Below are 55,859 nucleotides of genomic sequence, written 5' to 3' on the forward strand. Positions count from 1 at the left end.
GTGGACCGCTACGACGGGTCCCTCAAGGCCGAGCACGGCACGGGCCGCAACATGGCGCCCTTCGTGGAGATGGAGTGGGGCAAGGATGCCTACCGCCTCATGCAGGACATCAAGCGCATCTTCGACCCCAAGGCGCTTTTGAACCCCGGCGTCATCCTGAACCCCGACCCCAAGGCGCATCTCAAGGATCTGAAACCCCTGCCCGCGGCCCACGAACTGGTGGACAAGTGCATCGAGTGCGGGTTCTGCGAGCCCATCTGCCCGTCCAAACACATCACCCTCACGCCGCGGCAGCGCATCACGAGCTGGCGCGAGATCCAACGACTGCGGAACATTCCCGAAAAAAGCGCGGAGCTCGCCAAGCTGCTCAAGGCCTACGGCTACCAGGGCGACGGCACCTGCGCCACGGACGGACTGTGCGGCACGCGCTGCCCCGTAGGCATCGACACGGGCAAGATGACCAAGGCCCTGCGGGCCGAGCACGCCACGGACGGCCAGAAGAAGGCCGCCGACTGGGTGGGCAGGCACTTCGAGGGCGTGGCCCGGACGGTCTCGGGCGTGCTGAGCACCGTGGACGCCGTCCACGCCGTGGCCGGGACGCGCTTCATGGACGCCTCGTCCGAGGCCCTGCACCGCGCCTCGCTGAGGCGAATCCCGCGCTGGAACGAGCAGATGCCCAAAGGCCTGGGACGGATCAAGGCCCAGCCCATCGACGAGGCCAACCCCTTGAAGGTGGTCTACTTCCCGAGCTGCATCGCCCGCAACATGGGACCGGCACGGGGCGAGAAGATCGCGTCCCTGCCCGAGGTCACGGTGCGGCTGCTGCGCAAGGCCGGGTACGAGGTCGTCTTCCCCAAGGGCATGGGCGGGCTGTGTTGCGGTCAGGCCTTCGAGAGCAAGGGTTTCGTGGCCCAGGCTGACGCCAAGAGCGCCCAGTTGGAGGAAGCCCTGCTGGAGGCCACCCGCGGCGGCGAGCTGCCGGTGCTGTGCGACACGAGCCCGTGCCTGAAGCGCATGCAGGACGTCCTGGACCCGCGCCTCAAGCTCTACGACCCGGCCGTGTTCGTGCTCGAATTCCTGCAGGACAAGCTCTCCTTCGTGCGCAAGGACAAGCGCGTGGCCCTGCACGTGACCTGCACGTCCCGCAAGATGGGACTCGAAGGGAAGCTCCTGGAGCTGGCCGGTAAATGCGCCGCCAAGGTGGTCGTGCCCGAGGACGTGTTCTGCTGCGGCTTCGCAGGGGACAAGGGCTTTTCCGTGCCGGAACTCAACGCCTCGGCCCTGAAGACCCTGGCCGACAAGGTCCAGGACTGCACCGAGGGCTACTCCACCAGCCGGACCTGCGAGGTCGGCCTGGCCCTGCACGGCAAAATCCCGTACCGCTCCATCCTCTATCTCGTGGACGAGTGCACCGCATAACCGAAAACACCCCGCAGGTTCCTGCCTGCGGGGTGTTGTGCGCTTCTTTTCCTGTGTCAGAACGTGAGTATTAGGACGCCGGTTGCGGGCCGTATGCCGGCCTGTTACATAGAGGCGTCCCATTCTCTGCGTACGTGCCGCAGCGGCACGCGCACAACCTCTGCGTGCGGCCCTCCCCGGGTCCGTACCCTTCACGGAGTCCACCATGCGCCTCGTCATCATCCTGCTCGGCCTGCTCCTGTCCCTCCAGGCGGGAAGCGCGCTGGCCATGGAAGCGTCGGAAAGCCCCGCTTCACACCCCCTGCCTGCAGGCAGCGCCATGCCCGACCTGCAACTGCGGGGCGAGCTGGCCTCCGAACACCTCAAGCACCTGGGATTGAACGGCGCGGAGCCTCACAGCCTCTCCGGCATCCAGGCCAAGACCGTCATTCTCGTGGCTTTCAGCATGTACTGCCCCCACTGCCAGCGCGAGGCGCCGGTCCTCAACGAGCTGAACGCCCTGATCGAAAGCCGCGGCCTCTCCGCAGACGTGAAGCTCATCGGCGTGGGCATCGGCAATTCGGATTTCGAGGTGAAGGTTTTCAGGGACAAGTACGCCGTGACCTTCCCCCTGTTCTCGGACCCCGATTTCAAGGTCAACAAGGAAATAGGCGAAGTCGGCACCCCCTTCTTCTATGTCCTCGACCTCGATGCGCAAAAAAAGAAGATCATCGTTGCCGACACGCAGCTCGGCCGATTGGAATCCGCAGCCGCGTTTCTGGACGATGCCCTGAAAGCAAGCAAAGCCGTGAGGTAGTCACATGTCACGACATCTGATCCCCTTCGTCCTGGCCGCGGCTCTCGTGTGCATCGTGCCGCTGTGCGCCATGGCCCAGAACTCGGGCATCCCACAGAACCACCTCTTCCAGGTGGGTGAACTCAAGCCCGTGGACAGCACCCTGAAAGTCAAGATCGGGGATCCGGCCCCGGACTTCAGCCTGCCGACCATCGACGGGGGCACGGTCAGCCTTGCCCAGTTCCGCGGCACGAAAAACGTGGTCCTGTCCTTCGTGCCTGCGGCCTGGACCCCGGTCTGCTCGGGGCAGTGGCCCGGCTACAACATCGTGCAGGACATGTTCGAGCAGACGGACACGCAGCTCATCGGCGTGAGCGTCGACAACGTGCCCACGCTGCACGCCTGGGTGCAGGAAATGGGCGGCGTGTGGTTCCCGGTGGCCTCGGACTTCTTCCCCCACGGCAGACTGGCCGACGCCCTGGGCATCCTGCGCTCGACGGGCGAGGCCGAACGGTCGTTGTTTCTGATCGATAAAGAGGGCGTTATCCGCTACATTGACGTGCACGACATCAACTCCAGACCCGACCTGGGGCCGCTGGTCAAGGCCATGCAGGAGCTCAAAAAAACGCAAGACTGACGGCGCACAGCGTACCCGGCAACGGTTGCGACATGCGTCATCACTCGGTTCCTGCTCAAAAAAGGCGGCCAGGCCACGCAACCTGCAGCACGGAGAAAAATCATGGAACTTCTCGACGCCATCCATACACGGCGCAGCATCCGCAAATACACCGACTCACCCGTGGACGAGGCGATGGTCGAAACCATCCTGCGGGCCGGAATGGCCGCGCCCTCGGCCGGCAACCAGCAGCCCTGGCACTTCGTCGTCGTCACGGACAAGGCCCGGCTCGAAGCGATTCCCGCTTTCCACCCCTACGCCAAGATGGTCGCCCAGGCGCCGCTGGCCGTCCTCGTCTGCGGCGACCCCGACGGCAAAAAATGGCCGACCTTCTGGGTCCAGGACCTGAGCGCCGCCACCCAGAACATGCTCCTGGCTGCCCGCGGCCTGGGGCTTGGAAGCGTATGGGTCGGCATCTACCCGGAACAGGACCGCATGGACGGCTTCCGCAGGCTCTTCGGCCTCCCCGACCACATCCTCCCCTTCTCCCTCGTCCCCATAGGCTGGCCCGCCACGCCCTTCGAAGCCCTGGACCGCTTCCGGCCGGAACTCGTACACCGGGAGACCTGGAACGGCTGACAAGACAGGGCCCCGCGATCCCTTGCGGAAAAGCGGGGCCCGGATGGCTGTCGTCCTCCCGGCCTCAGAACTCGACCCCCACGCTGAAGACGGCCGTGAAGGGCGCCCCGACATAGTAGCCAGCCCCGCCTTCCCTGGTGTCGTCGGAGGCGTTGATCATGGACACGTACTGCGTATTGAAGAGGTTGTAGAGATCGAGGGCAAAGCGGATGCCGTCGGCGAAATCCAGGTCCCTGTAAGTGTACTTCACGCCCAGGTCCGCGACCGCATAGTCGTCGACCCGCTCCTCGTGTTCGACGTCCCCGTAACGCTCGCCCATGTAACGCACGCTCGGGACGACCTCGAAGCCCATGCATTTCCAGACCAGGCCGGCCTTGACCATCCACTGCGGGGTGTCCACCACCTGCTCGCCCTCGGCTTCGAGGGTGCTGCCCTGGTAGGTCAGGTCATCGTCGTAGGTCAGCCGCGTGTATGAGGGGTTGACGAAGACCGTCAGGTCCCTGGTCGCATAGAAATTGGCCTCCACTTCGATCCCGTACCCAGTGGCCTCGCCGACGTTCTGGGCATAGCTTTCGCCGACGCGCGGGTCGTAGACTGTGGTCAGCAGGTTGTCGTGCAGGGAGTAGAACACGGCCGGGGTGATGTCGAAACGTTCGCCCGTGATACGCAGGCCCAGTTCGAAATTGTCCGAGGTCTCCATGTCGTAGCCTTGGAACATGTCCTCCAGGGTCACGCCCGCGGCCTGGAACTTGGCCCGCTTGGAATTGTACAGGTTGATGAGCGGCACGTACGAGTACGGCCGGATATGGCTGCGGCCGTAGCTGGCGTAGGGCTGGAAGGTCTCGTTCAGGGTCAGGCTCACGCCGGCGCTGGGCAGCCAGACGTCGTACACGCGCGCGTCGCGGGCCAGGTCCGGCGATTCCGTCAGGACGCCGCCCTCGGAGGTGTAGCCCGCGCTGGCGGGCTCGTCGTAGCGGAAGTACTTGAGCCCGACCTGCCAGTCCAGGCTGCCGGCGGTTCCGGCCAGGGTGGCGAAGGGGCTGTTGACGTAGCCGTTGCCGTCATTTTCGGTACGGATGCTGTGGTTGACGAATTTCCCGGTGGTCGGACTGTAGATGTCCGTATTGATCTGCATGTCCACGGACTCGAAGAGGTGCCCCACGGAAAGGCGGGCCATCTCCGTATCCACGTCCAACTGTGACAGCAGCCCGATATGGTCGATGTCGCGCATGCGTTTCTGCACGACGCCTCCCTGGGACTCCACTCCCTGGTAGATATCGGCGTCCTCGCGGGAGTAGTAGGGTTTGAAGGTCGCCTTGAACGTGTCGTTGAAAGTGAAGGGGACCACCGCCAGGATGTCCGTGTTCTCATGCTCGGCCCTGTTGTTCCCGTAGTAGAAGATGTCCTGCCCCTTCACGCCGGTCAGGGATTCATTGAAATCCTTCGTGTAGTTCTCGTGCAGATCCCGGATGTCGCCATAGCCGAGGGAACGGTAGAGATCCTGCTCCACATGGTTGTGGTTGACCCAGAGCCGGATGGCATCCTCTCCGTGCCATGGCTGGTCGATCATGAAATTGGCGTTGACGCGCGGCCCCAGGTCCCCCGGCCCCTTCCACTTTTCGGCGTCGGTCCAGGAAGCCGAGGCGCTGAAGGCCGTGTCCGAGGCCCAGAGCCGCCCGCTGTCCACCCGCGAAAAGGCCCGGCTGTAAGCGTTTCCGCCCACGGAGAGAGTCAGGTCCAGGCCCGGATCCTCCTCGGGCCAGCGCGGCCGCAGTTCCACGGCGCCACCGCGTGCGCCCACGCCCGTGCCCAGTCCGGCCGGGATGGCGCCCTTGTAGATGGCGAGGCTTTCGAAATTCTCCATGTCGTAGATGTACTCGCGCGGACCCATGGGGTTGCCGCCCCAGTTCGGCACGCCCTCCACCGTCATGGACCCCAGGAACCCGCGTACGCCGCGCACGCGCGTGTTCTTCTGCTCGGCCGCCAGGCCGTAGGGGTCGACGCTTTCCACCTGCACGCCCGGCAGGGAGCCCATGGCCTCGTACACGCTGGTCTCGGCCCTGGTCCCGGACAACTCCAGGCCGCTGCGGGTGATCTCCGTGCCCGTGTAGACCTGCTCGTTGGCCTGACGCGTCGGCGTGACCAGCCTCTCCTCCACCACCTTCATTTCTTCCAAGACGACGTCCCCTTCCCCGGCCCAGGCGGCGCCTGCCAGCGCCGCCACGACACACAGCGCCGCCGCGAATCCCCGTACACCCATGACACCCTCCGCAGAACATTTATTTATAATATTTATTATTTAAGAAATACTTTTTTAATATTCGTAACACTATTGGGCGCACCGGCCCACGCGTCGCCCGAACGGCGCGCCGTATGGCGCGCCGCGGTGCAGGGACACAAATCGACGGGTGGGCGGCGGTGCCGCGGATCAGATCTTCTGCTCGACCATCCGGAAGCACGGGATGCACAGCGTGGCCCCGGCGAAGCGCCGCGTGCGCGACTCCATGGTCTTCTCGCCGCAGTGGTCGCAGACCAGGCTCTGCAGGATCTTCGGTGGACGGGGGGCGCCCTTTTCCATGGGCGTTATGAGGAACATCTCGTCCAAGGGCAGTTCCATGAACCGCCGCTGCAGGCCGGAACGCAGGTCGGCCATGCGCCGGCGGTCCTCCTCCGTGGCCGAGCCGTCGCCGCTCTTGCGCATCAGTTCGGCCATTTCGTCGTCCATGCCGCTGCGGGCCGCCGGGTTGAGCAGCGCCCGGAAGCCCTGACCGCTCTCGCGTCGGAAGAAGGAGAAAGCCATCTTGCCGTGGTCGCGGTGGATGAGGTTGCCCTTGCCCATGGTCGCTCCCGTCAGGAACTGGATGGCGTCCACGCCGCACATGTCGGTCTCGACCACGGCCACGATCTCGGAATCCCTGGGGTTGTCCAATTCGCGCAGGGCCAGCTCGGCGGCGCGGATGCCGATGGCCAGACCGGGGCAGCTGTGCCCGTGAAAGGCGATGGTTGCGTCGATGCGTTCCTGGGGAAACTGACAGGACATGACTTCTCTCCTTAGGTTGTTGGAATGATGACGGGTTGGCCGTCGAGATGGTGGATGGCGACCGGCAGCCCATAGACGTCGCTGATGATGTCGGCGGTCACGCCGGCGACATGGGTCATGGCGTGGATGGTTCCGCCTTTCAGAAAAATGGCCTTGTCGGCATGGCGCAGGGCCATGTTCAGGTCGTGCATGCTCATGACCGCGGCGATGCGGTGCTCGTCCACAACGCGGCGCACGAGGGACATAATCTCGACCTGGTTCTTGAGGTCCAGGGCGCTGGTCGGCTCGTCCAGGAGCAGAAGGGACGGCTCCTGAACCAGGGCCCGGGCGATGCAGACCTTCTGCAGCTCGCCGCCGCTCAGGGTGTCGATGTGCCGCATGGTCATGGACGACAGACCCAGGGTATGGATGACGGCCTCGGCCCTGCGCAGGTCGTCGGGGCCGGTGCGCCAGCGGATATGCGGGGCGCGGCCCATGAGCACGGCATCGAAGACCGTCAGGCGCGAAGTCTCGCTCTTCTGGGAGACGTAGGCCACGTCCCGGGCGATCTCGGACGGGGACATGGTCAGGACGTCCCGGTCCTCCACGAGCACGGCGCCGCCCTTGGGTCGCAGGATGGCGTTCATGCACTTGAGCAGCGTGGTCTTGCCCACCCCGTTGGGTCCGAGGATGGCCAGCAGTTCGCCCCGTTCCAGCCGGAAGTCGATGTCGCCCAGCACGGATCGGCCGTTGTAGGAGAAATGGAGGTCGCAGACCGAGAGCATCATGACCTGCCTCCTCGGATGATGAGCCAGAGGAAGGTCGGCGCCCCGAGAAAGGCCGTCAGCACGGACACGGGCAGGAGATGCGGAGCCAGGACCAGCCGGGCCGCGGTGTCCGAGGCCAGCAGAAGCAGGGCACCGCCGACCAGGGAGGCGGGCAGGAGAAAGCGGTGGTCCGCGCCGATGAGCCGACGGAACATGTGCGGCACCACCAGACCGACAAAGCCGATGATGCCCAAAAAGGCGATGAGCACGGCCGTGACCAGGCTGGACAGGAACATGCCGGCCATGCGCACCCGCTCCACGCGCACGCCCAGCCCCCTGGCCGTCTCGTCCCCGGCGTCCATGGCGTTGTAGCTCCAGCTTCCCGCCCAGAAATAGAGGAAGCACGGGGCCACGACCGCGGCCATGAGCCCCAGTTCCCCCCAGGTGGCCCGGGACGTGTCCCCGAAGGTCCAGAAGACCATGGCCGCCAGCTGCACGTCCGTGGCGAAGTACTGCAGGAACATGGTCGCGGCCGTGAACAGGGCGCCCAGGGCCACGCCCGTCAGGACCATGGTCTCGGGACGCGCCCCGCGCAGCCGCGAGATGGCCACGATGATCCCCGATGCGGCAAGGCTGGCGACGAAGGCGGCAATCGTCGTCAGATACGGGTCGGTGATGGTCGCGGCGACTCGCCCCGAGGTCGTCAGGCCCGAATCCAGAACCATGACGGCGAACGCCGCGCCGAAAGCGGCGGCGTGGGAGATGCCCAGGGTGAAAGGCGAGCCCAGGGGGTTGCGCAGGATGGCCTGCATGACCGCCCCGGCCACGGCCAGGCCGCCACCGGCGACCATGGCCGCCAGGGCCTGGGGCAGGCGGATGCCGCGCACGATGGCGTCAACCCGCGGGTTGTCCGAGACCCCGGCCAGGCTCGACAGGACGTCGCCCACGGACAGCCCGGCCGGCCCGACGCCCAGGGACAGAACCAGGCACCCGGCCAGGGCCAGGGCGGACAGGAGCACCACCCCCGCCTTCCAGGCCAGGTAGCGCCGGTACTCCTCGGGAACGCGGCCGTGATCGGCGTGCATCAGCGCACCGGAATCCGCGTGTAGGCCATGTTCCCGAAGGCCTCGTTCATGGCCCCGAACACGGGCCTGCCGACGATGAAGGCGTAGATCTCGTCGGCCTTGGCCGCAGGGTCGATGTCCACGAAGCGGTCGGGGTACAGGGTCTTGCCGACGAAATAGGCGTTGGCCAGGATGGACTCGTAGTTCTGGGCGTACCAGTTGTACGGCAGCACGCCGAAGACCCGCCTCTCGCGCACGGCCGTCAGGGTCGCATAGGCCGGGTCGGTGCGCAGTTCGTGCAGGCCGCCCGCCTCCTTGCCCATCTGCAGGGTCGAAAGATCCAGGAAGAGGTAGTCCGGGTCCCAGACCACGATCTGCTCCTTGGCCACGCTCGTGGTGCTGACGTCCCGGGCCGCTCCGCCCTGCTCGTGGGCCAGATTGCGGGCACCGACAAAGGCGAAGGGCGGGTAGCCCGGCTCCGTGGACTGGAAGCCGTGGGGGCCCTTGTAAGCCACCCCGCCCAGGTAGGCCGAGGGCCTGTCCTGGATGCCGGCGGTGCGGGCCGCCAGGTCGGCGATGAGCGCGTCGAAATAGGCGATGAGCTGTTCCGCCCGTTCGTGTCTCCCGACAACCACGCCCATGAGGCGCAGGGAGGCGTAGAAGCTTTCCCGCGCGGCGCCGAGGTCGCCGGCGTCGAGGACGATTACGGGCAGTCCGGTCTTGGCCTGCAACTCCACCGGGTCGTGGCCCATGGTGGCAAAGGTCTTGAAGATGACCTGCGGCTGCGGCTCCAGGGTAAGGATGAGCTCGGGGTTGTCCTGGCCGCGGAACTGTCCGAAAATGGGCATGGCCTTGAACTGCGGGTTGGCCAAGGCGTAGGGCCTTGCGTCGAAGCGGTTGGCCTTGGCCTCGATGTCGTCCACGGCCACGGCCAGCCCCTGGGCTTGAAGATAGGTCAGCAGGCGCAGACAGCCCGAACCCGAGCAGATCACGCGCTCGACGCTGTCGGGGATGGTCTGGACGCGCCCCGTGGCGTCGGTCACGGTCCGGGCCCCGGCCGGTCCGGCGATCAGGAGGAAAAGAGCAAGGAAGAACGCGATTCTCGGCATGGTCCGCTCGCAAAGGTTGAGATGTAAATCCGGACCGCCCGCCGGGGCGGCATGAGCATGAGACTGATGCGCGCACATCAGCCCCCCTTGAGGGAGAAGCGGATGGGCAGCATGGCCGCGCACTCCACGGCTCGTCCGCCGCGCACGGCCGGGGCGTACACGGAAGCCCTGGCCGCCTCCAGGGCCGCCTCCTCGAAGCCATGCTCACCGCCCTCGACCACCGCCGCGTCCTTGAGCTCCCCGCAGGCGCCGATGACCAGGCGCAGAACGACCCGCCCTTCCCGCCCCTTACGTCTGGCGGCCTCGGGGTACCGCGGCAGGACCCGACGCACGAAGCGGGGACCGTCGGAGTCGCCGAAGGCGGCATTGACCGGGGCTGTGCCGATCCCCCCGCCGGTCGGGGAATGGCCCGGCCCTGATGCGCCCCCGCCGAAATCCTGTCCCAGTCCGCCCGCGGTCGCCAGGGCCGTGGAATTCAGGGCAGCTCCCTGGTGGGGGGCCGGTTCGGCCGCACTCAGCGAAGGCTGCGCCGTCTCGACGGCCTGCGCGTGGGAAGAGGCGGAAGCGCCATCGGCCTCGACCCGGGGCCCCGGAGGAGCCGCGAGCCTGTCGGAAGGCATCGGGCGACTCCGCGTGACGGCAGCCGTCGGCCTTTTCCTGGGAGGAACCGTCACGTCGCTGCCGACCCGACATGGTGCCGGAGCCACGGGTCCGGCCAGGGACGCCTGCGGCACAACCGGGCCTGCGACCGCCCCGCCAGCTGATCTCCCTGCGTCATGGCCGGACGCAGGGCCCGACAGTACGCCGACCGGAAACAACGACACGCTGATGACACCGCGCGGCACGCCCTGCCCCATGGCCAGGACCGCCAACAGGGCGAAGATGCAGCCATGCAGGGACGAGGCGAGGGTCACGGACAGCACGGACCCCAACCTCGCCGACGCCCGGACTGCCTCCTCGACCCGGATAGGGCCGGAACCCCGCGTCCCCGTCAGCGGGAGAGACAGGTCGAGACAGCAGGGATCGGTCGTATCGATAATGGTGCTCATGCTCGCGGCTGAAGAAAGTCATGTTTTCTGGCAGGTTCGGAATATCCCAAAGCAATCGTGTGATCAATAGAAAAATCATGCTATTTTTAAGTTACTATTTTGATATTCATATCAATCCAGTCTTCTTTTCGGGAAATAGGATGGGGCTGCGGCAGGAACCGCAAAACGAGGTGCGGCAAAAAATTGCCGCACCTCGTTTTGCGGTCACGGGTGCACAGTGATGCCGAATGCGGGGAAGAACGAAAACGCCGCGCCTGTCAGGCCAGCTTCAGTTCGTATTCGGCCAGCTTGTAGCGCAGGGTGCGCGGGCTGACGGCCAGGATTTCGGCCAATCGCGCCTTGCTGCCGCGGGCCTCGGACCAGGCGCGGACGATGGCGGAGACCTCGGCCTGGCGCACGGCCGCCTCCAGGGTCATGACGCCCTGGCCGCACTCGACGGCGGGCAGGCCCGTCGCGATGCGCATCTCCAGAGGCAGGTGGCCCGGCTCGATGACGTTTTCGGCCGTCAGGAGCACCAGGCGCTCCATGAGGTTCCTGAGCTCGCGGACGTTGCCGGGCCAGGAATACTTGCACAGGGTCGCCTGGGTGGCGGGGGCGAGGCGGACGTCGGGCTTGTGATAGCGGTGGCGGTACATGGCCAGGAAGTACTCGGCCAGGGGCGGGATGTCGTCGGCCCGTTCGCGCAGGGGAGGCAGGGTCACGGGGATGACGTTCAGGCGGTAGTAAAGGTCGGCCCGGAACTCGCCGACAGCGACCATCTTGTGCAGCAGGCGGTTGGTGGCGGCCACGATGCGCGCGTCGAAAGGCAGCGTCCTCTCTCCGCCCAGGCGGCGGAAGGTCTTCTCTTCCAGCACGCGCAGGAAGTCGACCTGGTTGGTGGGAGGAATCTCGCCCACCTCGTCCAGGAACAGCGTCCCGTCGGCGGCCATCTCGAAGCTGCCCTTGCGCTGCCGCTGGGCTCCGGTGAAGGCCCCGGCCTCGTGGCCGAAGAACTTGTCGGCGAACAGCTCCCCCTTGAGCACGCCGCAGTTGACGGGAATGAACGGCTTGGCCCGGCGCCCCGAGAGCTGATGCACGAGGCGGGCGAAAAGTTCCTTGCCCGTGCCGGACTCGCCGTAGACCAGGATGGTGGCGTCGGAACCGGCCACCTGCATGGCCAGGCGATAGAGGTCGCGCATGGCCCGCGACTGGATCACGAACTTGCCAAGCCCCTCCTCGGTCCCCAGTTCGAGGATCTCCGCTTCAAGCTCCCCGGCACCACGCGGCAATTTTCTGCCGGGCGACTCCGATTGCGCACGCAGACCAACTTCAGAACCAACACCTTGATTTTTCGACATCAATACTTCCTTTCTCCATGGCGCTGCGCTTCAGAAAGCGGCCACCGGAAGAGTTCTCTGTCGCACCGCCTTTTTGAGAAAAAAGGCACAAACTTGCCGATCCGGCAATTTCTTGCCGATTACTCCTTGGCCGACACCCCGTCAATGCGCAAATACCGCCAGTTCCCGACTGGCATGTTCCTTGCGAAGACAGCAACCCGAATGCGCTTCGCATCGTGCTATGGCAACAATTCAGGCAAGGAACCGTGTAAACTGGAGAGAGACAGGAATGAAACTGAACAAAACGTGGATGCGAATTCTGGGAGGGGTCGGACTGGCCGCGCTCCTGTTGGCAACTCTGGCCTGGGCCGACAACAACACCGATATCGCCAATGAGGCGGCCAAACAGATGGCCGAAGCGACGGGCGCCCCGTCCTCCATGCCGTGGTGGGCATGGCCGACGATCCTGCTCTTCTTCTGCTTCGTGCTCGGCATCATCGCCGTTCTGGCTGGCGTCGGCGGCGGCGTGCTCTTCGTGCCCCTGGTCAGCGGATTTTTTCCCTTCCACCTCGACTTCGTGCGCGGCGCCGGTCTGCTCGTCGCCCTGGCCGGAGCCCTGGCCGCCGGACCGGGCCTCTTGAAACGCAACCTGGCGAGCCTGCGCCTGGCCCTGCCCGTGGCGCTGATCGCCTCCAGCTGCGCCATCGTCGGCGCCTTCCTGGGCCTGGCCCTGCCGGGCAACGTCGTCCAGATCTGCCTGGGCGGCACCATCATGGGCATCGCCATCCTGCTCCTGGTTTCCAAGAACACGGCCCGCCCCGTGGTCACCAAGCAGGACGCCCTGGGCCTGGCTCTGGGCATCAACGGCGCCTACATGGAAGCCAACGGCGAGATCGTCGAGTGGAAGACCCACCGCACCCTGCCGGGCCTGCTGCTTTTCATCATCATCGGCATCATGGCCGGCATGTTCGGCCTCGGCGCCGGTTGGGCCAACGTCCCGGTCCTGAACCTGCTCATGGGCGCCCCGCTCAAGGTCGCCGTCGGCACCAGCAAGTTCCTGCTATCCATCACCGACACTTCCGCCGCCTGGGTCTACCTGAACCAGGGCTGCGTCATCCCCCTCATGGCCATCCCCTCCATCATCGGCCTGATGATGGGCTCCTTCGTGGGCGTGCGCCTGCTGGCCAAGGCCAAGCCGGCCTTCATCCGCTACATGGTCATCGGCGTCCTGCTCTTCGCGGGCGGCAAGGCACTGGCCAAGGGCCTCGGCTTCTAACTTTCAGATCGCAAGGAGAACAACCATGAACAGACCCGATACCAACGCCCCGGCCGAACAGATCGCCTACGCCAACATCCTCTTCTACGGATGCTGGAGCGGCCTGGCCCTCATGATCGTGACGTACCTCCTGTATGTCACCGGCATCATGGATCCGTACGTCTCCATGGAACTGGTGACCAAGTTCTGGTCCCAGCCCGTGGGCGCATACCTGACCCAGAACAACGTACCCACCGGTTGGGGCTGGGCCACCCTGCTGAACAAGGGCGACTTCCTGAACTTCGTCGGCATCGCGCTCCTGGGCGGCCTGACCATCATCTGCTACATCCCGGTCACCCTGGCCTACTTCAAGAAAAAAGACATGGCCTTCGCCATCATCTCCCTGCTCGAAGTCATCGTGCTCTGCTTTGCCGCATCCGGCATCGTCGGGGGCGGCGCGCACTAGGCGGTGTCTGAAGTGCTGAAACGCATCGAAGATCTGGTCCGCGGCGAGTGTCCGGACCTGCCGTCCCTCCTCGACGGGCTGCCCATGGGCGTGGCTCTGCTGGATGGCGACGGGCGGGTCCTCATGCTCAACAAGGCCCTGGAGGCGCTGACCGGCTACAGCCGGGAGGAAGTGCGCGGCCTGCCGTGCAGGCATGTCCTGCGCAGCCGCGCCTGCATCCAGGGCTGCCCCCACGGGCGTGAGGAAGCTGCGGACAAGGGCATCGAGACGGACTGCATCAACCGGCACCACCGCAAGATCCCCGTGCGCATAACGCCTGTCCGCGTCCGGGACGGCGAGAACAGGCCGGTCTGCATTCTCGACATCGTCGAGGACCTGACCGCCCTGCGCGAAATCGAATCCCGCCTGTCCCAGGCCACGGGTCAAGGCCAGTTCATCGGCCGCAGCCAGGCCATGCAGAAGATCCTGAACCTCGTGCCGGTCATCGCCCAGCATGACTCCCCGGTGCTCATCACCGGGGACACCGGCACGGGCAAGGATCTCCTGGCCGAATCCGTGCACAAGGCCTCGCCCAGATCGCGCGAACCCTTCATCCGCTTCAGCTGCGGCCCGATGCCTTCGGAACTGCTGGACGCCGAACTCTTCGGGCGGATCCAGGCGGACGATGGGGAACTCAGGCCCGGCCGCTTTCAGCAGGCCCACGGCGGCACGCTCTACCTGTCCGAGATCTCGGACCTGCCCCTGCCGCACCAGAGCAGACTGGTGCAGTTCCTGGACGAAGGGACCGTGTTGCCCGTGGGGGCGACCAAACCCATGCGGATCAACGCGCGGCTCATGGTCTCCACGGCGGAATCGCCGGAAAGGCTCGTGCAGGAGGGGCGTTTGCGCGAGGACCTCTTCCACCGCATCTCGACCATCCGCCTGCACCTGCCGCGGCTCAAGGACCGCGGCGAGGACCTGGGCTTCCTGCTGCACCACTTCATGTCGCAGTACGCCGCCCGCTTCAAGAAGCAGATCACCGGCATCAGCCCCCGTGCCCTGCGCATCGTCAGCGAACACGACTTCCCGGGCAACGTCCGCGAACTGAGAAACATCATGGAATTTGCGGCCATGGTCTGCTCGGGCGACACGATCCGCACCGGCCATCTCCCCGGCCATCTGGTGGTGGATTCCGCCGGTGCCGGCCCGGCCTCCCGTCCAGCCGAAAAGGCCCGCAAGGCCCCGCGCAAGGGCGCGGAGGGGAACTAGCCATGGAACGAAGAGCACTCATCGCCATCGCCAGGGACGAAGTCGCCCCGCGCTTTGACCTGACCAAGGAAGCCCTGCTATTGTCCATTTCGGAGAGTGGGGAAATCGTCCAGAGGAAGTCCTTCCTGCTGGCCGACGCCTCCGGGGACGAACTGTGCGACCTGGCCCTGTCCAGGGATGTCGGAACCATCGTCTGCGGAGGGATCGAGGACGAATACTTCCACTATCTGCGCTGGAAACGCATCGAAGTGATCGACTCGGTCATGGGCCCCCTGGAGCGCGTCATCCCACGTCTGGCCGCAGGCGAGCTCAAGGCCGGGGACATCCTTTTCGACCGGGCCGGGGAGTCCGCATGAAGAACATCCTGTCCGCCCCCATCAGCAACATCGAGGCCGACATCGGCACGGAGATCAATTCGCCCAAGCGGTACCATCTCCTGCGGCGCAAGATCGTCTCGCTCATGGCGCTGGTCACCCTCATTCCCCTGCTGTCCCTGGCCGGGCTCAACTACTATGAGCACCAGAACACCATGGCGGCCGAAATCCAGGCTCCCCTGCGGGCCCTGGTGGGCAAGGCCAAGCATTCCTTCGAACTGTTCCTGGCCGAGCGCACCTCGGCCGTGAGCTTCATCGCCTCGGCCTACTCCTTCAACGAACTCTCCGACGACGCCAACCTGCAGCGCATCTTCCAGGTCATGCGCCGGGAGTTCACCGGGTTCGTGGACCTCGGCCTCATCGACGTCGCCGGCAATCAGGTCAGCTACGCCGGCCCGTACGACCTCAAGGGGCGCAACTACACCGAACAGGCCTGGTTCCATCAGGTCCAGTTCAAGGGCACCTACGTCAGCGACGTGTTCCTGGGCTTCCGCAAGTTCCCCCACGTGGTCATCGCCGTGCGGCACACCACGGAGAGCGGCCGGTCCTGGATCCTCCGGGCCACCCTCGACACCATGCACTTCGACCGCATCATCTCGGCCATGGGTCTGGAGCCCGGCAGCGACGCGTTCCTGGTCAACCGAAACGGCATCCTCCAGACGGAATCCCGCCGCTACGGCAAGGTGCTCGACATCCTGCCCTTCGAAATGCCCTCCACCAGCGGCGAATCCAACGTGCAGTCCTTCCGGGACCAGAAGGGGCAGAACAATTTCATCGCCTCGGCCTTCATCGCCAACACGGATTTCGCCCTGGTCGCCGTGAAGCCCAAGCCCACGGCCTTCAGCACATGGTACACGGTGCGCCTGGACCTGCTCTTCATCTTCGTCTCGAGCGTCATCCTCATTTTCCTGGCCGTCTACAGGGTGACGAGCCTGCTGATTTCGCGGCTGCAGGAAAGCGACGAACAGCGCATGGGCGCCATCCACCAGATGGAGCACTCGCAGAAGCTGTCATCCATCGGGCGCCTGGCGGCCGGCGTGGCCCACGAGATCAACAACCCCCTGGCCATCATCAACGAGAAGGCCGGGCTCATGCGCGACATCATGAACCTGCGCCCGGACTTCCCGGACAAGGACAAGTTCGGCCGCCAGATCGAAGCCATCCTGCGTTCCGTGGAGCGCTGCAGGGGCATCACCCACCGCATGCTCAGCTTCGCCAAGCGCATGGACGTCAAGATCGAGGTCCTGGACGTGAACGCGGTCCTGGTGGAGACGCTGGGATTCCTGGAGCGCGAGGCCCAGTACCGCAACGTCGAACTCAGGCGCGAACTGGCCCACAACCTCCCGCAGATCCCTACGGACCACGGCCAGATCCAGCAGGTCTTCCTGAACATCCTGAACAACGCCCTGGCAGCGGTGCCCGACGGAGGGCAGATCGTCGTCAGGTCGTGGGACGAGAGCGAGGGCTTCATCGGGGTTTCGGTCCAGGACAACGGCTGCGGCATGTCCGAAGAGACCGCCAAGAACATGTTCGAACCGTTCTTCACCACCAAGAAGGAAAAAGGCACGGGGCTGGGCATGTCCATCACCTATGGCATCGTCAAGCGCCTGGGCGGCGAGATCCAGGTCAAGACCAAACTGAACGAGGGGACGACCATGACCATCCTGCTGCCCAAACGCTCTGTGGAAGGGTAACGATATGGATATAAACGAATGGAACATCCTGCTGGTCGATGACGAGGTCGAATTCGTCACCACCCTGGCCGAACGGCTCGACCTCCGGGGCATCGCGGCCCGCGTGGCCCACGACGGGGAATCAGCGCTGAAGGCCGTGGCCGACGCCGAGCCCCACGTCATGGTTCTCGACGTCATGATGCCAGGCATGAAGGGCATCGAGGTCCTGCAGCGCGTCAGGGAGCAGCACCCGGCCGTGCAGGTCGTCATGCTGACGGGCCAGGGCAAGACCCGCGACGGCATCGAGGGCATGCGCCACGGCGCCTTCGCCTACCTGACCAAGCCCCTCGACATCGAGGAGCTCATCCGCACCCTCTCGGAAGCGGTCGCCGCCGGCCAAGGAACGCACCATGCCTGAAGCCGCGCGCGAAACACGATTCATGGGGACAGTCACGGCCATGAGCATGCACGAGATGCAGAACATCCTGGCCATCATCCGCGAGTCGGCAGGCCTTCTGGGCGACATCATGAAGGTCAACGCCAGGGTGGACTTCAAGCACAAGCCCACCCTGGAACGGACCCTCGGGCACATCTCGTCCCAGGTCGACCGCGGCAAGGGGCTTCTGGAAGCCACCAGCCGCCTGGCCCACTCCGCCGACGCGGACATGCTCGAAGCCTGCGATCTGGGCGTGCACGCCCGGACCCTGGCCTTGCTCTCCGAGCGCATGGTGCGCCTCAAGGGCGCGTCCGTCGAGTTCACCCCGGCTACCAGGGTCCTGCCCGTGGCCGTCGGCGCCATCTGGGTCCTCATGGCCGGCTTCAGGGCCGTGCAGTGGGCCGTCGGGAACGGCGCCAAGGACTGCGTGATCCGCCTCTGGATTGACGAGGGGCCGAATTTCCACGTGCTGAACGTCGCGCCGCCCAGCGGGACCACCCCTGACCTGTCCGGCCTGAGTGACCTGAACGCGCTGCTCGAACAGGGCCGGATGGAATGGGACGGCGCGCGGCTCAAAATCTTCTTTCCCGTTTCACGTCAGGATTGAACGCCATGGACGCCCTGAACATTCTGCTCATCGACGACGAAGAGGCCTTCGTGACCACGCTCCAGGAACGCCTGGAAATGCGGGGCTTTGCGGCCAGGGTCGCCCTGGACGGCCAGAGCGGTCTGGACCTCATCGCCCAGGATCCACCCGACGTGGTCGTGCTGGACCTGCGCATGCCGGGCATGAGCGGCCTGGAGACCCTGCGGCGCATCCGCGGCACATGGCCGGGGCTGCCCGTGATCATGCTCAGCGGACACGGCTCGGACCAGGATTTCGAGACCTGCCTGAACCTCGGCGCGGCCCGCTATCACAAAAAACCCCTGGACATCGAGGATCTGCTCGAAAGCATCCGCACGGTGACCCAGGGACACGCGCCCGGCAGGTAGGTTCGCATGGTCCATGTACTGGTGGTCGACGACGAACGCGATTTCGCGGATCTGCTGTCCGAAAGGCTGCGTGCCAGGGGCATGGACGTGCATACGGCCTACGGCGGGGAGCAGGCCCTTGAGATGGCGCGCGCGCTGCACCCCGAAGTCGTGGTCCTCGACATCACCATGCCGGGCATGAGCGGCCTGGAGACCCTGGGCGCCCTCAAGGCCGAGAGGCCGGGCCCGGAAGTCATCCTGCTCACGGCCGACTCGACCCTGAACACGGCCGTGGCCGGCATGAAGGGCGGAGCCAGGGACTACCTGACCAAGCCCGCCGACATCGACACGCTGGTCGCGGCCATCGGCGATGCCGAGGGGCGGCACATGGAGGCCCTCTCCAGGCAGCGCATGACCGAAACGGCCAAGCTGGCCGCGATGGGCGAACTGGCCACGGGGGTGGCCCACGAGATCAACAACCCCCTGCAGGTCATGATCACCGAGGCGGGCTGGATCGAGGAGATCCTGCGCGAACCGGACCTGACCGAGGCCAACCGTGCGGACCTCCGGTCATCCCTCGAGCTGATCCGGCACCAGGCCGGGCGCTGCAAGGCCATCACCTCGAAACTGCTGACGCTGCGCTGCGCCCTTGACGCCAAGGGCGCAACCACGAAGCTGCCGCTCCTGGCCCGGAGGCTGCTGGCCGAGCGCCGCAAGCGGATCGAAGCCCTGGGGGTGGAGATCGTCCAGGAATGGACCCCGGCCCTGAGCGCCGTGGACATACCGGAGTCGGAATGGGGCCAGGTCCTGGCCAACGTCATCGACAACGCCCTGGACGCCATGGAGAACACGAACGCCGCGGACGCTGCCGCACCCGTCCTGACCCTGCGGGGCGTTTGCGCCGACGCCCGGATGGAGGTCACGATCCGGGACACGGGCTGCGGCATCGAGGAGCATCTGCTGACGCGAATTTTCGAACCCTTTTTCTCCACCAAGGAGGTGGGCAAGGGAATTGGATTGGGGCTGGCAATCTGCCACGGCATCATCGAGGCCATGGGAGGGGGCATCACCGTGCACAGCTCCCCTGGGCGCGGGTCGACCTTCACCATACGGGTGCCCATGGCCGTGCATGCGCACAACGAAAACAACGGGCCGGAAAGTCCGGCATCTGCCAAGGAGGAGAAAATATGAACAAGATGAAGCTGCTGATCGTGGACGACGAGAAGGATCTGTGCCGGATCCTCGCCGACCGTCTGAATATCCTGTACGGCATTTCCCCGGACGTGGCCCACACCGGCGACGAGGCCCTGGAAATGGTCCGCAAGGGTAATTACGACGTCGTGGTCCTGGACATCGAGATGCCCGGCATCGACGGCATCGAGACCCTGAAGCGCATCAAGGAGATCAACGCCAAGATCCAGGTCGTGCTCTTCACCGGCCACGGCAGCGAGGAGACCCGCCGCATGGGCGAAGTCCTGGGAGCCTTCAGCTACGTCGACAAGATCGACGGTCTGCCCAAGCTGGCCCCCATGATCGAAGGCGCCTTCCGTCTGCGCAAGGTCCTCGAGGACACTTACGCCGACGCGGCCATGAACGAGTACAACTGATCCCGGACAGAGGTCAAAAAACAACCAAGCGCCTGCCGGGACGTTTCCGGGCAGGCGCTTTTTCGTCCCGGCTCCGGGCAGAGCCGTGGAATGCGACTGAAAGCTTTCGCTTGAGGGCTCAGCCCAGGCCGAGAATCCTCTTCAACCTGGCCAGGACCTTCTCGCCGTCCTCGCGCCCCGGCAGGGCCGGCACGGCGTTCAGCACGCCCAGGCCCTCGCTGTCCTCGTGGAAGGTCTCGCCATCCATGTCCGTGACGACCACCGTGTTCAGCATGGCGTTGACGCGCAACAGTTCCGTCAGAAACGCCTTGTAGTCCAAACCCGGCGTCATGGCGTCGGCGACGACGAGTTTCCAGGGGGCCTTGGCTGCCCGGCCCAACACATCGGCCCGGCTCTCGGCCCACTCCACTTCCCCGCCCAGCCCCTGCGCAAAATCACGCAACGCGTCCTTGCGGCCGGTGACAATGACCACCTGCATGTTCCCTCCTGGTGTAGGTACGTGAAAAGGCCGGGCCTCCCCGTGCACGGAGGCGGCCCGGCCAGGGAGGATGACTAGTGCCCGCCGCCGCAGGTGTATTCCTGGGTGAAGCGGACCAAAGCGCCCTTGAGCAGGGCGTCGACGGCCGTGCCGACATTGGGTGCGCCGGCGCCGTAGAAGACGTCGATGCCCACCTGGTTGAAGCCCATGAGCGGGCGCATGCCCATGCCACCGGCGATGAGCAGGTTCACGCCGTTGCTGGCCAGGTGCTGGACCGGAGCCATGCAGCCGCCCTGCTCGTGAGGCACGTTGGGCAGGATGCCGACCTGGGCCACGTTGCCGTTCTCCACATCGACGATGGTGTAGACGTCGCAGTGCCCGAAATGGGCGCCGACTTCCGCTTCAAGCCCGCCGGGCGCTGCCGAGGGGACTGCAATTCTGAACTTTTCCATGATACTTCTTTCTCCTTGTACGAAACGCTTACGAGTGCAAAAGATTCGTGATTTTGAGCCACGCCTCCCGGATGTTCCGGGCGATCTCGCTGTCGGGCCCCTCTGTCACGGCCTGGCGACGCACCATGGCCTCGGTGACAGCCGTGTCGTGGGGCAAACGAGCCAACAGGCTGTATCCCTTTTCCGAGCACAATGCATCAATCCTACCCGCATGCTCGGGATTGAGGTCGTGTTTGTTGATGATGACGGCGACCTTGGTGCGGAAATGGTCGCACAGCCCGGCCACACGCTCCAGGTCGTGCACGCCGGACGGGGTGGGCTCCGTGACCACCACGGCCAGGTCCGTCTGGGACAGGGAGGCGATGACCGGGCAGCCGATGCCCGGAGCGCCGTCGCAGAGGATGAGGTCCAGGCCGCGCTCTTCGGCCAAAACGCGCGCCTCCTTTTTCAGGCGCGAAACCAGAAGGCCGGAGTTTTCCTGTCCGGGAAAGAGCTGGGCGTGGACCATGGGCCCGAAGCGGGTGTCGCTCAGGTAGCGCTGTCCGCAGTGCCTGTCGGGGAAATCGATGGCCTGCTCGGGACAGAAGGCCACGCAGACCTTGCAGCCCTCGCAACGCAGGGGCGCGATGCGGTAGACGTCCCCGTCGGGGTCGATGGCGTCGTACCGGCACATGGAGGCGCACAGGCCGCAGCCCACGCACTTGTCCGGGTCGATGACCGCTTCGTGCCCCGAAATGAAGGCCTCTTCCCGGACCACCGCCGGGTCGAGGAGCAGATGCAGGTCGGGCGCGTCCACATCCAGGTCGCAGATGACCTTGCTTTCGGCCAGGTGGGCGAAGGCCGCGGTGATGGAGGTCTTGCCCGTGCCGCCCTTGCCGCTGATGACGACTATCTCACGCATGATCGGCCTCCTTGCCCATGGCCATCAGTTTCGCGGCCAGACCGGAGAACAGCTGGCCAAGGCCCTGGTCCATCTCGGCCAGCACCAGCCCTTTGGAATAGTGCTCGGCGATGTCGCGGCGATAGGGAATCTCGGCCACGATGGGCAGGTTGCGCGCCGCGCAGAATCCGTAGACGCGGTCGTCGCCCAGCCCGGCGCGGTTGATGACCACGGCCATGGGCTTGCCGTAGGGCGCGAAAGCCTCGCAGGCGAGCTTGAAATCATGGAAGCCGAAGGGCGTGGGCTCGGTCACGAGCACGATGACGTCGCTGTCGGCCACGGCGCTCATGGCCGGGCAGCTCACGCCGGGAGGGGCATCGACGAGCACGTCCAGCCCCTTGGCACGGGCCTCGGCGCGCATGTGCGAGCGCACGACGCGCATGAGTGGCGGGCTCATGGCCTCTCCCACGCGCAGCCGTCCGGTCGTGCAGGGAATCCGCCCACGCGAGACGCCGAACTCCATGACGCCGAGCTCGCGCGTGGCCACGCCGATGGCCCCTTCGGGGCAGATGGCCATGCACCCGCCGCAGCCGTGACACATCTCGGGGAAGGTCATGATGGCCTTGCCCATGACGGCGATGGCCTTGAACTGGCACAGCTCGGCGCACTTGCGGCAGAACGTGCACTTGGACTCGTCCACGTCGGGGACCTCGAGGGTCACGACCTCCGACCCCGTGGCCTCGGGCTTCAGAAACAGGTGCAGGTTGGGCTCTTCCACATCCAGATCCACGGCCATGAGAGGATTGGGCCATGTCACGGCCAACGAGGCCGTGACCGTTGTCTTGCCCGTGCCGCCCTTGCCGCTGGCAACCGATACGATCATGATGTCACCCTATCTGTTTGGGGAATCGGTGTATTCGACCTTGCCCGACTTGAACGCCTCCACGGCCTCGGCCACGGTCATGCCGCCCATGTTGTGCCCGATCTTCACCCCGCCGGCCTTGAGGGCCGAAAAGGCCTTGGGGCCGACGCTGCCCGTCAGCAGCACCGAGGCGCCGGCGTTGATGATGTTCTCGGCGGCCTGGATTCCGGCCCCGTGGGACATGGACTGGGAACTGCCGTTATCGACGTAGGTCGAGGCCATGGTCTCGACGTCCACGACCACGAACCCCCCGGCCCGGCCGAAACGAGGGTCCACGCGGTCCGTCATCTTCGGGCCTTCACTGGTGATGGCGATCTTGGTCATACAAAGCTCCTTGCTGCGGGCCGCAAGACGGTCCGGATACTGGTGCATACACGGCGTCTGGGCATCATGGGCGATGTGCAGAGCCAGTCCGTCCACGAGAGCCCGGGCCACGGCCCGGCGGGCATCGCCCAGAATGCGCCCGAACGTATGCCTGGAGACATGCATCCTGGCGGCGCCCTCCTCCATGGTCAGGCCTTGGTAGTCGGCCAGACGAAGGGCCTCGAAACCGTCCATGGTCATGTAGACCTCGGCCAGTTCCGTCAGGGGAATCCCCTGGGGTTTGAAAAAACACGCTTTGGGGCATCCTTCGATACGGCGACATTTCCTGGGTCGTGGCACGGCTCCTCCATTTTGCTCAAACGAGCGATTATTCCTCCGTTTTGGCCGTGTCAACACCCCCGGCCGAAGAATCCTGGGCAGGGCCGTCGGTCAGGCACGAACCGTCGCGCCGCGCGCGGCCCAGCCCGCCTCCGGCCTGACCGGCCCCTACGCCTCCGGCCCCGGCACCCGGCCGCTGTCCGCGGCAACCGCCGCCCCGTCCTGCGCCGCCCTGTCCTGCGCCGCCCTGACCGCGTCCGCAACCGCCCTGGCCGCGACCTCCACCGCCCTGGCCACGTCCTGCACCACCTTGTCCTCTCTGTCCCGGCATGATCGTCCTCCTTGAGCCCGGCCGCCGCCGCAGACCTGCGACCGCGCGCACTGCGGCTCCGAAATGTCCTGTTCCTTTCCATTGGTCACGGCGTGTTCCACGTCGACCTCGATGCGGATGGCCCAGCCGCGCGACAGCGCCCTGGCCACCTGCCCCCGGGCCTCGCCCAGGATGCGGCACAGCGTGGGACGGGAAACCTGCATGCGGGCGGCCGCCTCCTCCTGGCTCAGGCCTTCCCCGTCCACCAGGCGCAAGGCCTCGAAACCGTCCAGGCCGAGCACCACGCCGTACAGCTGCGACATGGGAATCCCCACGGGCTTGAACACCGTGACTTCGGGCACGTCGGCCACGAACCTGCACTTTCTCCTGCGTCCCACCGGACCTCCTCAATTTGAAATTATGTTCAAAATAATCCTGCCGAACAGACCTGTCAACACCATCGGAAAATTTTGTGTTGCAAGAAAAATTGCTTGGGCAACTTTATTTGCCATGCGCCGCCTCGCCTGCGGCGGCCTGCCGCGCCGGGAGAAGTTTCATCGCTGACAACTTATATTGCATGACACCTGCACAATCCTGCGCATGACGCGGTTGCGTCAATTTCGTCCGGGCGCAGACACGGCGGGACGAAATAAGTAACACATCAAAATACCATATTAATTTGGGGCGTACAAACTTTCATCTCCGTCACCACCATGTCTCGAACCATTCTGGCACGAACCTTTCTAAATGCCGAACGGAACCACCACCCCGAGAAAAAGGAGCGACCATGTTTGTCGGGCTCAAGATGCTCAAGAATTTCATCAGTATGCCTCCCGACGCCCTGGCCGAGGACGCCCAGCGGGTCATGGACGAGCAGCAGCTGTGGATGCTGTTCGTGGTCAGGGACGGCAAGCTCGCCGGGTACGTGCGCCCCGAGGACATCAACGCGGCCATGCCCTCCCTCATGACCGGGCTGGACAAGCACGAGATCAACTACCTGCTGTCCAAGCTGACCGTGGGCCGCATCATGCGCAAGGACATGGTCACCGTCACGCCCGAGACCGAGATCGAGGCCGCGGCCATGCTCATGCACGCCAAGAACCTGGCCGGACTGGCCGTGGTCGACGCCGACGGCGACCTCATCGGCTACATCAACCGCACCATCATGCTGGAGGTACTGGCCGAGGAGATGGGCTACGGCCAGGGCGGCTCGCGCATCGTCTTCGAGGTCGTGGACCGGCCCGGCGTGCTGAAGGAGGTGGCGGGCATCATCGACTCCCTCGGCTACTCCATCATCTCCACCGGCACCTTCACCCACGCCGACCGCCGCATGGTCGTCATCCGCGTGGACACGCCCAACCCCTCGTCCATCGCGGCGGCGCTGCAGAAGACCGGGTACGACGTGGTCGGCCCCGAGGATTTCAAGCATGAATGGCAGTAGCCCCCTGCTCGAGGTGCAGGAGGTCAGCCTGACCTTCAAAAACGTGGCCGCCCTGTCCCGTGTCACCTGCCGCGTGGACAAGGGCAGCATCACCTCCCTCATCGGGCCCAACGGCGCGGGCAAGACGAGCATGCTCAACTGCATCTCGGGCCGCTACACCCCGACCAAGGGCGCCATCAGCATGGACGGCCGAGAGCTGACCGGCGTGCCGGCCCACAAACGCACGGGCTTCGGCCTGGCCCGGACCTTCCAGAACATCGCCCTGTTCCGCGGCCTGTCGGTCCTGGACAACCTCATGGTCGGCCGCCACTCGCGCCTCGGTTACGGCATCCTGGCCTCCATCCTCTACCTGGGCAAGGCCCGCCGCGAGGAGGACCGCCACCGGCAGCGCGTGGAGGAGATCATCGATTTCCTGAACCTCTCCCCCTACCGCCACACCGTCGCCGGGCACCTGCCCTACGGCGTGCAGAAGAAGGTCGAGCTGGGCCGCGCCCTGGCCGCCGAGCCGCAGCTCCTGCTCCTGGACGAGCCCATGGCCGGCATGAACCTGGAGGAGACCGAGGACATGGCCCGCTCCATCCTCGACATCAACGAGGAGTGGGGCGTGACCGTCTTTCTGGTGGAGCACGACATGGGCGTGGTCATGGACATCTCCGACCACGTCATCGTCCTCGACTTCGGCCGGGTCCTGGCCAGCGGCACGCCCCAGGCCGTCCAGACCAACCCCAAGGTCGTCAGCGCCTACCTCGGCGACGAGGACGGCCTCTACAAGGGAAGATAGATGAGCGCGCCGTACGAAACCACCCTCCCCAAGCTCCTCCTGGACAACAGCCGCCGGCGCCCCGGCCGCACGGCCCTGCGCGAGAAGAGCTACGGCATCTGGCAGCCCTTTTCCTACAGGCAGTACCTGGACATCACGGCCGAGTTCGCAGCGGGCCTGAGGGCCCTGGGCCTGGGCCGCGGCGACGTCGTCGTCATCATCGGCGACAACCGCCCCGAATGGCTGTGGGCCCAGCTTGCCATCCAGGGCCTGGGCGGCGTGTCCCTGGGCCTCTACCAGGACTCGCCCGGCGAGGAGATCGGCTACGTCTTCGAGCTGTCGGGCGCGCGCCTGGTCGTGGCCGAGGACCAGGAGCAGGTCGACAAGATCCTGTCCATCCGGGGCGCCCTGCCGCTCCTTGAGCACATCGTCTACCACGACCCTAAGGGCCTCGTGGGCTACGACGCGCCGGGCCTCAAGAGCTTCGGCGACGTGCGCGCCCTGGGCCGCGACCATGCGGCCGAGTTCGAAAGCTGGGTCGAGTCCGTCTCGCCCGACGACACGGCCCTCATCGCCACCACCTCGGGCTCCACGGGCCGGCCCAAGCTGGCCATGCTCTCGCACCGGAACCTCCTGTCCATGGCCTGGAACCTGGGCCTCTCGGACCCCAAGCGCGAGACCGACGAGTTCGTGTCCTTCCTGCCCCTGGCCTGGATGGGCGAGCAGATGATGGCCGTGTCCTCGGCCCTGCTGTTCGGCTTCTGCGTCAACTTCCCCGAGGAGCCCGACACCGTGCAGGAGAACATCCGCGAAATCGGGCCGCACCTCATCTTCTCGCCGCCGCGCGTGTGGGAGAACATGGCCGCCAAGGTGCGGGTACGCATCATGGAGACCACGCGCTTCAAGCGCTTCCTCTTCAACCTGTGCATGCCCGTGGGCATGAGGTACGCCGGGACCGTACTGCGCGGCGAGACGCCGTCCATGGGCCTGCGGCTGGCAAACAGGCTGGCCGACTGGGGCTTGTTTCGCGCCCTGCGCGACCGCCTGGGCTTCACGCGCGTGCGCTCGGCCTCCACGGGCGGCGCGCCGCTGGGGCCCGACACCTTCACCTTCTTCCACGCCCTCGGCGTCAACCTGAAGCAGATCTACGGACAGACCGAGATCGCCGGCATCTCCTGCATCCATCGCGACGGGGCCGTCAGCTTCGACTCCGTGGGCGAGCCCATCGCCGGAACCGAGATCCGCATCTCGGACGAGGGCGAGATCCTGTCCAGAAGCCCCGCCGTATTCCAGGGCTACCTGGGCAACGACGCGGCCACGGCCGAGACGGTCACCGACGGCTGGCTGCATTCGGGAGACGCCGGGTATTTCAAGAACAACGGCCAGCTGGTCATCATCGACCGCCTGTCCGACGTCATGACCACGGCCGCGGGCGTGCGCTTCTCGCCACAGTTCATCGAGAACAAGATCAAGTTCTCGACCTACGTGCAGGAGGCCGTGGTTCTCGGACATGAACGGGACTTCATCGCGGCCATCGTCTGCCTGGACGGCGACATCGCCGGCCGCTGGGCCGAGGCGAAAGGCCTGACCTACACCACCTACCAGGACCTGGCGTCCAGGCCCGAACTCTACGACCTCATCGAAGCCGAAATCCGGGGCATCAACCAGGCCCTGCAGCCCGGCACCGAGGTGCGCCGCTTCGCCCTGCTCTTCAAGGAACTCGACGCCGACGACGGCGAGTTGACCCGCACCCGCAAGATCCGGCGCAAGGTCATCGGCGAGCGCTACGCCGAGCTCATCGCGGCGCTGTACGACGGCACCGGCGCCACGGACCTGTGCATCGCCATCACCTACCAGGACGGCTCCCGCCGCGAGATGACGGGCAGCATCTGTATCAGGGACGTGGCTGCGGTGGGAGGGAAGTGATGACGGCAACGAAGTGCATGGAACGGGAAGGAAGATGGATTCCCGCCTTCGCGGGAATGACGCCCCGATTGGCGCGAGGCCGGCGCTGTTCCGGCCTGGAGTCCGCTTACCCGCCGCCCCCCGATGTCATCCCCGCGAAGGCGGGGATCCATGGCTCCCACGCGAAGAGGAACGCGCAAACTCACCGTAAACACGCGTACATGGGCACCCTTCCCGACCACGCGGGCCGGGGGCTGACGCACCTGTTCCACGTCATCCCCGCGAAGGCGGGGATCCATGCCTTTTCCTCGGCCAGGAAACACCGGGGCGAGGCGTCAATGCGGACCGCATGCCAAAAAAGCACAGCCCCACCGCCCCACCACCGCGTCATCCCCGCGAAGGCGGGGATCCATGCCTTTATCGCGACCATGAAACGCCTTGGCCCGGACACCGGTGTCACAAAACCATAGGGTCATAAAAATGGAATACTATCTCCAACTCATCATCAACGGCCTCGTGGTCGGGTCCATCTACAGCCTGGTGGCCCTGGGATTTGTCATCATCTTCAAGGCCACCAAGGTCGTGAACTTCGCCCAGGGCGAACTGGTCATGGTTGGGGCCTACGTCTGCTTCGCCCTGACGGTGCAGTTCCAGCTGCCCTTCTTCGCCTCATTCCTGCTGACCCTGGTCTTCTCCATCGTCCTGGCCACGGCCGTGGAGCGCCTGATCCTGCGGCCGCTCATCGGCGAGCCCATTATCTCGGTCATCATGGTCACCATCGGCCTGTCGTCCATGCTCAAGTCCTTCGTGCAGATGGTCTGGGGCACGCAGATCCAGGTCTTCCCGGCCATCCTGCCCCAGGAGCCCTACATGCTCCTGGGACTGCCCATCGCGCCGGTCTACGTCGCGGCCTTCGGGCTCTCGGCGCTGCTCTTCGGGGTCTTCAGCCTGTTCTTCAAGTTCTCGTCCCTGGGAATAGCCATGCGCGCCACGGCCTTCGACCAGCAGGCGGCCCAGTCCATGGGCATCGGCATCAAGTCCATCTTCGCCCTGTCCTGGTGCATCGCGGCCGTGGTCTCGAGCATCGGCGGCATCATCCTCGGCAACATCAACGGCATCAACGCCCAGCTCGGGCACCTGGGCCTCAAGGTCTTCCCGGCCGTGATCCTGGGCGGCCTGGACAGCCTGCTCGGCGCGGCCCTGGGGGGGCTGATCATCGGGGTGCTGGAAAACATCTGCGAAGGCGCGGCCAAGGACCTCCTGGGCCTGGGCGGCTTCAAGGAGGTGGCCTCCTTCCTGATCCTGGTCGTCATCCTCATGGTCAAGCCCTACGGACTCTTCGGAACCAAGGAGATCGAACGCGTATGAGCATGCACAAGTGCGGCCTCTTCTACACGACCTACGCCGCCGAGGACGGGCTGTTCCGCTCCCGGTTCCAGAAGCTCTGCCTGGGCATCTTCCTCGCTGTCTTGCTGGCGGTCCCCCAGCTGGTGGACTCCTACGCCGTGTCCATCCTGAACCTCATCCTCATCGCCGTCATCGGCGCCGTGTCCCTGAACCTGCTGACGGGCATGTGCGGCCAGATGTCCCTGGGCCACGGGGCCTTCGTCGGCGTGGGCGCCTACGGCGCGGCCATCCTGTCCAACGCGGGCGCGCCCTTCGTCGCCGCGCTCCTGGGCGGCGGGGCCATATCGGCCATGGTCGGCATGGTCTTCGGCATCCCGTCCCTGCGCCTCAAGGGCATCTACCTGGCCATCTCGACCCTGGCCGCCCAGCTCATCCTCGAATACGTCTTTCTGCACGCGTCCTCCCTGACGGGCGGCGCCAACGGGCTGCCCGTGGACCCGCCGCAGATCCTGGGCTTCGCCTTCGACACCGACGCGCGCATCTTCTACCTCATTCTGACCGTGACGGCCCTGTGCGTCCTGGCCGTGACCAACGTCAGCCGCACCCGCCACGGCCGCGCCTTCGTGGCCATCCGCGACTACCACCAGTCGGCCGAGAACGTCGGCGTGAACCTCTTCGCCTACAAGCTGCAGGCCTTTGGCCTCAGCTCCTTCCTGGCCGGGGTCGCGGGAGGGCTGTGGTCGCACTACACCATGTACATCACGCCCGAGCAGTTCTCCATGGGGCTGTCCATCAGCTACCTGGCCATGATCATCATTGGCGGCATGGGCTCGGTCATCGGCTCCATCTTCGGGGCCGTGTTCATCACCCTGCTGCCGGAAATGCTGAACCTGCTCATCTCGTCCCTGGGGGGCATCGCCCCGGACCTGAGCGCCGTCATCGTGCCCATGAAGGAAGGGGTCTTCGGGCTGATGCTGGTGCTCTTCCTCATCTTCGAACCCGAAGGTCTGGCCCGCAAGTGGCGGCTGACCAAGGCCTACTGGAAGCTGTACCCCTTTGCATACTGACGCGCCGGCGATGAAGAGCCGGGGAAACCTTTTGCCGCATCCGGAGTAACCCATGAAAAAGCTTCTGCTTCTGACCGTCCTGGCCATCATGGCCATCGCCAGCACCGCCTCGGCCGCCTACAAGGTCGGCCTGCTGTCCGACCTGACCGGCGCCACCTCCAGCGTGGGCACGCCCTACGCCGAAGGCATCAAGGCCTACGTGGCCTGGCTGAACGAGAACGGCGGCGTCGGCGGCGAGCCGGTGGAGCTCATCCAGGTCGACTACGCCTACAACGTGCAGCAGGCCCTGGCCGCCTACAAGCGCTTCACCTCCGAGGGCATCGTGGCCATGCAGGGCTGGGGCACGGGCGACACCGAGGCCTTGGTCAAGTTCGTGGCCAAGGACAAGATCCCGGTCTTCTCGGCCTCCTACTCGGCCCACCTCATGGACCCTGCCAAGGCGCCCTACAACTTCACCGCCGCCGCCGACTACTCGACCATGGGCCGCGCGGGCCTGAACTACCTGCGCGAAACCTGGAAGCAGTCCCGCGCGCCGAAGCTGGCCTTCATGTTCCCGGACAACCCCTACGGCAGCGCCCCCATCCCGGCCATGGAGGAATACGCCAAGGAGCTGGGCTTCGAGATTGTCGGCAAGGAGAACGTGGACCTCAAGGCCATCGACGCCACCCCGCAGCTCCTGAGCCTGAAGAAGGCCGAGCCCGACTTCGTCTGGACCGGCGGCACCACTCCGTCCACGGCCGTCATCATGAAGGACGCCCAGAAGCTCGGCATGACCTGCACCTTCTTCAGCAACATCTGGAGCAGCGACGAGAACATCTTCAAGCTGGCCGGCGACGCGGCGAACGGGCACTTCGGCCTGCAGGGCGCGGCCATCTACGGCCAACCCTCGGCCGGCATGGACCTGATCCGCACGATCACCAAGGACCAGCCGCAGATGACCCACTACGTGCGAGGCTTCGTCTCGGCCATGGTCATGTGCGAAGGCATGAAGATGGCCAAGGCCAAAGGGGAGGTCACGGGCGAGAGCATCAAGGCGGCCCTTGAGACCATGCGCGACTTCGACCCCATGGGCCTGGCCCCGGCCGTCAGCTACTTCGCCGACGACCACCGGCCCAACCTGTCCGTCAATATCTGCACCTTCAAGGACGGCAAGCTCGAGTTCGTGCAGACCACGGTCCTCGAACGCAAGAAGGAATGGCTCGGACTCTGATGGAAACCAGGGCGGGGGCGCCCGGCGTCCCCGCCCGTGCGAAACGAATTGTCTAACTCGGAACTGAAGGCATCCATGAACATCCTCCAAGTCATGAACCTGGAAGTGGTCTACAACGACGTGGTCCTGGTCCTTAAGGGTCTGTCCCTGGACGTGGCCGCCGGCAGCATCACCACCCTCCTGGGCGCCAACGGAGCGGGCAAGTCCACGACGCTCAAGGCCGTCTCGGGGTTGCTGGCCGGTGAAAACGGCAAGGTCACGTCCGGGTCCGTCCTCTACGACGGCGTCGACACGGTGCGCCTGAGCCCCGAGAAGCTGGTCCGGGCCGGCGTCTTCCAGGTCATGGAGGGCCGGCGCATCTTCGAGGACCTGACCGTGGAGGAGAACCTGCGCTGCGGAGCCTACACCCAGCCCGCGCGCCTTTTTGCGCACAACGCCGAAAAAGTGTATACGTACTTCCCGAGGCTGCGGGAACGCCGCAACCAGCTGGCCGGCTACATGTCCGGCGGCGAGCAGCAGATGCTGGCCATCGGGCGCGCGGTCATGGCCTGTCCCAAGCTCCTGCTCCTGGACGAGCCGTCCCTGGGCCTGGCGCCCCTGCTGGTGGAGGAGATTTTCGACATCGTGCGCCGGATCAACAAAACCGAGGGCGTGAGCGTCCTCCTGGTCGAGCAGAACGCGCGCATGGCCCTGTCCCTGGCGGACTACGGCTACATCATGGAGAACGGCCGCATCGTCATGGACGGCAAAGGCGAGGACCTACTGCGCAACCCCGATGTACAGGAGTTCTACCTGGGCCTGGGTCACGGCGGCGAGAAGCGCAGCTACCACGACGTCAAGCACTACCGCCGCCGCAAGCGCTGGCTGGGCTGAAATTTTCCGGACCGACGGGCCCCCTCCCTTCCCGCACACCCACTTTTCGGAGCGTCCATGGACAGAACACAGGGCTTCTACCACGAACACGAGACGGAATCGGCGGCCGCCAGGGCCAACCGGCAATGGCAGGCCCTGCAGGCCGTGGTGGCCAGGGCGGCGTCCTTTGACGGCGAGTTCCGCGAACGCCTGGGAGCCGCGAGCATCGTGCCCGACGAGATCCGCTCACTGGAGGACTTCACCTCCATCCCGGTCCTGCGCAAGAAGGACCTCTCCCGCCTTCAGCGCGAGAAGGGCCTGTCCTGGTTCCTGTCCTGCGCGCCCGGCGAGCTGTCGCGCATCTACCAGTCCCCCGGTCCCATCTACGACCCCGAGGGCCGCGCCCCCGACTACTGGGGCTGGGCCCAGGCCTTCTACGCCGCGGGCATCCGCGCCGGGGACCTGGTGCAGATGACCTTCAGCTACCACCTCACGCCCGCCGGCCTCATGCTGGAAGAGCCCCTGCGCGCCCTGGGCTGCGCCGTGATCCCGGCCGGGCCCGGCAACTCGGCCGTGCAGCTCCAGCTCATGGAGGAGCTGCCCGTGACGGGCTTCGTCGGCATGACGAGCTTCCTGAAGACGCTGGGCGAGAAGGCCGCGGAGAAGGGCCTGGACCCGAAGAGGGATTTCCGGCTCCGGGTGGCCATGGTCGCGGCCGAGCGCCTGCCCGAGAGCCTGCGCCGAGAGGTCCAGGACATGTTCGGCATGGTCATCCGCCAGGGCTACGGCACGGCCGACGTGGGCTGCATCGCCTACGAGTGCATGGCCCTGGGCGGCATGCACCTGGCCGAGCGCTGCTTCGTGGAGATCTGCGACCCGGTCACGGGCCTGCCCGTGCCGCCGGGCGAGATGGGCGAAGTCGTGGTCACGCCTTTCACCCTGGACTACCCCCTGGTGCGTCTGGCCACGGGCGACCTGTCGCGCCTGTCCGAGGCCCCCTGCGCCTGCGGCCGCACGGCCCCCAAGCTCATGGGCATCCTCGGCCGCGTCGACGACACGGCCAAGGTGCGCGGACAGTTCATCTACCCGTCCCAGGTGGCGCAGGCCATGCGCGGCTTCCCGCAGATCCTGCGGCATCAGGTCGTGGTCGGCAATGCGGGCGGCAAGGACAGCCTGGTCCTGCGCATCGAGACCAACGGCCCCGTGGATACCGCGGCCGTCGCCGCGGCCTTCCAGGAAACGGCCAAGCTCCGGCCCGCGGTGACGGTCCTGGGCCTGGGCGAAACGATCCCCGAAGGGTCCCCGGCCCTCGTGGACGAACGCACGTACGAGTAGGGCACGCACATGAGCAAATACCCAACCAACCCCGTGCTGCTCGTCGACGACGAGGAGACATGGCTGCGGTCCTTTTCCCTGGCGCTGAAATCCCACGGCATCGACAACATCATCTGCTGCCAGGACAGCTCCGAGGTGCCCTCCATCCTCGCCTCGACCGAAGTGGAGGTCATGGCCGTGGACCTGGCCATGCCCGGCATGTCCGGCGAGGAGCTCATCGTCGAGGTCGGCCGGACCAACCCGGACGTCCCGGTGCTGGTCATCACCGGCATGGGACAGGTGGAGACGGCAGTGCAGTGCATCAAGCGCGGGGCCTTCGACTTCTTCGTCAAGACCAACGACAAGAGCAGCCTCGTCTCGGGCATCCGCCACGCCATCGAGATCCGCGAACTGCGCCGCGAGAACAGCGGCCTGCGCACGCGCTTCCTGCAGGACACCCTGGAGCATCCCGAGGCCTTCGCGCCCATCGTGACCTGCTCCAAGGCCATGCGCTCCATCTTCCAGTACATCGAGGCCATCGCGCGCAGCACCCAGCCCGTGCTCATCACCGGCGAGTCCGGCGTGGGCAAGGAACTGGTGGCCAAGGTCATCCACGACTTGAGCGGACGCCAGGGCGAGTTCGTCCCCGTCAACGTGGCCGGCCTTGACGACAACATCTTCGCCGACACCCTCTTCGGCCACAAGAAGGGCGCCTTCACGGGCGCGGACCGGGCCAGGCCGGGGCTGGTCGAGAACGCCAAGGCCGGCACCCTCTTCCTCGACGAGATCGGCGACCTGCCCCACGCCTCCCAGGTCAAGCTGCTGCGTCTGGTGCAGGAGCGCGAGTACCTGCCCATCGGCTCCGACGTGACGCGCAAGACCGACGCGCGCATCATCGCCGCCACCAACGTGGACCCGGCGGCGCTGGGCGAGTCCGAACGCTTCCGCGCGGATCTCTACTACCGCCTGCGGGCCCACCACGTGCATCTGCCGCCCCTGCGCGAGCGGCGCGAGGACATCCCCCTGCTCGTGGACCACTTCCTGCGCCAGGCCTGCCAGCAGCGCCGCAAGCCCGTTGCCCCGCCCGAGCTCTTCCCTTTGCTCATGGGATACCCCTTTCCAGGCAACGTGCGTGAACTGCAGTTCCTGATCCTCGACGCCGTCAGCTGCACCACGGGCGAGACCCTGGACATCGGACGCATCCGGGAGCACGTGGCCGCGCACCATGCCGACGCGCCCGCGGCCAGATCCGGCGAAGGGGCCGGCGTGCAGTTCGGGCCGGAACTCCCGACCTTGAAGCGCGTCTGCGCGGAACTGGTCATGGAGGCCATGCGCCGCACGGGCGGCAACCAGGCCATGGCCGCGGGGATGCTGGGCGTATCCCGGCAGGCCCTGAACAAACGCCTTAACAAGCTCCTCATGGCCAGCGAGGACGACGAGTGAACGGACGCGAGGACCTCCTGGCCAGGCTGCGCCACCTGGAGCGGGCCAACCGAACCCTGACCCGGGAACTGCACGACCTGCGCGCCCTCATCGACACGCCCCTCAACGTCATGCTCTTTTCCCTGGACCTGAACTACAACTACATCGCCTTCAACCAGGCCCACCGCGAATTCGTCAAACACAACTGGAACCTCGACATCCACCCGGGCATGCACGTCTTCGACATCCTCGACCCCGAGGAGCGCGCCGCATCACGGCGCAACTTCGACCGCGTGCTGAACGGCGAGTCCTACATCCTGCGCCGCAGGTACCGCCGGCCAAAGGGCGAAATCGGCTTCTACCAGAACACCTACGTGCCGCTGGTGCGCGGCGGGGAAATCCTGGGGGCCGTGGTCTTTGCCCACGACATCACGGAATGGAGCGAACGGGAGGAGGAGGGCAGGAAATACCGGGCCATCTTCGAGAAGGCCTTGGAGGGCATCTACCGCTCCACGGCCCAGGGCCGCTTTCTGGAGGCCAACCGCGAGATGGCGCGCATCCTGGGCTACGATTCGCCCGAGGACCTCATGGCCTCGGTCACCAACATCGGAAGCCAGCTCTATTGCGACCCCGACGACCGGGAGCGGGTCTTCTCCGTCATCCGCAGCGACGGTGTGATCAAGGATTTCGAGACGCGCATGCGCCGCAAGGACGGCAGCGAGATATGGGTGGAGTTCAACGCCAGAAGCGAGAAGGACGACCAGGGCCGCACGGCCTTCATCGAGGGCAAGCTCACGGACATCACGGCCAGGAAGGACGCCGAGCGCAAGGCGGAACTGCGGAGCCAGAAGATGATCCAGGCCGACAAGATGGCGTCGCTGGGCGTACTGGTGGCGGGCGTGGCCCACGAGATCAACAACCCCAACAGCTTCCTGACTCTCAATCTGCCGCTCCTGCGCGACGTGTGGGCCGACGCGCTGAACGTCCTGGACGAATACCAGGAGGAGCACGGGGACTTCGTGCTCGGCGGGCTCGAATACTCTGAACTCAGGCAGCAGATGCCGCTGCTGCTGCAGGGCATGGTCGACGGCTCCGAGCGCATCAAGGACATCGTCTCGCGCCTGAAGGACTACTCGCGCCAGCGTCCCGAGGGCGAGCGGGAATCAACGGACCTCAACAACGTGGTGGCCGGGGCCCTGGCCTTCGTGCGCCACAAGCTCAAGAGCGCGGCCCCCGGCTACCTGGTGCGGCTGGCACCGGAACCGGCCATGGTGGAGGCCGACCCCCAGCGCCTGATCCAGGTCCTCATCAACCTCCTGGTCAACGCGTGCGAGGCCGTGCCCGCCGCGGGCGGGGAGATCACGGTGCAGGTTCTGTCGCATGTCGGCGAAAACCGGGCCTGGGCCGGGGTGGAGGTGCGCGACAACGGCTGCGGCATCGACCCTTTGGACCTCAAGTACATCCAGGACCCCTTCTTCACCACCAAGCGCGAACAGGGCGGCACGGGCCTGGGCCTGTCCATCTCCTCGGCCATCATGCACGAGCACGGTGGACGGCTGGAGTTCTCGTCGCAACCCGGCTCAGGCACGGCCGTGCGCATGCTCCTGCCCATGACGCGGTAGGGCTTGAGGAGTCCTCTCCGCTACTCCCCGGAATCAAATCAGGGCGGAAAGACAAAAAAGCCTGGATTCCCGCCTGCGCGGGAATGACGTCGAGGCTACGCCAAGGCCTCCGCTTCAGCCCCGCGAAGTCGCGAATCCAGGGCGCGTGCCAGCGGAAAGCCCGAAACGCAATCCTACTGGCTCTTCTCGATCCCGCTCTCCTTCACCACGGCGCTGTGCATGGTGAAGTCGATGATGCCCGAAACGAGGTAGCCCAAGGCCACGAGGACCAGCAGGGCCAGGGCGAGCTTCATGGTCTGCTTCGGCTGCTTCCAGAGCATGAACGCGACCACGGCGGCGACGCCGAGTCCGGCCAGGGGGTTGGCCGTGAGCCATCCCCAGATGCCCATCAGAAAATCGTGCATAGTGACTCCGCTACTTCTTCATGTTCACGTACTGCAGGGGCAGTTCGAATTTCGCGTCCCTGAGCAGGGCCATGACGGCCTGCAGGTCGTCGATCTGCTTGCCCGTGACCCGCACCTGCTCGTCCTGGATGGCGGCCTGAACCTTGAGCTTGCTGTCCTTAATGAGTTTCACGAGCTTGCGGGCGTTGTCCTTGTCGATGCCGTCGTGCAGCTTGATCTCCTGCTTGAGCTGGCCGCGCGAGGTTTTCTCGGACTCGCCGAACTCCATGGACTTGGGGTCCACCTTGCGCCGCACGAAATGGGAGATGAGCATGTCCCGGATGGCCCGGATCTTCATGTCGTCGCCCGTGACCAGGGAGATGACCTTGGTCTTCCGGTTGAACTCCATTTCCGTGATCACGCCGCGGAAGTCGTACCGGGTTTCCACCTCCTTGCGCACGTTGTTCACCGCATTGTCGACTTCCTGCAGATCGAGTTCGCTTACAATATCAAACGACGGCATTACACCCTCCTTTCGTCAAAATGTTCATTCCTGCGGTTCGCAGCTGAACCAAAAAAAACAGATCCGTCAAGTTCCCCCCAGCCCCTGTATTCACCGGAATGCACATGCAATTTCAGAAAAATCCCTGCCAAGTTTCCGGCCATCCGGGGGTGTTTCCGGGCCGCGGGGAAGACCGCAAAAAGAGACTCAATAGATTACCAAGAAAGCATTTGACTTTCGCAGAATCCCTACTATGTAAGAAGGTACTTTGATCGATTGGCTACATCATCGATACCGACCCTATATACGTATGGAGTAAAAATGGAAGACTATCTCAAGCAGGCAATAGAAATCGTTAAGGCCCAGGCTTCCGTCCGCAACATGAACGAGGACGAAATCACCTCCATGATCCGCTCGCTGGCGCAGAACATACGCGGCGTAGCCGAGGGCGTCGCACCCGTGACCGAAGGCGAACCCGCCGTCGACCCCAAGAACGCCATCCGCGAAAAGAGCGTCATCTGCTGCGAGTGCGGCAAGTCCTTCAAGGTCCTGACCAAGCGTCACCTGGCGACCCACGGCCTGACCCCGGAAGAGTACAGGGAAAAGTACGGCTACAAGAAGGGCACCTCCCTGGTGGCCAAGTCCCTGGCCCGCGACCGCCGCAAGACCATGCAGGGCATGAAGCTCTGGGAAAAGCGCAAGAAGGCGCCCAAGACCCAGGAATAGCCCGGCTTGAAACCCTCTCCCGAGAGGGTTTTTTTTGGCCCATCGCACGTCCGTCCGCCCTTCCCACTGCCATCCCCTCCGGCCCGGCGCAACATCCTTCCAAACACCCATCGGCAGACAAGAAAGCCTCGAAACAGTCCCTCCCCGCTCATGAATATGGGAAATATTCCCAAATTACGTGAAAGATTCCCAGCGCCGACGACCAAACGACCCAAAGAAAAAGGCGCCATTCCTATCGACACGAATCAGCTCCAACCATAGATAATCTATTGAATTTATCCTGACCCTACCACCGCGCGTCCTGCCGGGCGCGCCGCTGCGCAGCGTCACTATGCAGGACCGGACGGTCTTCGTGGTGACGTCCATATTTTTGGGTCGGAGAAACATAATCCACATCTGCACACGGGAGACGAAAAAAATGATCCAATGGCCCAAAAGCAATGACGTTCTCGGCACCACCAACCGCGGCAACCCGGCCGAGTCCGGCCTGTGCACCCTGTGCCGCTCGGACTGCGCCGGAAAGTGCGAAACCTGGATGTCCTGCCTCAAAGGCCGGCACATGCTCTACCCCCGGGATTTCGGTGCCGTGACCGCCGGCAGTTCCAACACCTGCCACGTCGGCGTGAGCTACAATTCCCTGCGCATCCAGGGCTACAGCTATGGCGCCAACGGTGTCGCTCCCGGCCGGACCACCAACCCCGACGACTGCCTCTTCACCAACGTCTCCCTGGAAACCTCCTTCGGCGCCACGGAAAAGACCAAGGTCCGCATGCCGCTGATGACCGGCGCCCTGGGCTCGACCTTCATCGCCGCCAAGTACTGGGACTCCTTCGCCGCGGGCTGCGCCCTGATCGGCATCCCCATCGTCATCGGCGAGAACGTGGTCGGAGTCGACCGCGCCTCCAGCATGGCGAACGGCCGCATCGAAAAGTCCCCCGAACTGGACCGCCGCATCGAGATCTACAACCGCTACTCCGACGGCTACGGCACCATGATCGTGCAGCTGAACGTCGAGGACGCGCGCAACGGCGTGGCCGAGTACGTCATCGGCAAGTACGGCAGCAAGGTCTGCATCGAACTCAAATGGGGCCAGGGCGCCAAGAACATCGGCGGCGAGATCGAGGTCAAGAGCCTGGACTACGCCCTGTTCCTGAAGAAACGCGGCTACCTGGTGGACCCGGACCCGGAACTGCCCGAAGTGCAGGAAGCCTTCAAAGCCGGCGGCATCAAGGGCTTCGCCCGCCACAGCCGACTGGGCTACACCGATCTGCCCTCCGCCGACGCCGTGCACCAGAACTTCATGGAGACCGTGGCCTACCTGCGCAAGATCGGCTTCACCAAGATCTCGCTCAAGACCGGCTCCTACGGCATGGAAGCCCTGGCCATGGCCATCAAATACGCCACCGAGGCCGGCCTCGACCTGCTGACCATCGACGGCTCCGGCGGCGGCACGGGCATGAGCCCCTGGAACATGATGGAGACTTGGGGCGTACCGTCCATCCTGCTGCACTCCAAGGCCGTCGAATACGGCAACATCCTGGCCGCCAAGGGGCAGAAAGTCGTGGACATGTCCTTCGCCGGCGGCCTGGCCCGCGAGGACCAGATCTTCAAGGCCCTGGCCCTGGGCGCGCCCTTCGTCAAACTGATCTGCATGGGCCGCACCCTGATGATCCCCGGCTTCCTGGGCTCCAACATCGAGGGCGCCCTGAACCCCGAGCGCAAGGAAAAGATCTCGGGCAACTGGGACAGCCTGCCCAAGACCGTCAAGGACATCGGCGAAACGCCCGAGCAGATCTTCGCCGGCTACGAGAGCCTCAAGGCCAAGATCGGCGCCGACGAGATGAAGACCGTGCCCTACGGCGCCGTCGCCGCCTGGACCCTGGCCGACAAGCTCGGCGCGGGCCTGCAGCAGCTCCTGGCCGGTGCGCGCAAGTTCTCCGTCACGGAGATCTCCCGAAACGACATCGTCTCCGGCAACCGCGAAACGGCCCAGGAGACGGGCATCCGCTTCATCACCGACGTCCAGGACGAAATCGCCCGCAAGATCCTGTCCTGCTGATGACGACACCCGGGGGCGGACCGGCCGGAGGCCGGCTCCGCCCCTGGCCCACCGCCCTATCCTGTGCTACAGGGCCACACGCGGCCGACGGCCAGGAGTAGCCAAGCATGACCCCCCAGACAGACATCACCGAAGAATTTCCCATCTCCCGCGAATCCTGGCGGGATTTCGTCGCCCAGCGCCACAGGACCGAAAGCGCGTTACTCGAGCGCATCAAGGAGCTGAACTGCCTCTACGGCATCACCCGCATGGCCCAGCGCGCCGACCAGCCCCTGGACGAGCTGCTGACGGGCATCGCCGGCCTCATCCCCGCCTCCTGGCAATACCCCGACATCGCCTGCGCCGCCATCCGCCTGGGCGACGACACCCACCGCTCGGCCAACTACCGTCCCACGTCATGGCGCCAGACAAGCCCCGTCGTCATCGGCGATGAAAACTGCGGCGAGGTTGAGGTCTGCTACCTCGAAGAGCGGCCCCAAAGCGACGAAGGCCCCTTCCTGCGCGAGGAGCGCAACCTCATCGACGCCGTTTCCGACCTGGTCGGGCGCATCGTGGCCCAGCGCCGGGCCGAGGAACGCATGCGCGCCCTGTCCCGGGAGCTCATCATGGCCCAGGAGAACGAGCGCCAGCGCATCGCCCGCGAGCTCCACGACCACCTGGCCCAGGACCTGTCCCTGGCCAAGGCCGACCTGGAGCGCATCCACTGCTCCCTGTCCGCCGACGGCCCGTGCCGGGCGCAGACCGCGGCCATCGCCGAGAGGCTGGCCGCAGCCATTCGCGGCATCCGCGACCTGGCCTACGGCCTGCTGCCGCCGGGCCTGACGGAGCTCGGTCTGGTCGAGACCGTCCTGGCCCACTGCGAGGATTTTTCACTGCGCCACGGCATCGTCGTCGACGTCTTCGCCGACGGCCTGACCGGCGTGGACTTCGATTTCGACACCCAGATCAACATCTACCGCCTCATCCAGGAAGCCCTGAACAACGTGCGCAAGCACGCCAGGGCCAGCCGCGCCGTCATCCGCATGCTGGGCGCCTACCCGAGCCTCATCGTGCGCATCGAGGACGACGGCTGCGGCATGGACCTGGAAAGCTGCCAGGCCCAGGCCGGCCGCAACCGGCGCATGGGGCTGTGGAGCATGCGCGAGCGGGTCAGACACCTGGGCGGGACCATCAGCTTCAAGTCCAAACCCGGCCAGGGTCTGCAGATCCGCATCGAAACCCCGCTGAACCGGAGCACCCGTGAGCACCCTTAAGCGCATCCTCATCGTCGACGACCACCCCCTGTACCGCGACGGCCTGCGGGCCCGCCTCTGCGCCAGGCCCGACTTCAGCGTCGTCGGGGAGGCCGGGACCAGCGCCGAAGGGCTGCGCATGGCCAAGGAGCTCGCCCCGGACCTGGCCGTGGTCGACATCTCCCTGCCCGACGGCAGCGGCATCGAACTGACCCGCGAGATGCGCGCCGTCCGCCCGGACATGCCCGTGCTCATCGTCAGCATGCACGCCAAGCTCGACTTCATCGCCGCTGCCTTCCAGGCCGGGGCCAGCGGCTACATGTCCAAGGAATCCGGCGGCGAAGGCATCCTGCAGGCCATCGACACCGTCCTGGCCGGCGGCCAGTACCTCGACGGTTCCCTCTCGCCCACGGTCCTGCGGCGCCTGAGCGACATCTCGGGCCGCAAGGCCAAGACCGTGGACGCCTCCTACGGCACCCTGTCCCTGCGCGAACAGCAGGTCATGCGCCTGCTGGCCGAAGGGCTAACGCCCGAGGAAATCGCGGCCAAGCTCTTCGTCTCCCGCAAAACCGTCCTCAACCACCGCTATTCCATCATGACCAAGCTCGGCATCAAGAGCCCCATGGCCTTCGTGCGGCACGCCGCGCGCCTGGGCCTCATCGACATCGACGAATAGCACATATTTCGGCGATACGCCCATTTGCTTCTTTACCCTGGCGGCGGACCGTTGTTAGGAATGGATTGTCGCGCACCCGCGCGGCAGACCGCCCGTGTTCATCAAGGATATTTCATGCTCGGCTCTTTGCTTTACCTCGCTCTCGTGTTCGCCCTGGTCCTGGCCAACGGATTCTTCGTGGCCTCAGAGTTCGCCCTGGTGGGCGTGCGGCGCTCCCGCGTCGCCACCCTGGCCGCCGAAGGCAACAAAAAGGCAGTGCGGCTCCTGCGCCTCATCGACCACCTGAACGCCTACATCTCGGCCACGCAGCTCGGCATCACCCTGGCTTCCCTGGGCCTGGGCTGGATCGGCGAACCCGCCGTGGCCGATCTGCTGAACCCGTTGCTCGAAGGTCGGGTCCCACCGGCCGTGCTGCACTCCATCTCCTTCACCGTGGCCTTCAGCCTGATCACCTTCATGCACATCGTCCTGGGCGAACTGGCGCCCAAGACCATCGCCCTGGAAATGGCCGAAAAAACGGCCCTGGCCATCGCCCTGCCCATGGAGATATTCTACCGCACCTTCCACTGGCCCATCCGCCTCCTGGACTGGTCCGGCACCCGCACCGTGCGCATGCTCGGCTTCACGCCCAGCGCCAGCCACGGCTCGGTCTACACCGAAGACGAACTGCGCATGCTCATCGACGCCACCTATGCCCACGGCCAGGTCGAGGAGGAGAAGCGCCGCCTCATCCGCCGCGCCTTCGACTTCAACACCACCGAGGCCTGCGAGGCCATGATCCCGCGCTCGGAGATCGCCGCCCTGCCCGTGGACTCCACCCTGGACGACGTCCTGGCCGCCTTCCGCATCCACGGGTACTCCCGGCTGCCCGTCTACGGCCAGGACCTCGACGACATGGTCGGCGTCCTCTACCGCCAGGACATGGAGCCCTTCATGGCCCGCGAACCCGGCCTGGTCTTCTCCATGACGGCCCTCCTGCACCCGCCGACCTTCGTCCCGTCGGGCAAGCGCCTCGGAAGCCTGCTGCGCCAGATGCAGGCCACGCGCACCCACCTCGTCTTCGTCATGGACGAATACGGCGGGCTCGAGGGCCTCGTCACCCTGGAGGACGTGCTGGAGGAGATCGTCGGCGAGATCAACGACGAATACGACGAGGAAGTCCGCTCCCAGATCGTGCGCGACGGCGCGGCCTTCATCCTCGACGGCATGCTCGCCGTGCGCGACGCCAACCGCAAGCTGAAGCTCCGCCTGCCCGAGGACGAGGCCTACACCACCATGGCCGGCTTCCTCCTGGCCCAGGCCGGACGCGTCCTGGAACCCGGCGACGAAGTGCCCCTCAAGGAAGGCGTATTCAAGGTGGAAAGGGTGGAACGCCGCCGCATCGTGCGCATCCGGTTCACGCCGGCGCCTGGCGGTGAGTGAGAAAGGGAAGATTGGGAATGCCTCCGGCGGGCAGGGGGCTCGCCCCCTGCACCCCGTGCATGTTTACGTTCTATCTATCTTGTCATCCATTCCGACCACTGCGCAATGACTGAACATCTCGTCCGCCCGAAGCGCAAGCCAAAGCGGGCCGGGACGTTTCGGGCCGGGGGCGCCGACTGTCTGACTGATCCAGGCATCGTTTGCTTCCCCGCTGCCCTCGCACTCAAAGCGCAAAACGATGTTCTCCGCTGTCCCGCCGCCCGAAGTGCGAACCAAAGTCTCTGCACGCAGCGGGGAAGCATTACGAGGCCGGAGAAGGAGTTTCGGCGGGCCCGGCCCGAAACGCCCCGACCCGCGGCCGCACGGGGACAGCCTTTGGCACGCTCACGCAATTTTAATGTATTTTCAAGATGTTGAAAGGCATGGATTCCCGCCTTCGCGGGAATGACGATGAGACAGGTCTTCACGCAGCAGCTTTCGCCCGAAACTCAGCCGGAGCGGGCCGGGGCGTTTCGGGCCGGGGTCGCCGACTGTCCGACTGATCCAGGCATCGTTTGCTTCCCCGCTGCCCGCACGCTCAAAGCGCAACACGATGTTCCCCGCTGTCCCGCCGCCCGAAGTGCAGACCGAAGTTCCCGCACGCGGCGGGGAAGCATTACGAGGCCGGAGAAGAAGTTTCGGCGGCCTCGGCCCGAAACGCCCCGGCTCGCGGCCGCCCTGCGCCCAGCCCTCTAGATGTCGATCTTGGTCCCCGAATACGTGAACGCGTTCCTGTTCATCTTGATGAACGTCCCCTTGTCGATGCCCACGGCCTTGCCGCACTCGCACCAGACCTTGCCGTCGCGTTCCTCCAGGAACCAGATTTTCTCGATCCGCTCCCGGTGGCAGCGCAGGACCTCGCCCGGCCCCAGCTTGCGGTAGCGCCACAGCTTCCTGCGGCAGGCGGCGCACTTGATGACGAGCATTATTCGGGCACGGTCTCCATGGAGGCCCATTTGGGCTCGTGCAGCGGCAGGACGTGGTCGACCAGGGTCTTGGCCCGGACCAGGGTTTCGTAGGCCAGGTAGGGGTTCACGTTGGTCCCGGGCGGAATGACCTCCATCTCCATGGCCGTGACGGACTTGGGCGGATAGAGATTTTCGAGGATGGTGCAGAAGCCGCAGATGAGCACGCTCCCCTTGTCCGTATCCACGCGCACGGACATGCCGCCCTCGGTGTGGGCCGGGGTGTGGATCATGGTGATGCCGGGCGCGATCTCCGTGTCGCCCGTCAGGGCCACGATCTGCCCGTTCTCCTCCACCTCCTCAATGTAGTCCTCCAGGTAGCGGAAATCGAGAGGGTGCGGGTCGTGGATGCGCTCCAACTCCTTTTCGTGAACGTAGATCTTGGCGTTGACGCACTTGGCGTCGTTCTCGCAGTGGTCGTTATGCAGATGGGTGTGCAGGATGATGTCGATATCCTCCGGCGCCAAACCGTAACGCGCCAGCCCTTCCTCGAAGCCGTAGATCTTCCCGCCGATGGCCTTCTCCCGCTCCTCGGAGACCACGGGGCGCATCTCGCCCGTGTCCACCAGAATCTTCTTCTCCCCGCCCTCCAGGTACCAGCAGTAGATGGGGATGGTGTAGGGCGTCCCGTAGTCGTGCTGGTAGGTCATCATGCCCTTGTCGAAGACCTTGGTGCCCATGACGATGGGGTGGATGCGGTAGGTCATGCGTTCCTCCTGTGTACGGAGCGGTGCGGCCGCCTTCAGAGGTCGGCCGTGTCCAGACGAAAACCCGAATACCCCGTGTGCACCTCGCAGTCCAGGTGGTCCGCCAGCCAGGCCGCGGCGGCCTCGCCCGTGCAGTGGCAGGGCACGAGGAGCCCCACGCGCATGTCGCGCAGGGCGCGGGCCGTCTTCTCCAAACGCTCCACGGAGGCCGCGCCGAGGTGAAGGCCGCCGATGACGGCCCGGATGCGCTCGTCGCCCGTGACCTCACGCAGGTGCATGAGGGTATTGACCAGCCCCGCGTGGCAGCAGCCCGTACAGATCACGAGGCCCTTGTCCGTGGCGATCCACAGGGACTGGTCGTCGCCTATGGGGTCGGGCCGGTGGCCGAGGGGGTCGAAGAAGAACGGCCCCCCCGTGTCCTCGAAGTCCGTGCGGCGCGGAATGAAGCCGCTGAGCCCCATGCCCTCGCCAAGCGGCACGGATTCGCCGCTCCAGAGCAGACGATCCACGGACAAGGCGTTCAGGGCGCGCATGGACGCCATCGGCATGCGGATGTCCCGGGCCTCACCGTCCCGGATGCTGTAGCGCGGCTCGGTCACACCGGAATGGCAGTACAGCCTGGCCTGCGGCGCGGAGGACAGGACGAGCGGCACCGCGCCGGTGTGGTCATAATGGCCGTGGCTCAGGGCCAGGATGTCCGTACGGCCCAGATCGACGCCCAGAATGCGAGCGTTTTCGGCCAGGGCAGGGCCCTGGCCGGTGTCCAGCAGAATCCGCCTGTCGCCGGCGTCGATCCACAGGGCGTAGCCGTGCTCCGCCACGCAGCCGAAACCGGCCTGGTTGTCGACGAGTACCGTCAATACGGCCCGTGTCATGGCGCCTCCCGCCTCAAGCCTGCGGGGCCGGTGCGGGCAGATCCAGCAGCGGCGCGATCACGGAACGCATGAGCACTGCCGTGGGGCTCGACGCATGATGCAGGACGAAGGCCTGCCCCATGTCCCCGGCCTCGGCCACGGACGGGTCGATGGGGATGGAGCCCAGGAAAGGCACGCCCATGTCGTCGGCCATCCGCTTCCCGCCGCCCGAACGCAGGATGTGCGTGACCTCGCCGCACTTGGGGCAGACGAAGCCGCTCATGTTCTCCACCACTCCCAGGACCTTCATGCCGACCTGGGCGCAGAAGGTAATGGACTTGCGCACGTCCATGGCCGCCACGCGCTGCGGCGTGGTCACGACCACGGCGCCGTCGATGGGGTTGATGAGCTGGCAGACGGACAGGGGCTCGTCGCCGGTGCCGGGAGGCGCGTCGATGATCAGGTAGTCGAGGTCGCCCCAGGCCACGTCCTTCAGGAACTGCTTGATGACCCCGCCCTTGACCGGGCCGCGCCAGATGACGGCGTCGTCGGGGTTGCGCAGCAGGAAGCCCATGGACATGACCTTGAGGTTGCCCAGTTCCACGGGCAGCAGGCCCTCGGGCCCCTGGTCGATGGTCGCGCCCTCCAGGCCGAGCATGGTCGGGACGCTGGGCCCGTGGATGTCCACGTCCAGCAGGCCGACCTTCTTGCCGGCCAGCATGAGGCCCATGGCCAGGTTCACGGCCACGGTGCTCTTGCCCACCCCGCCCTTGCCGGACATGACCATGATCTTGTGGTCGATGCGGCACAGGCGGGCCTGCAGGGCCCTGCGCTCCTGAAAATCCTGATCCGTCTCGTTCAGCTGCCGCTTGGCTGCCGAGCACGAGGAATCCGTGCACGAATCGCACGTCGACGCCTTGGAACGGGCCGCATCGGATGCGGCGCTCTTCTCCGTGTTGTCCATCAAGTATCTCCGAAAAAGCCTGTTGGTGTTCATCCCCATGTCCTCCCGGCCGCGAACTGCGTGCTCCGCGCCAAGAGGCGTCCATTTCGATATCAAAGTCGTCCCATTACCCGTCACGCCCCGGAAACCCGTATCCGCCCGGCCCCCGGCCGCCCCTGCGGGCGCGCCTGCGCTGACCGCCGGGACCGGTGTCGAGACAGTCTTCGGATGCGACGGGCACCGGCGTTTCCGCACGCCGGGGACCGAAGCCGGCCGCCCGCTGCTCCCCAGCCCCCCGGCCACGGCACGCGCCGCGGCATCCGGGCATGGCGAAGGTTTCGTCGAGCCCCCCATGCTCCCACGCGGCCACGACCCGGTCCAGGTCGCCGGCCACGAAGCCCACCACAGTGATGCCCCGAGCCGCCAAGGCCTCGGACATGGACCGGGAGATGGCCCCGCAGATGAGGGTCCCCACGCTCAGCGCGCAGAGCTCCTCGGCCCTGTGCAGCGGCTCGGAACACTGCAGCAGATGCTCCTCGCGCGCCCCGGCGCCGTTGCCGAGGACGAGGATTTCGCCGCCGATGTCGAAGACCGGGGCGATGCGATGCTGCCAATGATGCACTGCGATGCGGGTCATAGGGTCCCTCTCTGCGCCAAGGCAAAGCATGGAGCGTGCCGGAAGAGACCGGACCGCCCGGCGGGGCCGGACCAAGGCGGGGCGGGGATTTCGGGCATCAGGCGCAGGGGCGGGGTTGCGGCGGCGCACCACAAGACGCGCGAGAGTTGCGCGCGGCTACCGTCGGGGGGTGGAGCGGCCGTCGCGGACGGGCAGCTCCATGCCCAGGCGCTTCATGCGCCGAAAGAGCGTGGTCTTGTGGATGCCCAGGTCCCGCGCCGCGGCCAGTCGGTTGAAATCGGCCCTCTCCAGGGCTGCCTGGATGGCCTGCCGGTCCAGAAGATCGTGCACGGACTGGTGCCCGCCGATATGGGGCGCCGTGGCCGTCAGCTCCTCGGGAAGATGGGCGATACCGATGCGTCCGTCGCCGCAGAGCACGAAGGCCCGTTCGATGCAGTTCTCAAGCTCACGGATGTTGCCCGGCCAGTCGTGGGCCATGAGCAGCGACAGGGCCTCGGCGCTGATGCCGGGGACGCTGCGGTTCTGAAGGCGGTTGAAACGGCGAATGAACTGCTCGGTCAGCAGGCCGATGTCGTCCTTGCGCTCGCGCAGGGGAGGCAATTCAAGGCGGATGACGTTGATGCGGTAGTAGAGGTCCTCGCGGAACGTCCCCTCGCGGATGAGGTCCGGCAGGCTGCGGTTGGTGGCCACGATGACGCGGGCGTCGGTGGATTCGGTGCGCGCGGAGCCCAGGGGCTCGAAGGTCCGTTCCTGCAGCACGCGCAGCAGGCGCACCTGCAGGGCCGGGCTGATCTCGCCGATCTCGTCCAGGAAGATGGTCCCGCCGCGGGCCTGGGCGAAGCGGCCGAGACGGTCGCGCACAGCACCGGTATAGGCCCCGGCCTTGGCCCCGAAGAGCTCGGACTCGAGCAGCGCGTCGGGCAGGGCCGCGCAGTTCACGGCCACGAAGGGTCCCTCGCTGTGGGCGCTCAGGGTATGGATGGTGCGGGCGAAAAGTTCCTTGCCCGTGCCCGTCTCGCCGGTGATGAGGACCGTGCTCGGGCTGGCCGCCAGGGCCGGCAGGACCTCGAACACATGGTGCATGCGCGGGCTGCGGCTGAAGAGCTCGCCCACGTGGTATCGCCCTTCGAGTTCGCGCTTCAGGGCGTCGACCTCGGACAGGTCGCGAAAGGTCTCGGCGCCGCCCATGACCCGACCTGACTCGTCGCGGAAGACCGCCGTGGACACGCTGATGGGCACGCGCTCGCCCTGGGCCGTGATGATGTAGCCGCAGGTCCCGATGTGCGGCCGGCCGCTCGCCAGGGTGGCCTGCAGGGGGCACTGTGCGCCGCACAGGCTGGAGCGGAAGACCTCGGAACACAGGCGTCCCAGGGCCTCGGCGCGCGGCACGCCGGTGATCTCCTCGGCGGCGCGGTTGAAGGAGGTGATGCGCCAGTCGAGGTCCACGGTGAAGACGCCGTCGGAGATGCTCTCCAGAATGGCGTCGGTGGGCGTGTCGTGTTTGGGGGTGGCCATGGCCTGTCATGTTCCCGGACACGGCCCTCGGTCAAGTGCCCGGAAAAAAGCGGGACGGGATTTCTCCCGCCCCGCCCTCGTGCGTCCGTCCTAGATCTTGGCGGCCGTCTTCAGGTCGTCGACGGCGTCGGTCACTTCCCAGGGGAAGACGAAGTCCTCGCGGCCGAAGTGGCCGTAGCAGGCGCTCTTCTTGTAGATGGGCTGGATGAGGTTCAGGCGCTTGATGATGAAGTAGGGGCGCAGGTCGAAGACCTCGCGCACGGCCTTGGTCAGCACCTCGTCGGGCACCACGCCCGTGCCGCCCGTGGTGACGAGCACCGAGACCGGCTCGGCCACGCCGATGGCGTAGGCGATCTGCACTTCGCAGGTCCCGGCCAGGCCGGCGGCCACGATGTTCTTGGCCACGTAGCGGGCCATGTAGGCGCCGGAGCGGTCGACCTTGGACGGGTCCTTGCCAGAGAAGGCGCCGCCGCCGTGGTTGCCCATGCCGCCGTAGGTGTCGTTGATGATCTTGCGGCCCGTCAGGCCGCAGTCGGCCAGGGGGCCACCGGCCACGAAGCGGCCCGTGGTGTTGATGTAGATGCGGGTGTTCGCGTCCATCATCTCGGCCGGCATGACCTTGGCGATGACCTCGCGCTTGATGCCTTCGACGATCTCCTCGTAGGTCACCTCGGGGGTGTGCTGGGAGGACACGACCACGTTGTCGATGCGCACGGGCTTGCCCTTGCGGTACTCGACGGAGACCTGGGTCTTGCCGTCGGGGCGCAGGAAATTCAGGATCCCGGCCTTGCGCACCTCGGACAGCCGGCGGCTCAGGCCGTGGGCGTAGTAGATGGGCGCGGGCATGAGGGAGCTCGTTTCCGTGGTGGCGTAGCCGAACATCATGCCCTGGTCGCCGGCGCCCTGGTCCTCGGGCTTGGCGCGGTCAACGCCCATGGCGATGTCCGGGGACTGCTTGTCGATGGACGACAGGACGGCGCAGGTGTTGGCGTCGAAGCCCATGTCGGAGCTGACGTAGCCGATCTCGCGCACCGTGGAGCGCACGATGTCGGGCAGGTCGGCGTAGGCCTCGGTGGTGATCTCGCCGGCGATGACGGCCATGCCGGTGGTCACGAGGGTCTCGCAGGCCACGCGGGAGCGCGGGTCCTGGGCCAGGAGGCAGTCGAGAACGGCGTCGGAGATCTGGTCGGCGATCTTGTCCGGGTGGCCCTCGGTCACGGATTCGGAAGTGAACAGATAGTGGTCGGCGTTGAGAATCATGGGAATCTCCTTGTCATGTGGAGTTGATTAGTAACGGTAGTGGTCGGGCTTGTAGGGGCCGTTCACGGACACGCCTATGTAGTCGGCCTGCTCCCTGGACAGGGTTTCGAGCTCCACGCCCAGGCGGGCGAGGTGCAGGCGCGCCACCTCCTCGTCCAGGACCTTGGGCAGGGTCATGACCTGCGGGGGGTACGTGTTCTTGGCCAGGTCGAGCTGGGCCAGGACCTGGTTGGTGAAGGAGTTGGACATGACGAAGCTCGGGTGGCCCGTGGCGCAGCCGAGGTTCACCAGGCGGCCTTCGGCCAGGACGATGAGGCTCTTGCCCGAGGGCAGAATCCACTTGTCGACCTGGGGCTTGATGGTGATCTTGGTGCAGCCGGGGGTCTTCTCCAGGAAGCCCATGTCGATTTCGTTGTCGAAGTGGCCGATGTTGCAGATGATGGCCTCGTCCTTCATGGCCAGCATGTGCTCGCCGCGGATGACGTGGTAGTTGCCCGTGGCCGTGACGAAAATGTCGGCCTCGGCGCAGCCCTTGACCATGGTCGTGACCTCGTAGCCTTCCATGGCCGCCTGCAGGGCGCAGATGGGGTCGATCTCAGTCACCAGCACGCGCGCGCCGAAGCCGCGCATGGACTGGGCGCAGCCCTTGCCCACGTCGCCGTAGCCGCAGACCAGCACGACCTTGCCCGCAACCATGATGTCCGTGGCGCGCTTGATGCCGTCGGCCAGGGACTCGCGGCAGCCGTAGAGGTTGTCGAACTTGGACTTGGTCACGGAGTCGTTGACGTTGAAGGCCGGGAAAAGCAGTTCGCCGTTCTTGGCCATCTGGTAGAGGCGATGCACGCCGGTGGTCGTCTCCTCGGACACGCCGCGGATGCGGGCGGCGATCTTCGTCCACTTCTGCGGGTCGGTCTTGGCGCTGGCGATGAGGCGGTCGAGGACGCAGCGGAACTCCTTGTTGTCCGTCTCGCGGGACAGCAGGGACGGGTCCTTCTCGGACTTGACGCCCTCATGCACCAGGAGCGTCGCGTCGCCGCCGTCGTCGACGATAAGATCCGGGCCCGAGCCGTCGGGCCAGGTCAGGGCCATCTCCGTGCACCACCAGTAGTCCTCGAGGGTTTCGCCCTTCCAGGCGAAGACCTTGGCCAGGCCCTCGGCCACCACGGCGGCCGCGGCGTGGTCCTGGGTCGAGAAGATGTTGCAGGACGCCCAGCGCACGTCGGCGCCCAGGGCATTGAGAGTCTTGATGAGCATGGCCGTCTGGATGGTCATGTGCAGGCTGCCGGTCACGCGCAGGCCCTTCAGCGGCTTGGCGTCGCCGTACTTGTCGATCAGCGCCATGAGTCCGGGCATCTCGCGCTCGGACAGCTGCATTTCCTTGCTGCCCCACTCGGCCAGGCCCATGTCGGCGACCTTGTAGTCCAGGGTGGGATCGATGGGTAACGTCATGTTGTCTCCTTTCTTTCGTGACAAACGGTATTATACGGAAAATTCCTCGCGCCGGGCCGTGATGACCATGAGCGTCAGGCCCAGGTTCACGGGGTGGCGCTCGCAGGACAGTTCCTGGAAGCCGGCCCGCTCCAGCCAGGAGCGCAGGTCCTCGGGCGCGAACCCGAGCCAGCGGTCGCCGTAGCCGGTGCGCAGGGCCTCGTTGTCGTGGAGCAGAAAATCGGCCAGCACTGCCTGTCCGCCGGGCCGCACCACTCTGCCCATCTCGGCCACTCCGGCCTGGGGCGAGGCCAGATGGTGCAGAACCAGGGACATGACGGCCGCGTCGGCCTCGCCGTCGCGCAGGGGCAGGTGCTCCAGGTCGCCGATGCGCAGGCTGACCTCCGGCCCCTCGGGCAGGAGCTTGGCCGCGGCGTCGAGCATGCGCGCCGAGTTGTCCACGCCGATGACGCAGTCGGCCACCCCGGCCAGATGCCCCAGCAGGAGACCTGGACCGCAGCCCAGGTCCACCACCGTGCCCAGTTGACGGCCATAGGATTCGAGCCTGCCCAGGATGGCCTGGCCCAGCTCGAAGTCGCCGAGCATCTCGCGGCTCAGGCGCTTCCAGTCCGAGGCCACGCCGTCGAAGAAACGCGTCGTGGACCGGCGGCGCTCGCTCAGGACCTGCGCGGCCGCGTCCAGGTCGGCCTTGTGCTCCGGCAGACCGGCCAGGCCCTCCAGCACGGCCGTCAGCAGCGCCCGCGAGCCGTTGGAGGCGCTGGCGCTGTAGAAGGCCCACAAGCCGTGGCGCTGGCAGCCCACCAAGCCCGCGTCCATGAGGATCTTCAGGTGCCGGGAGATGCGCGACTGACCCATGTCCATGACCTGCACGATCTCTCCCACATTGAGCTCGTGACTGGCCAGGACGCCCAAAAGGCGAAGCCTCGTCTCGTCGGCCAGGGCCTTTGTCTGGGTCAGAAGTTTCATGGTGTCCGGTGGTGTGCTGCTGCGTGTTGTGGCTACGTATCTATATCAAGATATTTTGATATAGCCTCGCCTACATGCCATCCGGGCAAAGGTCAAGAACCGGCCTTGCCTGGGGGTATCAAGATGGGTAGGCAGAGAGGATGCGCGAACGACAGAAAAGAACCTGCACGGCCTCGGAGGCCCTGGACCGGGTCCTGGGCACGCCCGAAGCGGCCCTGGAGCTGGCCATCGCCCGACTGTGGCGGCACTGGCCGGAGATCCTGGGACCGGAGATCGCCGGCATGATCCGACCCCTGGGGCACCGCAAGGAGACCATGATTCTCGGCGCGACCAACTCCATGGTCATGCAGGAGTTCTCCTTCTTCGCCGGGAGCATCCTGGAGAAGGCCAACGCCTTTCTCGGCACGGCCTACTTCCAGAAGGTGACCATCGAACTCATGGCCGGCCGCCCGGCCCTGGACGAATCCCTGCTGCCGACGGCCCCGCCGACGCCCAAGGCGGCGCGGCCGGAACCCATCGGCAACCTGCTGCCCTGCATGGACCCGTCCTCGCCCGTCACGGCGTGCTACCGCGCCTATGTACGCCATTTCCGGCCCGACCTCGTCACCCCGGAGGAATGATGCGCCCCGCCCTCGCCCTTACGCTCCTCGTCCTGCTGCTCACCCCCGCCCTTTGCCAGGCGGACGACGACGCCATCCTGCGCGACTACATCCCGTCCGGGGTCATCACCCGTTTCGAGGAACCCGTGGAGTACTGGGTCGGCGGCGAAGACCGGCTGGAAGGCACATATTACATCGACACGGTCGTAAGCGAACTGCGCGGCATTCTCCCGGGGCTCGCGTTCCGGGAGGTGTCGTCGCGGAACCAGGCCAACGTCCGCCTCTTCCTGACGGACTCAGCCGATGAGTGGCAGGCCACCGTGACCGGCAGCGCCGAGGGCGCGGCGGGCTGGCAGGAACTCGGGGAGCGCATCAGGGGCTTCACCCGGCTGGTCGCCTCCCCGAAAGGGGCCATCAGGCGGGCCGACATCGTCCTGCACCTCGACTTCCAGACCTCGGGGGGCCAGAAGCTGTGGATCGTGCGTCATGAATTCATGCACGCCCTGGGGGTCATGACCCACCCCAAGGCCGCCCCGGATTCGGTCCTCAATTCCATGCAGGCGCAGCAAGACAAGAACGGCAGGTTCTCCCAATCCGACATCCTGGTCCTGCGGACCATGTACGACCCGCGCCTGGCGGCGGGCGGCAGCTGGTAGGGACCGCATTTCATGTCTTGACAGGGCCGGCCGCTTTCTCTAAGGAGGCTTTTCCCTGCTGGGCGATCGTTCAACGGCAGGACAGCGGACTCTGACTCCGTCAATCTTAGTTCGAATCTAAGTCGCCCAGCCACCCTCGTCCCCATCGTCTAGCTAGGTCCAGGACACCGGCCTTTCACGCCGATAACAGGGGTTCAAATCCCCTTGGGGACGCCATCTTCGACCATAACGGGAGTCATCCCGCCCCCCCGGAGGTTCCGGGAAATACACACCAAGCCCCTGGCGCAAGCCCGGGGCTTTTTCGCATCCCTCCTGCCGCCCTCATCACATCCCCCACCCTCAACCCGCTTCGTGCCGACTGTGCCAATCCACGGCCGCGTCAGGTTGTGCGCCGCAGCTCAGTCGACGCTACCCGGCCAGGGTTTCGGCCATCACGTGCAGAAGGCTCTCGATCCTTACGGGCTTCGCCGCATATCCGTTCATCCCGGCGGCCAGAAATTTTTCCCTGTCCCCGTCCATGGCGTAGGCAGTCAGGGCGATGACGGGGACGTCCTTCTTCGGGCCGAGATCAGCGGATTCACGGATGTGGCGGGTGGCCTCGATGCCGTTCATGACGGGCATCTGGATGTCCATGAGAACGCAGTCCACGTCATGAGCGGCCAGCAACTCAAGCGCCTGACGGCCGTTTTCGGCCAGCAGCACCCTGTGTCCGGACTTTTCCAGCAGCTTCTGGGTCGTGAGGCGGTTGGACGCGTCGTCCTCGACGAGGAGTACGCGCAACCTGTCGCCCGCCTCTGCGCCTGAAGTTTTGGCGGTGCTTGATGCGGCGTCTCCATGCGGTTTGAAGGGCAGGATGACATGCACGCTCGTGCCTTCGCCGGGGGCGCTTTCTATGGTGATGGTTCCGCCCATGAGATCGACCAGCCTCTGCACGATGGACAGGCCCAGCCCTGCGCCCTGGTAATTGCGGGTGAAGGAGTTTTCGACCTGCCGGAACGGCTCGAAGATGTCGCGCAGCCTGTCTTCGGCAATGCCGATGCCTGTATCCGTGACGCAAAAATGCACGCGGCAGTCCTCCGCATCCCTTGCGGAGAGAAGCGCAGCCGTCAGAACGACCCGGCCCTGCTCCGTGAATTTGATGGCGTTGCCCACCAGATTGAAGAGCACCTGGCGCACCCGCATTTCATCGCCGAGCAGGGCCTCGGGCATGCCCGGGGCAAGCGTGCATTCCAGGGCCACGCCCTTGTTTCTGGCCGCGACGGTGAAAAGCCCGGAGACGGAATCAATGATATCGTGGAGTTGAAAGGGCGCCTTGCGAATCTCCATCTTGCCCGCCTCCACCCTGGAGAGGTCGAGGATGTCCGACAGGAGCCTGGTCAGGCGGTTGCCGGCCTCGGTGGCCATGCGGATGTAGCCGGCCTGTTCGGCATCGAGAGGGGTGGTCTCCATGAGTTGGAGCATGCCCATGACCCCGTTGATGGGGGTGCGGATCTCGTGGCTCATGTTGGCCAGGAATTCGCTTTTGGCCTGGTTGGCTGCCTCCGCCTGCGTCTTTGCCAGCAGCAGGGCCTCTTCAGCCCGCTTTTGTTCCGTGATGTCCCGAAACTCCGTAACCCGCACATTTTTTCCCTTGTAGGGGATGTTGCGCGCTTCGAGGCGCACGGGATACTCTTCCCCGTTCTTGCGGAGGCCCACCACCTCGTAGGGACTTTCGTCACCGGACAGGATCTTGCCCATGACCAGGTCGCGCGATTTTTCGGACAGGAGCATGAGGCCGTCCATCCCGATCAGTTCATCCGTGGAGTATCCGGTGATATCGGAGAGCCCCTGATTGCAATCCA

56 protein-coding genes and 2 tRNA genes (2 of these 58 cut by a window edge) are annotated in these 55,859 nt (G+C 65.6%); 33 read left to right on the top strand and 25 right to left on the bottom strand.

Features of this window, described 5'->3' with window-relative positions; all coding sequences use genetic code 11:
• From ACYQ3G_RS14965 to ACYQ3G_RS14980, 4 genes are all read left to right on the top strand, one after another.
• Positions 1-1,419 carry the 3' portion of an FAD-binding and (Fe-S)-binding domain-containing protein gene (locus tag ACYQ3G_RS14965; protein ID WP_459826950.1) on the top strand. Its footprint begins 1,395 nt before the window's first position, so 1,419 of the gene's 2,814 nt are visible here — the last part of the coding sequence; the start codon falls outside the window, past its left edge; it ends in the stop codon at positions 1,417-1,419.
• A 205-nt stretch (positions 1,420-1,624) separates the two neighbouring features.
• Complete coding sequence (locus ACYQ3G_RS14970) at positions 1,625-2,215, top strand: peroxiredoxin family protein (RefSeq protein ID WP_459826952.1); 591 nt, start codon at positions 1,625-1,627, stop codon at positions 2,213-2,215.
• A 4-nt stretch (positions 2,216-2,219) separates the two neighbouring features.
• Positions 2,220-2,831, top strand: a complete 612-nt coding sequence (locus tag ACYQ3G_RS14975) for a redoxin domain-containing protein (RefSeq protein ID WP_459826954.1) — start codon at positions 2,220-2,222, stop codon at positions 2,829-2,831.
• Positions 2,832-2,933: 102 nt separating this feature from the next.
• Positions 2,934-3,449, top strand: a complete 516-nt coding sequence (locus ACYQ3G_RS14980) for a nitroreductase family protein (RefSeq protein ID WP_459826956.1) — start codon at positions 2,934-2,936, stop codon at positions 3,447-3,449.
• A gap of 64 nt (positions 3,450-3,513) precedes the next feature.
• Here the strand turns inward: ACYQ3G_RS14980 and ACYQ3G_RS14985 are convergent, their stop codons facing one another.
• From ACYQ3G_RS14985 to ACYQ3G_RS15015, 7 genes are all read right to left on the bottom strand, one after another.
• Positions 3,514-5,709: a TonB-dependent receptor gene (locus tag ACYQ3G_RS14985; protein WP_459826958.1), complete on the bottom strand. Its 2,196-nt coding sequence runs from the start codon at positions 5,707-5,709 to the stop codon at positions 3,514-3,516.
• A 168-nt stretch (positions 5,710-5,877) separates the two neighbouring features.
• Positions 5,878-6,489, bottom strand: coding sequence for an FmdE family protein (locus tag ACYQ3G_RS14990; protein ID WP_459826960.1), 612 nt, complete (start codon positions 6,487-6,489; stop codon positions 5,878-5,880).
• 11 nt (positions 6,490-6,500) lie between these two features.
• Complete coding sequence (locus ACYQ3G_RS14995; protein WP_459826962.1) at positions 6,501-7,256, bottom strand: ABC transporter ATP-binding protein; 756 nt, start codon at positions 7,254-7,256, stop codon at positions 6,501-6,503.
• Positions 7,253-8,320, bottom strand: coding sequence for a FecCD family ABC transporter permease (locus tag ACYQ3G_RS15000; protein WP_459826963.1), 1,068 nt, complete (start codon positions 8,318-8,320; stop codon positions 7,253-7,255). Before ACYQ3G_RS15000 ends, ACYQ3G_RS14995 begins: the two co-directional genes overlap by 4 nt.
• Positions 8,320-9,408, bottom strand: coding sequence for an iron ABC transporter substrate-binding protein (locus ACYQ3G_RS15005; RefSeq protein WP_459826965.1), 1,089 nt, complete (start codon positions 9,406-9,408; stop codon positions 8,320-8,322). The genes ACYQ3G_RS15000 and ACYQ3G_RS15005 overlap by 1 nt, the downstream gene beginning before the upstream one ends.
• 77 nt (positions 9,409-9,485) lie before the next feature.
• Positions 9,486-10,457, bottom strand: coding sequence for an energy transducer TonB (locus ACYQ3G_RS15010; RefSeq protein ID WP_459826967.1), 972 nt, complete (start codon positions 10,455-10,457; stop codon positions 9,486-9,488).
• A gap of 257 nt (positions 10,458-10,714) precedes the next feature.
• Positions 10,715-11,725: a sigma-54 interaction domain-containing protein gene (locus ACYQ3G_RS15015; protein WP_459826969.1), complete on the bottom strand. Its 1,011-nt coding sequence runs from the start codon at positions 11,723-11,725 to the stop codon at positions 10,715-10,717.
• Positions 11,726-12,062: 337 nt separating this feature from the next.
• Between ACYQ3G_RS15015 and ACYQ3G_RS15020 the strand changes: the two genes are divergently transcribed.
• The 10 genes from ACYQ3G_RS15020 to ACYQ3G_RS15065 are packed head-to-tail and all read left to right on the top strand — an operon-like array spanning position 12,063 to position 19,804.
• Positions 12,063-13,049: a sulfite exporter TauE/SafE family protein gene (locus ACYQ3G_RS15020; protein ID WP_459826971.1), complete on the top strand. Its 987-nt coding sequence runs from the start codon at positions 12,063-12,065 to the stop codon at positions 13,047-13,049.
• A gap of 25 nt (positions 13,050-13,074) precedes the next feature.
• Positions 13,075-13,494: a DUF1634 domain-containing protein gene (locus tag ACYQ3G_RS15025; protein ID WP_459826973.1), complete on the top strand. Its 420-nt coding sequence runs from the start codon at positions 13,075-13,077 to the stop codon at positions 13,492-13,494.
• Between the two features lie 12 nt (positions 13,495-13,506).
• Positions 13,507-14,742 carry a sigma 54-interacting transcriptional regulator gene (locus ACYQ3G_RS15030; protein WP_459826975.1) on the top strand — a complete coding sequence of 412 codons (1,236 nt, stop codon included), beginning with the start codon at positions 13,507-13,509 and terminating at the stop codon, positions 14,740-14,742.
• A 2-nt stretch (positions 14,743-14,744) separates the two neighbouring features.
• Complete coding sequence (locus ACYQ3G_RS15035; RefSeq protein ID WP_028576685.1) at positions 14,745-15,098, top strand: NifB/NifX family molybdenum-iron cluster-binding protein; 354 nt, start codon at positions 14,745-14,747, stop codon at positions 15,096-15,098.
• Positions 15,095-16,810, top strand: coding sequence for a sensor histidine kinase (locus ACYQ3G_RS15040; protein ID WP_459826978.1), 1,716 nt, complete (start codon positions 15,095-15,097; stop codon positions 16,808-16,810). The genes ACYQ3G_RS15035 and ACYQ3G_RS15040 overlap by 4 nt, the downstream gene beginning before the upstream one ends.
• 4 nt (positions 16,811-16,814) lie before the next feature.
• A complete protein-coding gene (locus ACYQ3G_RS15045) occupies positions 16,815-17,207 on the top strand; it encodes a response regulator (RefSeq protein WP_156902440.1) in 393 nt (130 codons plus the stop codon).
• On the top strand, positions 17,200-17,832 hold the full coding sequence (locus tag ACYQ3G_RS15050) for a hypothetical protein (RefSeq protein WP_459826980.1): 633 nt from the start codon (positions 17,200-17,202) through the stop codon (positions 17,830-17,832). The genes ACYQ3G_RS15045 and ACYQ3G_RS15050 overlap by 8 nt, the downstream gene beginning before the upstream one ends.
• Before the next feature lie 5 nt (positions 17,833-17,837).
• On the top strand, positions 17,838-18,218 hold the full coding sequence (locus ACYQ3G_RS15055; RefSeq protein ID WP_459826982.1) for a response regulator: 381 nt from the start codon (positions 17,838-17,840) through the stop codon (positions 18,216-18,218).
• A gap of 6 nt (positions 18,219-18,224) precedes the next feature.
• Positions 18,225-19,388 carry a sensor histidine kinase gene (locus ACYQ3G_RS15060; RefSeq protein ID WP_459826984.1) on the top strand — a complete coding sequence of 388 codons (1,164 nt, stop codon included), beginning with the start codon at positions 18,225-18,227 and terminating at the stop codon, positions 19,386-19,388.
• Complete coding sequence (locus ACYQ3G_RS15065; RefSeq protein WP_051306949.1) at positions 19,385-19,804, top strand: response regulator; 420 nt, start codon at positions 19,385-19,387, stop codon at positions 19,802-19,804. The genes ACYQ3G_RS15060 and ACYQ3G_RS15065 overlap by 4 nt, the downstream gene beginning before the upstream one ends.
• Positions 19,805-19,922: 118 nt before the next feature.
• Here the strand turns inward: ACYQ3G_RS15065 and ACYQ3G_RS15070 are convergent, their stop codons facing one another.
• The 6 genes from ACYQ3G_RS15070 to ACYQ3G_RS15095 form a co-directional block, all read right to left on the bottom strand.
• Positions 19,923-20,282, bottom strand: coding sequence for a hypothetical protein (locus tag ACYQ3G_RS15070; RefSeq protein ID WP_051306948.1), 360 nt, complete (start codon positions 20,280-20,282; stop codon positions 19,923-19,925).
• Between the two features lie 74 nt (positions 20,283-20,356).
• Positions 20,357-20,734, bottom strand: a complete 378-nt coding sequence (locus ACYQ3G_RS15075) for a NifB/NifX family molybdenum-iron cluster-binding protein (protein WP_028576680.1) — start codon at positions 20,732-20,734, stop codon at positions 20,357-20,359.
• A gap of 28 nt (positions 20,735-20,762) precedes the next feature.
• Positions 20,763-21,635, bottom strand: coding sequence for an ATP-binding protein (locus ACYQ3G_RS15080; RefSeq protein ID WP_459826987.1), 873 nt, complete (start codon positions 21,633-21,635; stop codon positions 20,763-20,765).
• The gene (locus tag ACYQ3G_RS15085; protein WP_028576678.1) at positions 21,628-22,497 is read right to left on the bottom strand and encodes a 4Fe-4S binding protein; all 870 of its coding nucleotides are present in this window, start codon (positions 22,495-22,497) and stop codon (positions 21,628-21,630) included. The genes ACYQ3G_RS15080 and ACYQ3G_RS15085 overlap by 8 nt, the downstream gene beginning before the upstream one ends.
• Before the next feature lie 9 nt (positions 22,498-22,506).
• On the bottom strand, positions 22,507-23,199 hold the full coding sequence (locus ACYQ3G_RS15090) for a NifB/NifX family molybdenum-iron cluster-binding protein (protein WP_459826990.1): 693 nt from the start codon (positions 23,197-23,199) through the stop codon (positions 22,507-22,509).
• 147 nt (positions 23,200-23,346) lie between these two features.
• Positions 23,347-23,886, bottom strand: a complete 540-nt coding sequence (locus ACYQ3G_RS15095; RefSeq protein WP_459826992.1) for a DUF134 domain-containing protein — start codon at positions 23,884-23,886, stop codon at positions 23,347-23,349.
• Between the two features lie 389 nt (positions 23,887-24,275).
• On the opposite strand from ACYQ3G_RS15095, the gene ACYQ3G_RS15100 reads away from it, so the two are divergent.
• The 10 genes from ACYQ3G_RS15100 (at position 24,276) to ACYQ3G_RS15145 (ending at position 36,428) form a co-directional block, all read left to right on the top strand.
• A complete protein-coding gene (locus ACYQ3G_RS15100; protein WP_459826994.1) occupies positions 24,276-24,929 on the top strand; it encodes a CBS domain-containing protein in 654 nt (217 codons plus the stop codon).
• Positions 24,916-25,710, top strand: a complete 795-nt coding sequence (locus ACYQ3G_RS15105; RefSeq protein WP_459826996.1) for an ABC transporter ATP-binding protein — start codon at positions 24,916-24,918, stop codon at positions 25,708-25,710. The genes ACYQ3G_RS15100 and ACYQ3G_RS15105 overlap by 14 nt, the downstream gene beginning before the upstream one ends.
• Positions 25,711-27,615: an AMP-binding protein gene (locus ACYQ3G_RS15110; protein WP_459826998.1), complete on the top strand. Its 1,905-nt coding sequence runs from the start codon at positions 25,711-25,713 to the stop codon at positions 27,613-27,615.
• 459 nt (positions 27,616-28,074) lie between these two features.
• Positions 28,075-28,962 carry a branched-chain amino acid ABC transporter permease gene (locus tag ACYQ3G_RS15115; protein WP_459827000.1) on the top strand — a complete coding sequence of 296 codons (888 nt, stop codon included), beginning with the start codon at positions 28,075-28,077 and terminating at the stop codon, positions 28,960-28,962.
• A complete protein-coding gene (locus ACYQ3G_RS15120) occupies positions 28,959-30,008 on the top strand; it encodes a branched-chain amino acid ABC transporter permease (protein ID WP_459827002.1) in 1,050 nt (349 codons plus the stop codon). Before ACYQ3G_RS15115 ends, ACYQ3G_RS15120 begins: the two co-directional genes overlap by 4 nt.
• 52 nt (positions 30,009-30,060) lie before the next feature.
• A complete protein-coding gene (locus tag ACYQ3G_RS15125) occupies positions 30,061-31,218 on the top strand; it encodes an ABC transporter substrate-binding protein (protein ID WP_459827004.1) in 1,158 nt (385 codons plus the stop codon).
• 75 nt (positions 31,219-31,293) lie between these two features.
• A complete protein-coding gene (locus ACYQ3G_RS15130; protein WP_459827006.1) occupies positions 31,294-32,091 on the top strand; it encodes an ABC transporter ATP-binding protein in 798 nt (265 codons plus the stop codon).
• Between the two features lie 57 nt (positions 32,092-32,148).
• Positions 32,149-33,405: a phenylacetate--CoA ligase family protein gene (locus ACYQ3G_RS15135; RefSeq protein WP_459827008.1), complete on the top strand. Its 1,257-nt coding sequence runs from the start codon at positions 32,149-32,151 to the stop codon at positions 33,403-33,405.
• 9 nt (positions 33,406-33,414) lie between these two features.
• Complete coding sequence (locus ACYQ3G_RS15140; RefSeq protein WP_459827010.1) at positions 33,415-34,827, top strand: sigma-54-dependent transcriptional regulator; 1,413 nt, start codon at positions 33,415-33,417, stop codon at positions 34,825-34,827.
• Positions 34,824-36,428: a PAS domain-containing sensor histidine kinase gene (locus tag ACYQ3G_RS15145; protein WP_459827012.1), complete on the top strand. Its 1,605-nt coding sequence runs from the start codon at positions 34,824-34,826 to the stop codon at positions 36,426-36,428. The genes ACYQ3G_RS15140 and ACYQ3G_RS15145 overlap by 4 nt, the downstream gene beginning before the upstream one ends.
• Positions 36,429-36,601: 173 nt before the next feature.
• On the opposite strand, the gene ACYQ3G_RS15150 is transcribed toward ACYQ3G_RS15145, so the two are convergent.
• Both ACYQ3G_RS15150 and ACYQ3G_RS15155 read right to left on the bottom strand, forming a co-directional pair.
• Positions 36,602-36,832, bottom strand: a complete 231-nt coding sequence (locus ACYQ3G_RS15150) for a hypothetical protein (RefSeq protein ID WP_459827014.1) — start codon at positions 36,830-36,832, stop codon at positions 36,602-36,604.
• Positions 36,833-36,842: 10 nt separating this feature from the next.
• Positions 36,843-37,334 carry a YajQ family cyclic di-GMP-binding protein gene (locus tag ACYQ3G_RS15155; RefSeq protein ID WP_028576665.1) on the bottom strand — a complete coding sequence of 164 codons (492 nt, stop codon included), beginning with the start codon at positions 37,332-37,334 and terminating at the stop codon, positions 36,843-36,845.
• Between the two features lie 300 nt (positions 37,335-37,634).
• Between ACYQ3G_RS15155 and ACYQ3G_RS15160 the strand changes: the two genes are divergently transcribed.
• The 5 genes from ACYQ3G_RS15160 to ACYQ3G_RS15180 all read left to right on the top strand — a co-directional run bounded on the left by ACYQ3G_RS15160 (position 37,635) and on the right by ACYQ3G_RS15180 (position 43,428).
• Positions 37,635-38,039 (top strand): Ros/MucR family transcriptional regulator, encoded by a 405-nt coding sequence (locus ACYQ3G_RS15160; protein WP_028576664.1) that lies wholly within the window; start codon positions 37,635-37,637, stop codon positions 38,037-38,039.
• A 418-nt stretch (positions 38,040-38,457) separates the two neighbouring features.
• Positions 38,458-40,098, top strand: coding sequence for a glutamate synthase-related protein (locus ACYQ3G_RS15165; protein ID WP_459827017.1), 1,641 nt, complete (start codon positions 38,458-38,460; stop codon positions 40,096-40,098).
• 107 nt (positions 40,099-40,205) lie between these two features.
• Positions 40,206-41,351, top strand: coding sequence for a sensor histidine kinase (locus ACYQ3G_RS15170; RefSeq protein WP_459827019.1), 1,146 nt, complete (start codon positions 40,206-40,208; stop codon positions 41,349-41,351).
• The gene (locus ACYQ3G_RS15175; protein ID WP_459827021.1) at positions 41,338-42,006 is read left to right on the top strand and encodes a response regulator transcription factor; all 669 of its coding nucleotides are present in this window, start codon (positions 41,338-41,340) and stop codon (positions 42,004-42,006) included. Before ACYQ3G_RS15170 ends, ACYQ3G_RS15175 begins: the two co-directional genes overlap by 14 nt.
• Positions 42,007-42,120: 114 nt before the next feature.
• Positions 42,121-43,428, top strand: coding sequence for a hemolysin family protein (locus tag ACYQ3G_RS15180; protein ID WP_459827023.1), 1,308 nt, complete (start codon positions 42,121-42,123; stop codon positions 43,426-43,428).
• Positions 43,429-44,159: 731 nt separating this feature from the next.
• Here the strand turns inward: ACYQ3G_RS15180 and ACYQ3G_RS15185 are convergent.
• From ACYQ3G_RS15185 to ACYQ3G_RS15225, 9 genes are all read right to left on the bottom strand, one after another.
• Positions 44,160-44,393 (bottom strand): hypothetical protein, encoded by a 234-nt coding sequence (locus ACYQ3G_RS15185; RefSeq protein WP_028576659.1) that lies wholly within the window; start codon positions 44,391-44,393, stop codon positions 44,160-44,162.
• Positions 44,393-45,139, bottom strand: coding sequence for an N-acyl homoserine lactonase family protein (locus tag ACYQ3G_RS15190; protein ID WP_459827025.1), 747 nt, complete (start codon positions 45,137-45,139; stop codon positions 44,393-44,395). Before ACYQ3G_RS15190 ends, ACYQ3G_RS15185 begins: the two co-directional genes overlap by 1 nt.
• A gap of 35 nt (positions 45,140-45,174) precedes the next feature.
• On the bottom strand, positions 45,175-46,014 hold the full coding sequence (locus ACYQ3G_RS15195; RefSeq protein ID WP_459827027.1) for an MBL fold metallo-hydrolase: 840 nt from the start codon (positions 46,012-46,014) through the stop codon (positions 45,175-45,177).
• 13 nt (positions 46,015-46,027) lie between these two features.
• Positions 46,028-46,957 carry a P-loop NTPase gene (locus ACYQ3G_RS15200; RefSeq protein WP_459827029.1) on the bottom strand — a complete coding sequence of 310 codons (930 nt, stop codon included), beginning with the start codon at positions 46,955-46,957 and terminating at the stop codon, positions 46,028-46,030.
• 106 nt (positions 46,958-47,063) lie between these two features.
• Positions 47,064-47,573 carry a NifB/NifX family molybdenum-iron cluster-binding protein gene (locus tag ACYQ3G_RS15205; protein WP_459827031.1) on the bottom strand — a complete coding sequence of 170 codons (510 nt, stop codon included), beginning with the start codon at positions 47,571-47,573 and terminating at the stop codon, positions 47,064-47,066.
• A 156-nt stretch (positions 47,574-47,729) separates the two neighbouring features.
• Complete coding sequence (locus tag ACYQ3G_RS15210; RefSeq protein WP_459827033.1) at positions 47,730-49,088, bottom strand: sigma-54 interaction domain-containing protein; 1,359 nt, start codon at positions 49,086-49,088, stop codon at positions 47,730-47,732.
• Positions 49,089-49,178: 90 nt separating this feature from the next.
• Positions 49,179-50,348 (bottom strand): methionine adenosyltransferase, encoded by a 1,170-nt coding sequence (gene metK, locus ACYQ3G_RS15215; RefSeq protein ID WP_028576654.1) that lies wholly within the window; start codon positions 50,346-50,348, stop codon positions 49,179-49,181.
• A 27-nt stretch (positions 50,349-50,375) separates the two neighbouring features.
• The gene (gene ahcY / locus ACYQ3G_RS15220) at positions 50,376-51,797 is read right to left on the bottom strand and encodes an adenosylhomocysteinase (RefSeq protein ID WP_459827035.1); all 1,422 of its coding nucleotides are present in this window, start codon (positions 51,795-51,797) and stop codon (positions 50,376-50,378) included.
• Positions 51,798-51,827: 30 nt separating this feature from the next.
• Positions 51,828-52,763: an ArsR/SmtB family transcription factor gene (locus ACYQ3G_RS15225; RefSeq protein WP_459827037.1), complete on the bottom strand. Its 936-nt coding sequence runs from the start codon at positions 52,761-52,763 to the stop codon at positions 51,828-51,830.
• A 140-nt stretch (positions 52,764-52,903) separates the two neighbouring features.
• On the opposite strand from ACYQ3G_RS15225, the gene ACYQ3G_RS15230 reads away from it, so the two are divergent.
• The 4 genes from ACYQ3G_RS15230 (at position 52,904) to ACYQ3G_RS15245 (ending at position 54,234) form a co-directional block, all read left to right on the top strand.
• Positions 52,904-53,383: a DciA family protein gene (locus ACYQ3G_RS15230; protein WP_459827039.1), complete on the top strand. Its 480-nt coding sequence runs from the start codon at positions 52,904-52,906 to the stop codon at positions 53,381-53,383.
• Positions 53,383-54,018: a DUF2927 domain-containing protein gene (locus ACYQ3G_RS15235; RefSeq protein ID WP_459827041.1), complete on the top strand. Its 636-nt coding sequence runs from the start codon at positions 53,383-53,385 to the stop codon at positions 54,016-54,018. Before ACYQ3G_RS15230 ends, ACYQ3G_RS15235 begins: the two co-directional genes overlap by 1 nt.
• A 59-nt stretch (positions 54,019-54,077) precedes the next feature.
• A tRNA-Gln gene (locus ACYQ3G_RS15240) sits at positions 54,078-54,151 on the top strand.
• Positions 54,152-54,156: 5 nt separating this feature from the next.
• Positions 54,157-54,234: transfer RNA gene (locus ACYQ3G_RS15245), tRNA-Glu, on the top strand.
• Positions 54,235-54,426: 192 nt separating this feature from the next.
• Here the strand turns inward: ACYQ3G_RS15245 and ACYQ3G_RS15250 are convergent.
• Positions 54,427-55,859: the final stretch of a transporter substrate-binding domain-containing protein gene (locus tag ACYQ3G_RS15250; RefSeq protein ID WP_459827043.1), read on the bottom strand. 1,726 nt of this gene lie beyond the right edge of the window; only the last 1,433 of its 3,159 coding nucleotides appear in the window; the start codon falls outside the window, past its right edge; the stop codon is at positions 54,427-54,429.

The organism is Desulfomicrobium salsuginis, from assembly GCF_054657795.1.

Coding starts and splice junctions, on each gene's coding strand:
- ACYQ3G_RS14970 (WP_459826952.1), top strand. CDS start 1,625: ATGCGCCTCGTCATCATCCTGCTCGGCCTGCTCCTGTCCCTCCAGGCG.
- ACYQ3G_RS14975 (WP_459826954.1), top strand. CDS start 2,220: ATGTCACGACATCTGATCCCCTTCGTCCTGGCCGCGGCTCTCGTGTGC.
- ACYQ3G_RS14980 (WP_459826956.1), top strand. CDS start 2,934: ATGGAACTTCTCGACGCCATCCATACACGGCGCAGCATCCGCAAATAC.
- ACYQ3G_RS14985 (WP_459826958.1), bottom strand. CDS start 5,709: ATGGGTGTACGGGGATTCGCGGCGGCGCTGTGTGTCGTGGCGGCGCTG.
- ACYQ3G_RS14990 (WP_459826960.1), bottom strand. CDS start 6,489: ATGTCCTGTCAGTTTCCCCAGGAACGCATCGACGCAACCATCGCCTTT.
- ACYQ3G_RS14995 (WP_459826962.1), bottom strand. CDS start 7,256: ATGATGCTCTCGGTCTGCGACCTCCATTTCTCCTACAACGGCCGATCC.
- ACYQ3G_RS15000 (WP_459826963.1), bottom strand. CDS start 8,320: ATGCACGCCGATCACGGCCGCGTTCCCGAGGAGTACCGGCGCTACCTG.
- ACYQ3G_RS15005 (WP_459826965.1), bottom strand. CDS start 9,408: ATGCCGAGAATCGCGTTCTTCCTTGCTCTTTTCCTCCTGATCGCCGGA.
- ACYQ3G_RS15010 (WP_459826967.1), bottom strand. CDS start 10,457: ATGAGCACCATTATCGATACGACCGATCCCTGCTGTCTCGACCTGTCT.
- ACYQ3G_RS15020 (WP_459826971.1), top strand. CDS start 12,063: ATGAAACTGAACAAAACGTGGATGCGAATTCTGGGAGGGGTCGGACTG.
- ACYQ3G_RS15025 (WP_459826973.1), top strand. CDS start 13,075: ATGAACAGACCCGATACCAACGCCCCGGCCGAACAGATCGCCTACGCC.
- ACYQ3G_RS15035 (WP_028576685.1), top strand. CDS start 14,745: ATGGAACGAAGAGCACTCATCGCCATCGCCAGGGACGAAGTCGCCCCG.
- ACYQ3G_RS15040 (WP_459826978.1), top strand. CDS start 15,095: ATGAAGAACATCCTGTCCGCCCCCATCAGCAACATCGAGGCCGACATC.
- ACYQ3G_RS15045 (WP_156902440.1), top strand. CDS start 16,815: ATGGATATAAACGAATGGAACATCCTGCTGGTCGATGACGAGGTCGAA.
- ACYQ3G_RS15050 (WP_459826980.1), top strand. CDS start 17,200: ATGCCTGAAGCCGCGCGCGAAACACGATTCATGGGGACAGTCACGGCC.
- ACYQ3G_RS15055 (WP_459826982.1), top strand. CDS start 17,838: ATGGACGCCCTGAACATTCTGCTCATCGACGACGAAGAGGCCTTCGTG.
- ACYQ3G_RS15060 (WP_459826984.1), top strand. CDS start 18,225: ATGGTCCATGTACTGGTGGTCGACGACGAACGCGATTTCGCGGATCTG.
- ACYQ3G_RS15065 (WP_051306949.1), top strand. CDS start 19,385: ATGAACAAGATGAAGCTGCTGATCGTGGACGACGAGAAGGATCTGTGC.
- ACYQ3G_RS15070 (WP_051306948.1), bottom strand. CDS start 20,282: ATGCAGGTGGTCATTGTCACCGGCCGCAAGGACGCGTTGCGTGATTTT.
- ACYQ3G_RS15075 (WP_028576680.1), bottom strand. CDS start 20,734: ATGGAAAAGTTCAGAATTGCAGTCCCCTCGGCAGCGCCCGGCGGGCTT.
- ACYQ3G_RS15080 (WP_459826987.1), bottom strand. CDS start 21,635: ATGCGTGAGATAGTCGTCATCAGCGGCAAGGGCGGCACGGGCAAGACC.
- ACYQ3G_RS15085 (WP_028576678.1), bottom strand. CDS start 22,497: ATGATCGTATCGGTTGCCAGCGGCAAGGGCGGCACGGGCAAGACAACG.
- ACYQ3G_RS15100 (WP_459826994.1), top strand. CDS start 24,276: ATGTTTGTCGGGCTCAAGATGCTCAAGAATTTCATCAGTATGCCTCCC.
- ACYQ3G_RS15105 (WP_459826996.1), top strand. CDS start 24,916: ATGAATGGCAGTAGCCCCCTGCTCGAGGTGCAGGAGGTCAGCCTGACC.
- ACYQ3G_RS15110 (WP_459826998.1), top strand. CDS start 25,711: ATGAGCGCGCCGTACGAAACCACCCTCCCCAAGCTCCTCCTGGACAAC.
- ACYQ3G_RS15115 (WP_459827000.1), top strand. CDS start 28,075: ATGGAATACTATCTCCAACTCATCATCAACGGCCTCGTGGTCGGGTCC.
- ACYQ3G_RS15120 (WP_459827002.1), top strand. CDS start 28,959: ATGAGCATGCACAAGTGCGGCCTCTTCTACACGACCTACGCCGCCGAG.
- ACYQ3G_RS15125 (WP_459827004.1), top strand. CDS start 30,061: ATGAAAAAGCTTCTGCTTCTGACCGTCCTGGCCATCATGGCCATCGCC.
- ACYQ3G_RS15130 (WP_459827006.1), top strand. CDS start 31,294: ATGAACATCCTCCAAGTCATGAACCTGGAAGTGGTCTACAACGACGTG.
- ACYQ3G_RS15135 (WP_459827008.1), top strand. CDS start 32,149: ATGGACAGAACACAGGGCTTCTACCACGAACACGAGACGGAATCGGCG.
- ACYQ3G_RS15140 (WP_459827010.1), top strand. CDS start 33,415: ATGAGCAAATACCCAACCAACCCCGTGCTGCTCGTCGACGACGAGGAG.
- ACYQ3G_RS15150 (WP_459827014.1), bottom strand. CDS start 36,832: ATGCACGATTTTCTGATGGGCATCTGGGGATGGCTCACGGCCAACCCC.
- ACYQ3G_RS15155 (WP_028576665.1), bottom strand. CDS start 37,334: ATGCCGTCGTTTGATATTGTAAGCGAACTCGATCTGCAGGAAGTCGAC.
- ACYQ3G_RS15160 (WP_028576664.1), top strand. CDS start 37,635: ATGGAAGACTATCTCAAGCAGGCAATAGAAATCGTTAAGGCCCAGGCT.
- ACYQ3G_RS15165 (WP_459827017.1), top strand. CDS start 38,458: ATGATCCAATGGCCCAAAAGCAATGACGTTCTCGGCACCACCAACCGC.
- ACYQ3G_RS15170 (WP_459827019.1), top strand. CDS start 40,206: ATGACCCCCCAGACAGACATCACCGAAGAATTTCCCATCTCCCGCGAA.
- ACYQ3G_RS15180 (WP_459827023.1), top strand. CDS start 42,121: ATGCTCGGCTCTTTGCTTTACCTCGCTCTCGTGTTCGCCCTGGTCCTG.
- ACYQ3G_RS15185 (WP_028576659.1), bottom strand. CDS start 44,393: ATGCTCGTCATCAAGTGCGCCGCCTGCCGCAGGAAGCTGTGGCGCTAC.
- ACYQ3G_RS15190 (WP_459827025.1), bottom strand. CDS start 45,139: ATGACCTACCGCATCCACCCCATCGTCATGGGCACCAAGGTCTTCGAC.
- ACYQ3G_RS15195 (WP_459827027.1), bottom strand. CDS start 46,014: ATGACACGGGCCGTATTGACGGTACTCGTCGACAACCAGGCCGGTTTC.
- ACYQ3G_RS15200 (WP_459827029.1), bottom strand. CDS start 46,957: ATGGACAACACGGAGAAGAGCGCCGCATCCGATGCGGCCCGTTCCAAG.
- ACYQ3G_RS15205 (WP_459827031.1), bottom strand. CDS start 47,573: ATGACCCGCATCGCAGTGCATCATTGGCAGCATCGCATCGCCCCGGTC.
- ACYQ3G_RS15210 (WP_459827033.1), bottom strand. CDS start 49,088: ATGGCCACCCCCAAACACGACACGCCCACCGACGCCATTCTGGAGAGC.
- metK (WP_028576654.1), bottom strand. CDS start 50,348: ATGATTCTCAACGCCGACCACTATCTGTTCACTTCCGAATCCGTGACC.
- ahcY (WP_459827035.1), bottom strand. CDS start 51,797: ATGACGTTACCCATCGATCCCACCCTGGACTACAAGGTCGCCGACATG.
- ACYQ3G_RS15225 (WP_459827037.1), bottom strand. CDS start 52,763: ATGAAACTTCTGACCCAGACAAAGGCCCTGGCCGACGAGACGAGGCTT.
- ACYQ3G_RS15230 (WP_459827039.1), top strand. CDS start 52,904: ATGCGCGAACGACAGAAAAGAACCTGCACGGCCTCGGAGGCCCTGGAC.
- ACYQ3G_RS15235 (WP_459827041.1), top strand. CDS start 53,383: ATGCGCCCCGCCCTCGCCCTTACGCTCCTCGTCCTGCTGCTCACCCCC.